Raw genomic sequence first — 57,671 nt, 5'->3', positions numbered from 1 at the left:
GACGCAAGTCTGCATACGGACGAACCTCGCCGTACTTCTGTTGAATATCAAACAGGCTCGCGTCATGAGGCTCCTTGGCTCGGTCACCCACGCAATCTGCCAGGACAAAAGGGCGCAAGCCGCAGGACATGGCATCCACGACGGAAGCACGTACGCACCCGCTGGTCGTTGCGCCAGCAATCAGCAAGGTCTGCACCGCCCGCTCTGCAAACCAGGCAGCCAAGGCAGTACCAAAGAAGGCCGATGGAACCGTTTTACGCACAACCAGTTCACCCGGTGCAGGCTTCAGGGCATCGACAATGGCACTGGCTGGATTGTGCTCTCGCAGCTGCACCAAACCGGGGACTTTCAGACCGAATACATTGCGGTCGGCGCTGTCATCGGCAAAGACAATGCGGCTGTGCGCCACCGGCCAGTTCTGTGCCCGCGCATCCGCCAGAACCGTGCGCGTTTGCTCAATGGCTTCCAGAATATTTCCACCACCAAATGCTTGAGGGTCGGCAAAACCGTTAACGAAATCCACAATTAACAGCCCGACATTGCCTTCAAGCTCCAGCCCTTGCCCAAATCCCTGTCGCTCGTAAACACTCTGGCTGCTCATGCCAACTCCTCCACAAGCTTGCCCTCCCGAACGGTCTCGCAACCATCTACGGTCACGGTGCAAGCACGCAGCGGAATATCGATGTGGCAAGCCGTCGTGCGGTCGCCCCCGACCTCATTATTGGGGCCAAAAGAGAACAAGAAATTGCCCGCATAGGCACGGGCATCCATGCCCAAGGTTTGCTCTTTGTCGTAAAGGCCAAGCGTGGACCAGTGAGCACGGGGCTGCAAACCCCAGCCTATGTGGGACATGGCGTAAGCCTCAGGATCATTGAACGAGGCCATGTATTCGCGCAGCAGCTCGGCATCCAACCCACCCTCAATCGAGGTCACCACACCGTTCTCGACTGTCATGGTGATCGGGTCAGCCGCATAGGACTTCATGGGCAACAAGATGTCGCCACGATCAATCACGATGCGGCCATGAGCCTGACCTTCGTTTGGCCAAGTCAGGATAAAACCGCTGGGCCAGTGATCCCAGCGCCCCGGCTCATCCACAAAGCCGTATTCCTTTACTACCGGGTACTGCCCCAAAGGCATGACCAGATCCGTACCTGCCCTGGACGTGGCCCGCATTTCACGAGCGCCCTGTAGCACCTGTGCCGAACGCTCCACACGTTCCTTATCCTGCAAGGACGGCACCATACGCACCAGCACCTCGGGCGGTTCGGCTGCCAAGAGAATTTTGGTGCCCGACTTCAAAATCTCATGCTGTTCGGGAGAGAACAGCAAGGTCATCAGATCCAGCACCAAATCACTGGCCTTGAGGGCGGCAATCGCTGCTGGATTACCCGTCAGCGGAGTCGTGCCCAAGTAAGCCAGAAGGTCGCGGCTCAATGCTTTTTCTGCGTTTACAGGCAGCAAGTCCACCTGCATCTGGGTTGCCCCCAAAGATGCCACGGCCAGCTTGGCGGTAGCCAAGGTTTGAGGATGGGTATGCGAACTGGTCAGAATGGTGACCATCTGCCCCGGCTTCACTCCAGAAAGACTCAGCACCTCATTCCAGGCCTGAACCATTTGATGATCAGATACAGCCATCTTCCACTCCTGTTTCTTGTTAAAAGGTAAGGCCCAGAAAGGTGCCCAATGCGCGATAAAAGCCTTCCTCGTCATCCCAGGGGATCATGTGCCCAGCGTCTGGTACACCCAAGATCTGCAAGTCAGGCTTCAAGGACTGCGCCTCTTTACTATCCTCATCGCGAATGACATCCCCCTTGCCCGCCACCATCAAGGCCACCCTCCAATCATTAAGCTGGCTGAAGTCCGGGAACGCATCGTCGGTGTGGAACCACTCGTAGCTGTCCGTCACTGCGCGCACATCGCAGGTGTGCAGCCACTGGGCGCGCAGCGCCAGTTGCTCGGGAGTCCAGGTCGGGCAAAACTGCCGCATCTGCTCGGCGCTCATACCTTGTTGAGCCTGTGCAATCGAATCGGTGTACCAGGCGATATTCGCCGGATAGGGGCGTCGCCCTGGGCCGGACACTGGCGGATCCACCAGCACCATGGCGGCCCCCTTGGCCAACCCTCGGCTGGCCGCACGCAACAGAATGCGCGCCCCCATGGAGTGCCCCACATAAATGGGCGACTCCAGTGCCAGCTCCCGAACGAACTCGCACAGATCATCCGCGCAAGCATTCACGCCGTAATCCAGATCTGCGCCTGCTTGAGAAAGACCACGACCACGTACATCAAGCACATACACATCAAAATGCAGGGCCAGACGCTCTGCCACAAACCCCCAGGTGGGAGCAGGGCTGGTGATACCCGGCACCAGCACCAAAGCGGGTCCGGGACCGCCATAACGCAAGTAGTGCTGCCGGATGCCGTTAGCGTGGACATGAGCGCCATAGCTAAGTCGCGATGGGAGTTCAGTCGTCTTGTTCATGCTCATCATCAGCCTCCCAGGTAAGCACTCAATAGTTCAGGATCTTTCAGCATGCTGGCGCTGTCTTTCTCTGCAATAACGCGCCCTGTCTCCAGCACATAGGCTCGACTGGCTACGTTCAGCGCGTTATGCACGTTCTGTTCCACCACCAGAATGGACACGCCATGCTCACTGATGTCCCGCACCACCTGAAAAACCTCCAGCGCCATCTTGGGGCTAAGCCCCAAAGAAGGCTCGTCCAGAATCAACAGCTCCGGTTCTGACATCAATGCCCGAGCAATCGCCAGCATTTGCTGCTCCCCGCCGCTAAGCGTGCCTGCCAGTTGCCTGTATCGCTCTTTCAGGCGCGGGAAGCGATGAAAGGCAATGCCTTTACGCCGCTCCACTTCAGTCTTGGACTTGATCAGGTAAGCGCCCAGATCCAGATTGTCTTCAACGGTCATTTCAGGCCACACATGCCGTTCTTCAGGGCAGTGAGCCAAACCCAGCTTCAGAATATGTTCAGGGCTACGACCACTGATCACCTGTCCCTTCCAGGTGATCTGGCCAGAAGTAGGGCGGATCAGACCGGAGATTGCCCGGAGCGTGGTGGATTTCCCGGCGCCATTGGCTCCCAGAATGGCTACAACTTCACCAGGCTGCACATGCAAGCTGACGCCATGCAGGGCCGTCAAATTGCCATAACCCGCCACCACATCCTGCAACGCCAATAGAGGTTCAATGTCCTGTTTACTCATGCCGCTTTCCCCATATAGGCTTCCAACACTTGCTCATTGGCCTGAATCTCTGCCGGTGTTCCCATTGCCAGTTTTTTGCCAAAGTTCATGACCACGATCTGGTCAGACACACGCATGATCAAACCCATGTTGTGCTCTACCAGCAAAATGGACTCCACCCACTGCCCAGGCAGCTGTTTGAGCAAGTCGGCCAAGCCTTCTGCTTCATGTGTATTAAGTCCGGCGGCTGGCTCATCCAGCATCAACAATCTGGGTTTAGCACCAAGAGCAACGCCCACCTCCAGCAGTCGCAACTCGCCACAAGACAAGGAGCTGGCCAGGACATCAGCACGCTTGGCCAAGCCAATCTGATCGAGAATACGGCGGGCCGAGACGATGATTTCCTGTTCGGTTTTTGCCTGCTCTTTGCTAGGCCAGAAAGTGCGCCACAAGGGTGCCCGATCAGCCAAATAATGGGCATGGACCAGATTGTCGAAAACACTCAGAGCCCGCAGCACATTAGTCTTTTGAAAAGTGCGTATGACGCCCTGCTGTGCCATGCGATACGGCTTGCTGGCCGTGACCTCTTTGCCATCCCATAACACCCGCCCACGAGTAGGCTGATAAAAGCCGGTGATAAGGTTGAAGCACGTTGTTTTGCCAGCCCCATTGGGCCCGATCAAGCTGACGATTTGCCCGGCAGGAACGGTGAAATCAATATCCTGAACCGCATGAATACCGCCAAAGGATTTGCTGAGACCGCACACTTCAAGCATGACGCGTCCTCCCAAATAAATGATGAAAACGCTGCTGCACAAATCCCATGATTCCATCCGGTGCAAACAGCACCGAAGCCATGACGATCAGTCCAAATAAGGACAGACGCAACTCCTTGAATTCGCGCAAATACTCTTCCAGCAAGGCCACCACAATGGCCCCTGCAATAGGCCCCAGCAAGGTGCCTTTACCGCCCAGCAAAACGATAATGATCATGGTCGCGGTAAACGGAAAACCGAAAACTTCCGGCCCTACAAAACTGATGTAGCTGGCGTAGTAAGCCCCGGCAATCCCGGCCAGAAAGGCCGCCACCACAAAGACAAACTGCGAGTAGCGAAAAGGATCAATACCGACCGATTGCGCCACGTAGTTGTTCTCTCGCAGAGTGACGGCAGCACGGCCCGCACTGGAATGCACCAGGCGGTAGCAGATGTAGAAAGTGATGGCGGCCAGCACAATGCCCATCACCACAAAACCCCGCTTCCCAGCCAGCCAGGGCGACATGTCCAGCAAGGCAGGATGAGCCACACCCGAGATGCCCATCGGGCCATTGGTCAGGTCCACCCAGTTATTGGCCAGCAGGCGCAGGACCTCGGCAAAGGCCAGCGTCACAATGACAAAGAAGGGCCCATTCAGACGCAAAGTCACACGCCCGATCACGTAGCCCGCTGCCGCAGCAATCAAGGCCGCCGCGGCAATGGTGACCGTGACAGGCCAGCCCACCGCGGGCGAGCTCAAAATGGCGACTGAATACGCACCCAGACCAAAAAATGCCACATGACCCAGCGGGAATTCCCCTACATAGCCAATGATCAGGTTCAGGCTGCTGGCCAGCACGCTATACATCAGCACCAGCACCAGGATATGCAGCAAATAATCGTTCTGCACAAAACCAGCGAGCAACGCCGACAAGGCCAGGAAGCCCACCATAAAGTGACGTTCTATTTTCATTTACGCGCGCTCCGCTCGAACCGAAAACAAGCCATAGGGGCGGAAGAACAGAATCAAGATAACCAGGGCAAAGCCCACCATGTCCGCTGTCCCCGTTTGCACATAACCTCCCCACAGCGCTTCTGCCACGCCCAGGATCAAGCCACCCAGAATGGCACCACCGAAATTGCCCATCCCGCCCAGAATGACCACCACAAAGGCCTTCAAACTGATCAGGCCACCGATCGAAGCCTGCGCGACATAAATGGAGCTGAGCAACATGCCCGAGGTTGCCGCCAGGACTACACCCAAGGCGAAGGTGGAGGCGTAGATAGTGGCGGTATTGATACCGACCAGACTGGCCGCCGTCGAGTCCTGGAAGGTGGCCCGCATGGCTTTGCCCAAACGGGTTTTCTGGATCAGAAGGCGTGCGCCGACGATGGCCGCAATAGACATCCCGATCGCAAAAACACGCACCTCGGTAATGAATATCGGTCCCAAAAACAGGGGAGTATTAGGCACCGGCGCCACCACTTTCAGAGGTGCCGTACCCACGATCATCAAGGCGGTATTTGTCAGGAAAATCGACAAACCGATAGTCAGCAAAATGCCGGGCTCCGGGCCCTTGTCCCGGATACGAGCAATCAGGAAGCGATCCAGCAGCCAACCAAACACCGCGACGATCACCATGACCAGCGCCAGGCCCACAAAGAAATTCAGCTCCAGTTGCTGGGTCACCAACCATCCCAGCAGGCCACCGATCATGTAGAACTCGCCATGAGCAAAGTTCACCAATCGCATCAAGCCAAAAATCAGGGTCAGGCCCAGGGCCGACAGCGCGTAGAACGTCCCGTTCACCAGTCCATTGGCAATGAACTGCAGCAATAAATCAAACACAATGCCCCCTCATCAAACGATAGAATCCACAGCTCATCGTGCTCTTAGTCCGCCGTTACCTTGGCCTGAGCAACTATTTCCGGCTGCCCGCCTTGAAGCTTCACCAGCACGGCATCAAAGCCGTAGCCCTGGCGTTTTTCGTTGAATTTGAAGTTGCCATTGGGGCCGTTGTAATCCGTGGCCGGCAGTGCCAGACGAATCTTGTCCGGATCGGCTTCCCCTGCGCGTTCGATCGCGTCCATGATGATGTTCATCGCGTTATAGCCAGCTACCGAATACTTGCCGGGCAGCTCGCCATACTCTTTCTGATAGGACTGCACGAACTCCAGATTTTCGGGACGCTGCAAGGTGTGGGCATAAGGAACGGCAGCATGAATGCCTTCTGATGCAGAGCCCGCCAAATTCACAAAGTCCGCCGTCGCCCAACTACCCACGCCAAAAATCAGACTCTCCAGACCCACTTCCTTCATCTGTTTGACCAGAATCGAGCCATCCTGGGTTTCGGCTGCCACAAAAACACCATCTGGTTTGGCGGCTCGTACCCGCGTCAACAGCGTGTAGAAGTCCGTGGTGCCATGGTCGAAATACAGCTTTTGCACGGTTTCACCGCCCAGGGCTTCGATCTGGCTGGAGAACTCTTCCATGCCGCCTCGGCCCCAATCATCATTCACCCCGATGTAGGCGATTTTTTTCAGCTTGAGCTGCTCGACCAGAATCGTTGCGAAGGCATGGGCCAGCAAACCATCGGTTTCTGCGGTGCGGAAGAACCACTCATTGCCACGCTCGGTTAAATCACTTTTTGACGACACGCCCGAGAGCAGGGGCACTTTGTACTTTTGCGCCACGCTCATGGCTGCGATGGTGGCGGAGCTGCAAAAGGCGCCGGAGATAATCGGCACCTTGTCTTTCTGAATCAGTTTTTCAGCCGCGTTCACGGTTTTGGAGGGCTGACACTCTCCATCCTCAATAGCCAGTTCAACCTGTTTTCCCAAGACCCCGCCACGAGCATTTCGCTCTTTGACAGCCAACTTGGAGCCATTCACATCAGCCTCCCCGTTGTAGGCCACCGACCCGGTCAAAGGCTGAATCACACCAATCTTGATGGTTTGCGCTTGCACGGCCCCCACAGCACCCAGCGTCATGAGCAACCCCATCGTCAATATCGTCTTGCGCACCTTGTATCTCCTTCCTTGGTTTTTAATTAACTGATTGATTATTTCTAGTTTGAAATATTATTAACTGACTAGCCAATAAATAAAATATAGGGAATTCCCTACAGACTTAAAATAATTTTTTATTGTTATCTATCAGTCACTTAATGGATTTCCAGCAGTTTTCATGGATGATGGAGGCCAGGCGAAACCTGCTTGCCGGCTTAATCTTGGTGACAACACTCAAGTGCTATTTGAAGGGTATACCAAAGGTATTTCAGCTACCCACAGACTGGCTACGAACCGAAAACCCGATGTCTCAGCACATAGATAACCAGCTCCCTTTTCGGGTCACTAGGCCTCTTTCTGATGATGAAATTCCGCCCAAAAGCTGGCCTCACTAGAGACACAACCAACAAGCTCTGAAGGTGGCAGTTCCCTTCTTGAAATCGCCATAAAAAAGCGGACCTGATTTGACATCAGGCCCGCATTCCCACTTTTCTGCGCTAACAAGTTTTGTGCTGCTAGCTGCTACTAGCCGTTGCTCCCCATGTTCCATAAGAACGAAGTCGAAGCGCTAGCCTTTACTCATCGGACTTGATGAACACCGCTCATCACAAGCAGGCGTATGCATCAACACCCTGAGTCTTACTGCTGCAAATACCCCGACTCCTTGATGATGGGTCCCCAAGTATCCAGATCATCCTGAACAATGCGCGATAGCTCCTGCGCATCGCCCGACTCGGGTCGGAAGCCGATCGGCACAATCGCGCTTTCAATGCGTGGCAGCTTGGCCACTTCATTGAAGGCATCCTGGAACTGTTTGACCATCTCCGGCTCCATGCCCAGCGGGGCAAAAATCCCCATCCAGCCCGACGCTTTCAGGTCGCCATAGCCCATTTCTGCAAAGGTGGGCACGTCTTTCAAGATAGGCAGGCGTTCCGCACCGGTAATCCCCAGCACCCGCACCGAACCGGCGGCAACGTGTTCGGTAATCATGCCCACCGCGTCCACGCCAGCAGGAATATGGTCACCCAGCAGGTCGTTGATCAAAGGGGCTCCCCCTTTATAAGGCACGGGGGACATCTGGATATCGTTCTTCTTGGCGATGCTGTAGCCAATGAACTGAGGGGCGCTGCCGGGGGCGGGAATACCATAGTGGCCATACTTTTCCGGTTCTTTGCGCACCAGCTCCACGTACTCCTGCAAGGTATTGGCAGGCGTGGTTTTACCCACCACAAAGATATGTTCGAACTTGGCGATCACGGCTACCGGCGCAAAATCCTTTATTGGATCGTAGCTGACCGTTTTTACGGTCAGGGGCAGGGTGGTCATCATGTGATTATTGGCGACCAACAGCACCGAGCCATCGGTAGGCGAGCGCAAAAATCCTTGAGCGGCAACCTGCCCGCCCGCGCCTGCGCGGTTATCCACCACCACATTCACTCCCAGCTTTTCACGCAATTGCTCGGCATACACCCGCGCGACGGCATCCGCTGTTCCTCCGGCCGGATAACCTACGACCAAACGTATGGTGTCCGGCAATTTGCTGGCAACAGACATGCCTGTTGCCAAGGCCAACGCCGTTCCCAGCAAAACCTGCGCCCATTTCTTTTTCATTACTTGTCTCCCTACCTCTTGATGACGCTATTAAAGTTCTACTACTCGTCCATTTCCTTGTGCGGCATGACGGCTTAACAAGGCGGCCGCCGTCAATACGTCCTCGAATGCCAAGCCCAAGGATTTAAAAATCGTGATTTCTTCATTGTTGATGCGGCCTGCGGCTTGCCCCTCCAGAACGGCACCCAGCTCGTTCAACTCGGTATCCGCCGACAAGTAGCCCTGCTTACACGCATTCAAGAACTCGCCCGACTCGTTACGAGTGGATTGCGCACGGTCCACAAACAAACGGCCTGCCGTCATGGTGGGGCCATCCAGTTCACTGCTGGCGGGTGTGCTGGAACCCATGGCGGTAATGTGCGTGCCAGGGCGCAGCCATTCGCGCTGCAAGACAGGCGTGGCAGAGCTGGTGGCCGTCAGTACCATATCCGACTGGGACACGGCTTCCTGGGCCGAGACTCCGGCTATCAAGGGGCAATCCAGATACGCCTGGGCTTCTTCAATGAAATGCTGAGCCGACTGTGCGGAGCGGGTAATCACAAATACGTTGCTCAAGCGACGCACTTGCGCCACGGCACGCAACTGCCACAAGGCCTGATGCCCGCCACCAAACAAGGTCAGCACGCTGGCATCCGGGCGCGCCAGCATGTCGGTGGCCAGGCCACTGACCGCTGCGGTACGCAAGGCCGTCACGCTGCTGGCATCCAGAATGGCACGTGTTTCGCCGGTCAAGCCGCTCATCAAGAGCACGCAGCCTTGATGGGGGTCCTTACCCAGGCGCACATTGTCTGGAAACAGGGTGCCCATCTTGGCACCGTACAAAGGCTCGGGATAAATCTCCGGCATGTCGATGCAGGCAGGCATCATGCCCAGAAAGCCGCTGGACAAATGGCTGCGCACAATCGTACGCAAGGGCTGGTCAATACGCCCTTGCTGCATGGCGATAAAACCCTGGCGCATCAGATCAATCGCCGCCCCCATATCCAGCCCTTCATACACTTCCTGGGCTTTTGCTACATAAACGCTTAGCTGCATGATTAGCCTTGCGCCAGTGGCGTGGTGATATGGCGGATAAAGGTGTCGGTATCCGTATTGGAGCCGCAAAACAACACGCCCACTCGTTGCCCGGCCAGATGTTTGCGCAAGGGGAACATCAAGGCGGCTGTCGCCACCGCGCAAGCCGGTTCAGTGGCCATCTTGAATTCGTTGAACAGGAAGTGCATGCCAGCGCGGATCTGGTCGTCGTTGACGGTCACCAGCGTATCGATATTGTCCTGACACACACGGAAGCTGAACTCGTCAGTATGCGGAGCCATCAGACTGTCTGCGATGGACTGCATGGCGCCGATTTTTTGCGGCTCGCCAGCCTGGCGGCTAAGCGCCATGACGTTTGCTCCCACAGGCTCGATGCCATAGACCACGCAATCAGGCTGCCACAGCTTGACGGCAGCCGACACACCGGCGGCCAAGCCACCGCCCCCAATGGGCACCAGCACCGCGTCCAGCTTGCCCGCTTGCTGCAACCATTCGTAGCCCAGCGTGGCGGTTCCCAGCACGGTGGGGTAGGTGCTGAACGGATGAATGAAGGTCTTCTGTTCGTTCTTCTCTATCTGACGCACCAGTTCAAACGCCTGCTCGCCATTGTCAGCAAAGACGATCTCGGCCCCATATTCGCGGCACAAGGCTACGCGGGCCGGGCTGGCGGTCTTGATCATCACGGTCTTGGCTTTCACCCCCATTTGATGGGCGGCGTAGGCCACAGCGACAGCGTGATTACCTGCAGAAACGCAGGTCACCCCTTGCTGGCGAGCCTCTTCGGACAAGCTCAGCAAGTTAGTAAAAGCACCGCGTGCCTTGAAGGTACCCGAGGCCTGCAGATGCTCGAACTTGAAATTGACGGCGCTGTCCAGACGCCCGGTCTGATAATCGAGCACGGGCGTCTGGCGCACATAGGGACGCAGACGCTCATGCGCCTGCACCACGTTTTCCTTGGTAACTTTTTCTATTGTCATGGGTTTGCGTTGAAACCTGTTTGTCTGTTTTTAAGAGGCCACGGCCTGGCTGCGAATCAGGGCGCGCAAGAACTGCTCGCACTGTTCCACCTGGGCCAGTTCCACGTATTCATCGGGGCGGTGGGCCTGCTCGATATTGCCGGGACCACAAATAATCGAAGGAATACCGGCTTGCTGGAACAGACCTGCTTCGGTGCCGTAGGCCACTTTGCGTACCGTGTCATCCCTTGTCAGTTCGCGCACCAGCTTGGTGATGGCGGCTTGCTCTTCGGGATTCAGGCCGGGGGCGCTGGCCAGCTTTTCCAGTTCCACCAAAGCATCGGGATGCTCGCGACGCATGGCAGGCAGGACTTTCAAATCAATGAATTCACGGATTTCCTGCAAGATCGGCTCGGGGTCCACACCGGGCAGATTGCGGTATTCAAACTCGAATTCGCACAGATCAGGCACCGTATTCAAGGCGATACCGCCCCGAATCATGCTGGTCTGCAAGGTGGTGAAGGGCACATCGAAATCGTGGTCGTAGGGGCCCATGCTCTTGTAGTCGTCGGCCAGATCACGGATGGCGGTAATGATGCGTGCCGCATGTTCAATCGCGTTCACACCCTTGGGGGTCAGCGAGGAATGAGCGGCATGACCATGTACGCGGCAGCGATAAGCGTTAATGCCTTTATGCGCCACGATGGTGCGCATGCTGGTGGGTTCACCCACCACGCAGCCTTCCGGTTTCACGCCACGGCGGACCAAGTCATCAATCATGACGGGCGCGCCGACACAACCGACTTCTTCGTCGTAGGAGTAAGCCAGGTGGATGGGTTTGGCCAGCTTGGTCGCCAGCATTTCAGGAACCAATTGCAAAGTCACACCGACAAAGCCTTTCATGTCGCAAGTACCGCGGCCATACAGGCGGTCGTCGCGAATCTCGGCTTTGAAAGGGTCACTACTCCAGTTCTGGCCATCGACAGGCACCACATCAGTATGGCCCGACAAAACAATGCCACCCGTACGCGTGCCATCGGCTGCCGGAATCGTGGCAAACAGATTGGCCTTACGGCCACTGGCGTCATGCGTCAGCACGGTTTCCAGCCCTTGCTGCTGCAAATAGGCCTGTACGTCGTGAATCAGTTCCAGGTTAGATTCCCGGCTTGTCGTATCATAAGCAATCAGTTTTTGTATCCATTCCACCGAGGTAGAGGGATAAGCAGTAGGATCAAACAACGCAGTCATGCCTTCTTTCTCCCAGCGTAAAGCGTGTAGTTCTATACAATAGGACAGAGTTTTCTTATAAGAAAATTAATATTATTTATAAGAAGATGGTTTATTACTTCTTTAGGTTATGACAAAAGACTTAGCCAACACCGCCCCCAACTTATTGAGCAAAACAGCCATGGGGGCGCGCATACGTGATGAACGCAAACGACAGGGCCTGACCCTGCTCATGTTGGCACGCTTATCCAATGTGTCTTTGTCCACTCTATCCAAGGCAGAGCGCGGCCTGATTGGCCTGAGCTATGAGAAATTCCTGGCCGTCAGCCGGGCCTTGAAAATGGATTTGTCCGACCTGTTCAAGACGCCACGCGATCAGAACGAATCCGGCATGGATATTCTGGTGGGACGAGCCTCGCGCACCGTGACCTACCATGCCCATCGTTATGAGTACGGCATGCTGGCATCGGAGTGGATCAACAAGAAAATGACGCCCATGCACGGTCGTGTATTGGCCGGTAAACCGCGCGATGCCAGCGACTTCAGCCAGCACGAAGGCGAAGAGTTCATTTTTGTGATTGAAGGGCAGTTGACCATGCAGTTCCAGGACGGCCGCCGCCATGTGCTGCAAGCGCGCGACAGCATCTACTTCAAAAGCAATCTGGGCCACCTGTACCTGTGCGAACACGGGGAGAGCGTGGAGATTCTGGTGGTTTGTGTGAACAACCACTAGGCTCAATAGGCGTAGACAGCTGGCTTCTGTCGCTTTGGTGACATACCAAAGCGCTTGTTTATCTGCTTTGTCCCCGATTAGATAGCCCAGATGTCTGCTGGATTGCCTGATTGCCTGATTGCCTGATTGCCTGATTGCCTGATTGCCTGATTGCCTGATTGCCTGATTCTCAATAGCCTAGGCTACAGGTATATAAACACCAGCGTTTCAGATACCAACAAGGGCTAGTGTGCCAAGCCCGAACCGTCTACCTGCTCCATTACAATACGGCTCTGTTCCGCGTCTTTGATCGATCTGCCCATGTCCAGTTCTTCCCCTATTGTGGCTATTGCCACCGCCCCCGGCCGGGGTGGTATTGGTGTCATCCGTGTGTCCGGCAAGGAGCTTGATGCTCTGATCCAGACCCTGTTTGGCCGCACGCTGCAAGCGCGTCATGCGCACTTTTTGCCCTTCAAGGATGCACAAGGCGAGGCAATCGACGAGGGCATTGCACTGTTCTTTAAGGGCCCGCACTCCTATACCGGCGAAGACGTGCTGGAGTTGCAAGGTCACGGCGGCCCGGCTGTTCTGCGCCGCCTGCTAGATCGCTGCCTGGAAGCGGGTAAAGATCAGGGCCTGCGCCTGGCCGAGCCCGGCGAATTCACCCAGCGCGCCTTCCTGAACGACAGACTGGACCTGGCCCAGGCCGAGGCCGTGGCCGACTTGATTGACGCTTCCTCGGAGGCCGCGGCCCGCAGTGCCGTCGCCTCCCTGTCCGGCGTGTTTTCCAACAACGTCAACGCCCTGGCCGACCGCATCATTCACCTGCGCATGCTGGTAGAAGCTACGCTGGATTTCCCCGAAGAAGAAATCGACTTCCTGGAAAAATACCAGGCAGCGGCCACCCTGCAAGGTATACAGGACGAGCTGGAACGCATCCTGCAGCATTCGCGTCAGGGGGCGATCCTGCGCGAGGGCCTGCACGTTGTACTGGCAGGCCAGCCCAATGTGGGTAAATCCAGCCTGCTCAACGCCCTGGCCGGTGAGGATGTGGCCATCGTGACCGACATCGCCGGCACCACCCGCGACCGCGTCATGCAGCTGATCCACATTGATGGCATTCCGCTACATATCGTGGATACCGCCGGTTTGCGTGAAACCGAGGACACCGTAGAGCGCATCGGTATCGCCCGTACCTGGGACGAAATCGCCAAGGCGAATGTGATCGTGCACCTGCTCGATGCACGCAACCCACAAGACGAGCTGGACAGTGCCATTACCACTCGCCTGCCATCACACGTACCCGTGCTGCGCGTCTATAACAAGATAGACTTGCTGACAGCTGAGCAACAGGCCGCCTTGCCCGCACAAGAGAGTGGCGCCACTGTGCTGCCAATTTCTGCCCGTAAGGATATCGGCCTGGACACGCTGCGCCGCACCTTGCTGGATATCGCAGGCTGGAACCCCGGCAGTGAATCCCCCTGGCTGGCGCGAGAACGACACCTGCGGGCCCTGGAGCGCGCGGAGTACCACCTGGGCCTGGCTGCGGAACACGCCACACACAGCGATCAGGTATTGGATCTGTTTGCGGAAGAGCTGCGTCTGGCACATCTGGATCTGTGCTCGATTACCGGCGAGTTCAGCAGCGATGATTTGCTGGGAGAGATTTTCTCCAGTTTTTGTATTGGGAAGTGAGACGGGGTCTAGGGATGTCCACCTAAGTCTGCTGATGTGCCTGTATACCGCATAAATACAGGGATTTTTGTCTACTGAGTGATTCGGTGATACAGTCAAAGCCATCACTATTCGGGTCCATATATGGGTCCAAATTCACCGAATAGCCTTACTATTGACTTTCATGGACCCAAAGGAGGTTCCATGTCTCTCACAGATACCGCACTCAAGGCGCTCAAGCCCAAGGATGCCTCTTACATCGTCAGCGACGATCGCGGGCTGTACGTAGAAGTGCTGCCGAGTGGCAGCATGGTCTAGCGTTATCGCTATCGGCTGGATGGCAAACGGGAAAAACTCACACTCGGTAAGTACCCGACCCTTACCCTGAAAAACGCTCGCCTGAAGCGGGATGAGGCGGCTTATCAAGTGGCGATTGGTCAGTCGCCGGCAAAGAGGAAACAGCAGGAGAAAGTGACTGGCGCAGAAGACACCACCATGGCCAACTTCGCCAAAAGCTTCTTCAAGGACATCCAGTCACGCGACCGCAAGAATGTGACCATGCCTCGCCGCTACCTGGAGAAGGACTTCCTGCCGCACATCGGCAGCAAACCGGTCCGGAACATTACCGCCGAGGACATGCGCGGCGTTATCTGGCGCAACAAGGAACAAGGCTTCGATGCCGCCGCCGGCTAGGTACGCGGCCTGCTCAAGCGCATGCTTGACTACGCGCTGACCTGCGGCCTGATCCAGGCCAACCCGGTCATGGCCCTGCCAATACGGCACGTCTACCGCGCCGCCGCCCGCGACCGGGCGCTGACGCCGGACGAAATCCGGCAGTTCCTGCGCGCCATGCAGACTTCCAACATCCGCCGCCAGTTCAAGATCGCCTTCCAGTTGATCCTGATGACCCTGGTGCGCAAGTCCGAGCTGATGCTGGCGCAGTGGAAGGACGTGCATCTGGACGAAGGCGAATGGCACATCCCGGTCGAAAACTCCAAGACCGGCAAACCGCACATCGTCTACCTGTCCACCCAGGCGCAGACGCTGTTCAAGGAACTCAAGCCACTGGCCAGCAGCAGCGACTGGGTGTTGCCGGGGCGTGGCACCCTGGCCAAGCCCTTCGCCAGCAATGCGCTGAATCAGGCGCTGAAGGTGTCATTGCAGGGGCAGCAGATCCCTGCTTTCACCATCCATGACCTGCGGCGCACCGCCTCGACGCTGTTGCACGAACAGGGCTGGCCTTCGGATGTGGTGGAAAAGGCGCTGAACCACACCATCGGCGGCGTGCGTGGCGTGTACAACCGGGCTGAGTACGCTGAACAGCGGCGGGAGATGCTGCAGGCGTGGGCGGATTACATTGACGGGTTGGCGCCATCGGCCAATTTGGTGGTGTGAGTCCGGCCGGGGCGCTGGCGGCCTTTTCCTTTTTTAGGTAGAGCCGTTGCCCCTTGGCCTCCATTACCTTACCTTTCCTTTCCTTTTTGAGATCCATTGAGCAAAAAGCGAATACGGCTCGATACTCAATGATCAGCCGCCAAACACCCCATTCTTGAATTTGGCATAGTCAAACAAGAAAGGAAGATTGCAGCCGATTATCTATTGCTGTGCAGCACTGCTGTCCGTAGCCGCATGAGGAGACATAGGGCCTTCTGGCTTTTTGGTAGCGGCGGCGCGTTGAGCTGCTTCCAGCTCCGAGATACGTTCCCCAAGGACGTGTACTTGTTCTCGAAGCGTTTTGTTCTCGTGTTCTGCAGCAGAACGCTGCTGATTCCCTTGCTCGATGGCTGTCAGCAGCTTTATTTGCCACTGATCCTCGGAGGAACTGCTTTCCCGGTCTTGAACGTAAGCGAAACCAGAGACGATCAAGGCAAACAAGGCCAAGACCGCCGAGCTGCCAACCGACCACACCGCGATAGTGATCTGCTTACGCGTGGACTGATCGGTTCTTCGGTCACGTTCGTCCATCTGCTCCATCAGAGTCGTTGCTGCCTCCGCCAAGTCCTTGAGGGTCTTGGCTGACTCTGCGGTCATCTGTCCCGTCAGGCGCGTCAACTCCATTTCTTCGGCGCGCTCTTCCGCACGCTCGCGCGCTTGTTCTGCCAGTAGATCGTTTACCCTGCTGAAACGATCCGTTTGAATAGGATGGATTTCGAGTGGTACCGGCTTTACGAATTTCGTCAGCTCGTCGTAGGCGCTCAAGGTTGACCCTAAGGCCGACGTGCTCTTACGGACTTGATCGAAAAGGCCACGGCTGGAACCGAGCAACGACTCGTGCAATCGCTTCGCGCTCTGGCGATAGTCATCGACTTCAGCCTTGAGTAGTCGCACCAGATAGGCCGACGCCGTTTCACGCGTTTCTCGCACGGCAGGTTTCCGCTCTTGTGAGTTTTCGCGGGTCGTCTGCCATGCTGGCGACTGCACATAGGCGTCAGCAATCCGCTCAATCTCGTCGTTCGGTAGACCAGCAACAATCGCGGCATCAAGCGGGATGCGCTCCGGTGCTTCGTCGGATTCGACGGTCAAGCTGCCAATGCTCGGCAGGAAAGCCCTGATCTGGCTGACAGCATCGCCGGGTTCGAGCTTCTCGAAATCGGTCATGTCTCGCACACGCAGGGGATACAGGTAGATTCGTCCAGCTGCTGTCTCCACATCCGTGGCTGGCTTCGAGCGAAGCAGCAGCTTCAGTGACTTCTTCTTAGGCTCTTCGCCAGGCGGTGGATTCGATGCCGTCATTGTCCAGATCTCGTTCTCATATCATGCTGCGCAGCGCCACGAACTGGTTACTCGGTCCTTCCGCACGAAGGCTCAGACTCGCACTGTTCGACACCACGTAGCCCAATGGCTGCGTCAGGGTGAACGGGAACAGCACTGGCAGCGACTGCAGGCTGGGCAGCGAAACAGGCTTGCCGGAGTAGCGCACTGCCGCCTCGATCAGCCATGCCGTGAGTTCGTCGTTGTCGATCACGGTTGGGGCAAGCCGGATCACGCGCTTACCTTTTTCCACGCGTTCTACTGCGCCCCAGCTCGCCTGGCTCTGGATGACCATGTTGGTCATGCGCCGGGTGCCTTCGCGCTCGCCATAGGTTTCACTCATGCGCCGGTGAACCTCGGCGGATGCACAATCGCCCTGGATGGCGGACAGGCGACCCACCAGTTCGGCCACCTTGCCGAAGAATGGGTAGGTGGCCACGGCCATGCCCCAGCAGAGCGCGGCGACCGGAATGTCCGGCTGCGCCTTGTGGATGGCCATGCCGCTATCTGCGTAATCCACCAGCTCGGCGCGTGGCTCCAGCCACAGCCGGTTCAGTACGGTGCGGGTTTTCTTCTTGGCTTCTACGCCAAGCTCGCTGGCGTCGAGCAGTGCATTCAGATCATCTAGCCCAGCCACACCTGTACGAACATTCAGTGCTGCGGCTGCCCAATCAAGCTGAATGAACCGATCAAAGCCGATTTGCGGGGCTGATGCGTTCATTCGTTACCTATCAAATAACTGACTTTCACAAAGGGCACGATCAACTCTTCGACCGATACCCCGCCGTGGACGACCACTTGGTCGCCCGCCGGCACAAAGGCTGTTCGTCCGCCTGCGAACAGCGGCATGAAGTTCGCAGGAAGGCCTGCGACGTCCAATCGGACGGTATTGGGACAGGCCACTGCTGAATCAATCAGCAATGGCTCACTCCGGTAGACCCGCACGCGCTCGCCGCGCGTTTCGGCAATCACGCCCTGGTTGGGCCTGCCAACGCCAGTGGCCTCCACGTTGCCGTGATCCGCCGTGAGGTAGATGTGATAGCCCTTGTCCAGCAGCATCGAAAACAGCCGGTCAACAAAACCGGTCGTTAGCCAGTTGCCGATCCACATTGCCACGTCTTTCTTGGATCGCTCCTTGTGGAGCCGCTCATCCACCTCATCAATGACGAGGCCTACCACCTTCGGACGGCGGTCGTTCAAGACAGCCTCAAGCACGTCCAGTTGATCAACCTGGCGCAGCGCGCGTCGGTACATCACCTCATTCGAGTTGACGCCCTCGTTCTGCCAGAACGTCTTCCACAAGGATTCCTCTTTGTCCGTTCGGTCGATGGAATCCTCGAACTCGCGCGGTTTCAGGCCAGAGAACAACGCCTGGCGTGATACCGATGTCACTGTCGGCAACCATGCAAACGCAGCGCCCTCGTCAAACGCGAATCGCTTTGTGGTGGCGCTCAGGTGCTCGCGAATCTGCACCCACTGGTCAAAGGCCAACCCGTCAAAAACCAGCAAAGCCAGCTTGGTTTCCCCAGCGGATCGCCGATGACGCAAAAAGCGCGGAACGTGGTGCACCATCACCGGGCCTTTGGTCACTGGTTGCAGGATCAGGTCGGCGTAATGCTTGGCTGCCACCCAGGCTTGCAGATGCTCGTCTGACTGCGCCTGCAGGGTCTTGATGCGATCTTGAATTGCCGTGAGATGTCCGCTGACTTCCGTGCCTGGTAGCCCATGCGTGCGGGCCTGGATCTCACCGTAGCGCTTGGCGAATTCGCTCCAATCTTTGTGTGAAGAGGCTGCCGTTGGCGTTGTCTCGATCAGGCCATCGATGCCTTTGAGTACCAAGGCTTGCAACGCCGCCGGGTCCTGGACGACCCCGGCCTTGACCCAACTCGGCATCTCCGCCGGAACGCTGTGAACCGCCAGCGGATGCAAGCTGCCGTCGAGAAACATGGAATCGACCAGCACCTGCACATCGGAGTGGTCAAACGGAATCTCGATCTTAGCCACATAGTCAGGTGGTGACGGCTCCCCTGTACGGGTGCCATCCAACCCCAATTTCGACAGGTAGCGATACCACGCATCCTGCACTACGCGCAGCAGCGCACTTTTGGAGGTCAGCCATGTGGCGACGGGAAATTTCGCGAACAAGCCCTTGCCTTGAATGATGCTTGCCGCGTGTTGGGCGAACAGGGGTGGCAACGAACGGTTGGCGAAGTGCATTCGCAGCAGCTCACGCCAGAAGTCCACCGGGTTACGGATAGATCGGGACGCAAACTGGTAGACGTGTTCGAGGATGAAGTCCTTCGACTCGTTTTCACCCCGAGCCGACTGCAGCTCAGTCTGATGAGCCTGAAACAGCTCGGCAAAATGCTCTGGCTCGACTTGCTGCACCGCGCTGTATGCCAGCCTGGGAAAAATTTCAGCAAGGCTGAGCCGAACCACACGTCCGTGATGCACGATGTCCCACGGCAAGGCATTCGCATCGGCACTGCGTAAATGCAAAACCAGCGAAGATGCAGGCCCTGGGTCACCCCGATCCCATGCTGCGCGATAGCGCTCTTCGTACTCCGCACGGAAGGCAAACGGGTCTTCGTACAGCATCAGCTCGAAGCCCCGGCTGCGCAGCTCAGACAGCAGCTTTTCGTCCAGCAGTACATCATCGGGGTCGCATGCCACCCACAACCGGGTGAGATCGGCGGTGAAGTGGCTCAGGATGCGTTCCGTCCACAGGCTCATGCCTCACCTCCGACGCGCACCATCATCATGGCGTTCAAATCCGGCACACTGACCTCCATGTCGTCCAATGCGGCCATGCGGGCCTCGTGTTCCTGTTGCAGCCGCTTGCGGCGGTGCTCGCGCACGGCAGGCAGGCCAATTCGCCCGATAGCCTGGCCTCGGGCCTCGAAGGCATACAGCGTACGCTCGCGTTCTTCCTTCAACCGAGCGCGGTGTTCGGCCAGCAGTTCGGTGAAGATCCGTTCACCCTGGGTACTGGCCGCAGCATGGGATGCCTCAAACCACTTCGCCGACGCCTCGGTGCCGGTCACCGCATGCACGTTTACCGTTTCAGTCAGCAGCAAATCCCACACGCGCTTGGCGGTCGGTACGAAGGGGCGGCCTTCCTCATTGATGAACACGGGCAAAAAGCGCTTGCGGCTCAGGCCCTCAGCCGCCAGGCTGATCTCCCACAGCGACCAGATGCCGCGTACCGAATCCGGCAAGCCGGTGACGCGGATGACCGGCAGCGGCTGCCCGGCGACAAAACGCGGCAGCTCGCTGATCACCGCCCGGGCGCGCGGGTCTTCCATGGTGATCCATTCCAGCTCCGGGTTCTCATCCGCCGAGCGGGCGTCAAAGCAGGCCTGTACCGATTCGCTGCCGTCCGCCCATTTCACCCGCCACGCCTTGCCAGCCTTCGTTGCCGAGCCACCGCGCACAGCCAGCCCGCTGGTGATGGCACGTTCCAGCCAGAACTGCGCCGGGTGGTCGCGCCATTTGCGGGCATCATCGGCATCCAGATCGTGTTCGGTGGTGAGCAAGTCGGAGGACTTCTTTGAGTCCGCCAAGGTAGAGCGCAACTGAGACACCGCGTCATCGCACTCCTGCTCGATGGCGTTCGGGTTCTGCAAGCCGCGCACGAACAGTTCGTCGAAAATCGGGTCAGCCTCGACCGAATCCATCACATCGGCCGCCTTATCGACGCCGAACTCCTGCGCGATGACTTCCAGCTTTTCCTCCAGCACCTGACGCACACGATGCTCGACGGTGTCTTCAAGCACGAAGTTGATGGCGCGCACCACATGCTTTTGGCCGATACGATCCACCCGGCCAATGCGCTGCTCGATCCGCATGGGGTTCCACGGCATGTCAAAGTTGACGATGACATGGCAGAACTGCAGGTTCAGGCCTTCGCCACCAGCGTCCGTCGAAATCAGCACGCGCACATCACTGGAGAACGCCTGCTGCGCACGGGTGCGGGTTTCCAGATCCCTACTGCCATTGAGCGCCGTCACCGAGAAGCCGCGGCTATCCAGGAAATCGGCCAGCATCGCTTGCGTGGGCACGAACTCGGTGAAGATCAGCACCTTCAGCAACGGGTCGCCTTCTTCCTGCTGCAGCTTGTAGATCAGCTCCAGTAGCGCCTCAGCCTTGGCATCCGTACCAGCAGCCTCGGTTTCCCGCGCCAGCTCCAGCAACATCTCGACTTCGGACTTCTCCATCTCCCAACCGCTGGACTGCATGGCCAGATCCACCTGTGACTGGCCATCCAGGTCCGCCCATTCGTCGGTACTGGTGTTCTCGAACAGATTGGCCTGGGGCTGCGGCGCATCGAGCAGCGCTTGGCGCATTTCCAGTGTGGTGCGAATGGCCGCCGTACTGGATGTGACCAGCCGCTGCATCAGAATCATCAAGAAACCGATATGGCGCTGTTTGGCGGCCAATGCCTGGTTGTAGCCGTGGCGCACATAGTCGGTCACTGCCTCGTACAGACGTTGCTGTGCGCCGTGTCGCGCCTGCCAGGCCACCGCCTGCAACCGGGTCACACGAGGCTTGAACAGCGGCTGGCCCTCGGCGTTGATCGATGCACGCTTTTCGGTACGGATCACGAACGGCCGCACGCGCTCACGATTGACGCTGCCTTCATCCGGGAACGCTTCGCGGTCCAGCAACTGCATCAAGCGCATGAACTGATCTGTCTTGCCCTGGTGCGGCGTGGCCGATAGCAGCAAAAGATACGGTGACGCCTCGGCCAGCGCCGCACCCAACTTGTAGCGAGCGACCTGCTCGGTGCTGCCACCCATGCGGTGGGCTTCGTCAATGATGACCAAATCCCACGACGCCGAAATCAAATCCTCGAAGCGCTCTCGGTTGTAGGTATTGAGCTGCTCCAGACTCCAGCCACGCCGACTTTCCATGGGCTTCACGGAATCCAGCGAACAAATCACCTGATCGTGCATGCGCCACAGGTTGTCTTCCTCACCCGCGCCGCCGCTGCGCCACTGGCGGAAAGCAGCCAGCTCGGACGGTTCGATGAACTGAAACGTCTCACCAAAGTGCAGACGCATTTCCGCCTGCCATTGGCGCACCAGCCCCTTGGGCGCCACCACCAGAATGCGCTTCACCCGGCCACGCAACTTCAATTCGCGCAGCACCAATCCAGCCTCAATGGTTTTCCCCAAGCCCACCTCATCGGCCAGCAGGTAGCGGATGCGATCGCGGCTGATGGCGCGGTTCAGCGCATAGAGCTGATGCGGCAACGGCACCACGCTGGACTGGATGGGTGCCAGCAGCAGGTTGTCTTCCAGTGCATCCAGCAGTTTGGCGGCTGCCGTGGTGTGCAGAATCTGCTCCACGCTCGGCCGCACACTTTCCAGCGAGGCCAGGTCCAACGCTCGGGCACGCACCACCGCATCCTTGGCGGGCAACCACACGCGGTAGGCCACCTCGCCCCACACATCTTGCCGCTCGATCACGCGGCACGGCGACGCCTGCCGGGTGAACCAACACCAATCGCCAATAGAGAAGCTGCGCTCGGTTTGCGTCATTGGCCCACCTCATCGCGCAGTGCTCTGCCTTGTGCGGTCAGGCGATAGCGTTGTTTGCTGCTGTTGGGCTTGTCAGGGACGGTCATTTCGACGAGTTCCAAGGCCAATAAAGGTGTCAGCACCACCTCGCGGAACTTGCTCCTGTTGCTGCGTCCGACCCACTGCATCAAGGTGGCAACATCGTGTTCATCGGTCATTTGCGACAACATCGTGTGTTGCTCGGCACTGAGTCCCGACTTAAGCCCGACTTGGTCCCGACTTGGTCCCGACTTGGCCCCGGCTTGGTCCCTGGCCTGCGCTTGCGCCTCTTGGGCAAAGCGCTGGCGAATTGCCTCGCGGGCTTGAAACTGGGTCTCGCTGAGCGGATCGAGCAACTGCTGCCGCACCAGATGGTCAGCCACCGCACGGGCTTGCTGGGTGGTGCTGATACCCAGGCTGCGGATCGCCGTGAGGGTGAGCGGCTCGCCCTCTGGTAGCGACAACGACAAAGCCAGCACATCCGCCTGCTCGGGCGTCAAGTTCGCCCCCAGGGTTTGGCGCAAGCGCTGCATGGCCTCGGTGACCAAGGGCTTGTTGATCAGCACCAGCTCAAAATCCTTGCGCGCCTTGTCGTTTTTCAACTGGGGTGGGGTACGCCCCAGTTCATGCCAGTTGCGGAAAATGGCGCGAATGCCGGTGCCCGCCTGATCCGACAAACCAATGCGGCGAAACGCCTTCACGATGGCCGGGTTGCGCACTTCCTTTTCAGTGGGATCCAACAGCTCGGCTTCGGTCGCAAAGGCATCGCCGGGGTTCCAGAACACCGTGCGGTCGGTAAACAACTTGATGGAGGCCTTGCGCCCGTGGTCACCATAGTCCTGGTGGATCAGCAGGTTGATGGCCGTTTCACGGAAGGCCACATAGTCGGGCGGGTCATCGTTGCGCCGCAGCGTCGTCGGGTCGAGCGAGAACGGATGCTCGGCAATGCGCATGTAGCGCGCCACCAGGCCCTGCCAAGTCTGAAAGATGTTCTCCTCGAACACATAGCGGTCATGCCAGCGCTGCTCAGCAGACCATTGGTCAAAGGGTGTGTCGATACGCTGGTAATCCAGCACCGGTCTAGGCAGAATCTGGCGTACAAAACGGCCCGTGCCAAACAGCAGCACGCCCGCACGAGTGGGGTGCAATTTGCCGCCTTGCTCGACCACAAAATTCCAGTTCAGCAGGAAGGCAATCGGATCGGTGATCTCGGCGTGCTCAGGGTTACGCCGGGCAAACTGGGCCTGATACCACTTGACGGTATCCAGATCAAAGCAGGCGTCCGCAGCAAGCTCGGTCAGCACCGTGCCGTCATACCGCTCTTGTGCCGCGTCACGTAAAAAACGCTCCAGTTCGCTTTGGGTGAACTGTTCGTCGCCAGCGCCACGTCGCAAATAACTCTGGCGCGGGTCGCCCTTGAGGTAAACCGGCTTCTCCAGGCGCGGCATTTCCGGGATGTGGAAGGCAAACACATGCTTGCCTTCCAGCTCAAAGCGATGGGGCGTTACCCTGATCACCCGGTTCAGCTTTTGCCCACCACGCAACACCGCCAGAAAATCGTTCTGAACCTTGTCCGGCTCTTCAACGCCGGTCACTTCCAGCCGGCCATTGGCCTCACTGACGCCAAACACCAGCCAGCCGCCTGCCGTATTGGCAAAAGCAGAAACGGTTTTGTAGGCATCTTCCGGCACGGCACGCTGCGCCTTCTTGCACTCGAAATCGTTCCATTCGATACCATTGAGTCGTGCCAGTAGTTCATCCTGATTCATCGAGCGGCTCCGCGTGGGGTCATCAGATACCGTCCTCGGTACGGGTCAAGGCGAGGTCGTACAGCGTCAGCAGCTTTTCGTCCTCTTGAAGAGCCGCGTCGGGCACTTTGGAAGCGATGTCGATGATCGTCTGATAGTCCTTATTGCCCCATGCCGTTCTGAAACCAGCGCGCAGCGCTTCCAGGCGGAACTCCTTCAGACGCCGCCCCGTGAATGCCCGATACTGATCGAACTCCTTGAGCAAGGCCTTCTCGCGTTTTTTCTCCAGGTCTTGCGCTTTGTTCGGGTCGGGCACGTACCAGCGGTCCTTGGCTTTCGCCACAAGGGCTGGACTGCTCTTCTCCAAACCCCGCAAATCCTTGTGGTTGGTCGAGAGGTAGCTGTGGATCTGGCTTGGCACATCACCTGTGCCGTCGTACTGAATGAAGTTGTCTTCGAGCAGGGCGGCAAGTTCCGGCTTCGATTCGTGCTTCTTCCAACCTGCCCCGAGCTGGCTTATGAAGTCGGTGTGGACCTCTTGATAGGTTGACGGGCGGCGTTTCAAGAAGTCGGTGAGCCAATCAATCGCACTACGCTCGTCGGAAACGAACATCTCCATTTGGGGCGCTTGGGCAACCTGGGCTCGTTTCCTGTCGTACTCGGCAACCTGATCCGGCAAGAACACCATCCCATCGCGATCCGCAAAGCGCTGGGTAAGGCCAGCCTGGAACTCATGGGTGGACATGGGAACCGGGAAGTTGTGTCGTACAAACCAAGCCACCATCCGATCAAAGATGATCCGAGGATCGCGCTCAGCGATAAACTCAAGATCACCAGCCTTGACCTTGACAGTTGGCAGATAGCTCAGGTGCGTTCGCACGAAATCCCACACTGACTCCTCACTGCCGCCGGCTCTGGCGAAACGCTCCTCAAGACCACCATTTGGCTTGTAGGCTGAAATCACGAGATCTTGCTTCACAGCGGTTGTTGTAGTGACCGCTTTAAAGCTTCCTTGCTTTTTGTCTAGAGCAGAAACATTGGCGACAACAAATCCCGCCTCCTGAAGAGCAATCTGAATCGCATTCCACACTGATGCCTGCGTATTAGAGAACTCGATGGTCATCCAGCGCCCGGGCTTTAGAATTCGATAGGCTTCTGCAAAGCAGGCGGTCATGAGATGCCTGTAGTCATCGAGACTTTTCTTGTGCGACTTATTTTCAATCGCCTCTGGCTTGTTGTTGGTTATTACTTTTAGCCAGGACTCCCACAGGAAATTCAGCTCCGAGTAGTTGATGTTCGCTCCGAAAGGTGGATCGAAAAATACATAGTCAGCACTGTTTTCCGGCATAGTTATCAATGCGTTATGGCCGGTAGTAACGCACTGACTCTTTAGCGCTGCTTTGTAGGCGCGTCGAATCATTTCGACTTTCTCGGCAAAAGCATTGAATACATTTTGCTCGCCCTGGAGCGAAGGCACGTACAAGGTTCCAGCGGTCCAACCCTTCATAGGCCCTGTCGATTTGTCGAACCATGCTGGAGCGCGAAAACGAGACATCCGCGTCAGCACAGAAAAACAATCGAGCAACGCCAACTTCAGGAGGGGAGACGCAGCTTCTTCAGTCATCTGGCGCATTAGCCTTGAAATGACGTGAAGATTTCTTTGCGTAAAGAAATGATGAACATGCGTCATGCCTATAGGGTCATTTCTACGCGATTCACCACCCTCCATCATCCTTTCTGAAGGATACCAGTCACTAATTGGTTTAGAGGCGATCTTTTCAACCAGTTGAAGATCAAATTCATCTGGCGCCTTCTCGAATCTGGACTTACCTACACTGTAGTTTATTAGTACCGGAACCTGTTTTGCCTGACGAACTGTCTGCTTGAGTGACTCATCAAATAAAGTTATCCATGCACGATCCAAGCTTCGCTTGGTGATCTGCGCAGAACAATGCGGGCACTTGAATTCATCAAGGATCTGCTTTCCCACCTGATCAACAGCCGCATCCCAAAACACTACTTCGCCCGCGCACTCTGGACATGTGAAAACATCTGACCAAACCGTGTAATTAATTCGTCCCTTGATCGTGCTATCAATATGTTTGGTCTCGTACATCCATCCGAGGTTCTTTTCGATCTCCCCTAGGACTCTTTTGGCCTGTGCGTCGAAATCCAGCGCGTCGACCTGAGTGTTGTAGTTGTACGCAATGAAAGTTGCCGCAGTAGACAGATCATTCAATACCGCGTGCCGTGCACCGATTTTCGAGAACGCCCGCCAAGTTGTTTTTCCATCCTCTTGACGTGGTTCGAGGATCGTTCCATCTACTTCAACCCGGTAGCCAAGTGAAGTAACAACCGATCTATCACCACAAAGCTGAGCGGCAACGCCGGTCATTCCAGTGCCGCAAAATCCATCAAAGACCACATCGCCAGGCTGCGTGTAGTGCAGGATGTACCGCATAATTGCCTTGTGCGGCACTTTCGTGTGGTAACTGTGCGCGTTGTAAATCGGGTCGTTCTTTCCTTCGCTGACATCTGCGGCAAAGGGCTCTTTGCTGTACGGAACAGATGCATCGTAGGGCTTGCCGTAGTGCCGGACGAAATCCTCGATAAACGGATTGGGACACGCCGTGTAGTACGGTGGGTCTGAAAGCGCCAGGATTTCTTCATCCGAGCCGATAGGAAAACCTTCGATTTTCCGGAAATCAGGATCTTTGAGTTTCTCGGCAAGCAGCTTCAAGTAATGCTCGCGGCGAGCCTCATCACTTGGGAACGTCTGCCCGAGACATTCAACTGGGCCAGAGTTTTGTTGTGAAGTACTAAATAGATCAGTCATTTTTTTCCTCGGCGATTTGAGCCTTGATTGCCGCGCTCGCAGACTGCTTGACTGTGGCAGTCAGTTTGTCGATGGACTGTCGAATCCGCTCCAGTTCTTCCACCACAGGATGCTTGGGCACACTGGTGCCGATGTAGGGGCGGAGATCTACGTGGGTCTTTTCGCTGTACTTGTTTTTCCCATACTCGTATTCGGCAGATACTTGGAACGTATGTGGGCAAATCGCGGGATCAGCTCCGTTTGCAAATATATCGAAGCCCACTCCAAGATCGAACAGCAGCTCCGACATTGGCGGCAGGCAGTCGATAGATTGCGAAAAGGCAGATTGCTTGGCGAGGTTGCGACGGTCAACTCGCTCGCCAAACTGAAAGAAATCTCGATCCAGGCGTAGCCGAAGATTCTGCGCAGGCGAACGTCCCACATTCTTGATCAGCAACTGGATGACAGGTGTGCCCATGCGCACCTGCACAGTCACGGCGACAAATGGACGATTCTGATCTGCCATCTGCTCACGCATGGCACCAACTGCCGCGCGGTTGGCGCGCAGGATAAAAAACGTGAGTCCTGCAAATATCGCGGTCAACAGGACGTTGACCAGTGTCAGCCACTCCGGCAAGTTCGCAGGCATCATTAATGAGGCGACATCATTCATTGAGTGTTTCCTCTTCTACTTCTTGATCATCGTCTCGGGGTTCGTCGGGCTTTTTCGGCTTGATCGCAATGGCTACCGCTTTACCCGTTTCCAGAGTTACTCGAATGACGTCTCGAAGCACCTGCGACTGACTGGGTGTCGTACCCACCCACGCCTTGGACACCACGGTGGTAAATGCGGTGTTGTCGAAATGACGCTTTGCGTTTTCGTAGGTGATCCGCAGACCACCCCTCGGCCCCTGGATGCCGGGGTCGTTCTCCAATAGCTTCCAGTAATCCAGCGGCAGGTACATGCCCGGCACCAAGCCCACGTCATCCGGGTTGAATACAAGCCGGGAGCAGAGCTTGAGAAAGAACGGATTTTCGGTCAGCCGGTAGCCGCCAATGTCGGTGTTGGGCGCACATGCCTTCAACGTGCCGAGCATGGCATCCATGCGGTCGATTTCTTCCTTCAACTGCGCGTCGGACAAGCGATAGACGGCTTCGGCTGGCCTGTTGCGCCTGTCTTCGCGCTCCATCGCCTTGTACTGGACCATGACAAAGCTCTGGTAGGTTTCGTTGAAGTAGATGAGATCGGTGCCGGTTTGCTCTTCGAGCGGAAGGCGATTGGCAAGAATGACGGTGAGGCGTTCCGACGTTTCCTCCGACTCGAATACCGCTGCGCCATAGGGGTAGGTCTTGACTACCTCAAAGCCCGGTAGGTTTAGCAGGTCGTTGACCACCATCAGATCTTCGCGCAGCCGAACGCTGGGCAAGCCGTCCAGAAAGGAGACCGGTGTTTTGTCCGAGGGCGCCCACTCCTGAACAGGGTCGCGGCTGAGTCCGGCAATCGACAGCGCCGTCAGAACAGCTTCTTTCTGCTGTGCCAGGTTCTCCCTTGCCTTGTCTGGCAATCGCCGGATGCGGGCAGTTCTGGTTTCACTGAACCGATCCAGCAAGGTGCTGGCTTGGGGCGCAAGCTGGCGGAGGGTTTCGACAACAGCGGAGAAGCCTTTCTCGGTCAATAAACCGCCCGACTGGAACCGTTTGCGGATGGATGCTGCGTTACGCTTCGGCAAGCGGTTGAGCAGCTTCCGAACTGATATTGGCTCCGACAGTTCTTCCGCTTTGTCGATGTTCAGTCGGCTCAAGCCCGTACCAGCGCGCACGCCGCGACGTCCCAGGCCAATGTGCGTCAACTTCCCAGCATTAACCACAAAGCAAACCAGTGGTGCTGTTCGGCTGTGTTGAAAGTCGGCGACAGGCTCGGCAAACGTCCGCTCTTCGGCCACACATTCACGGAATGTGTCCATCCGATCTTTCATGAGGAATACGGCGAAGCCGCTTGCCTTGGCCATTTGACTAGTTGCCTGTCTGGCCTGTGGCCTGTTGTGCGGCGTATTCCCTCATGCCATTGCGCAAGATTTCGAGGAATGTGTGGTTCCTGCTTTCGGCATCTGCCACGATGGCATCGAAGGACACGACGAAAGTGGGAGTCGGAACCACAGTTCCATCCGGTCGTTCGGTTCTGAATTCCTGGTAGTAAAGCTTGCCCATGGAGAACAGTGGCGCCCAATTTTGCTGGCGCAGCCGAATTCCCATCGTGTCGCTGATCTGGATGACGGCGTAGTACCAGACTCTCTGAATGTTGGGGCAATGTGCCGTCAGTTTTACCGCCCGATCAAGCAGTTGATTGATGGCATATTGGTTTTCTTTTTCATCGTCCGTTTTCTTCTTTATTTCGATGACGACTACGTCCACTGCGCCGGCATCTTTTGGATCGGCGGAGAAGATCATGGCAATATCTGGCCTGCCTGCATCCTTCTCGCTTTCTTCATCAAGCCGTATGGCATTGACGACGGTATCCATCCGTTGCTCGCTCAGGATGGTACGAAACACCATGAACTTGTCATCGAGCAACCAGGCGTTGTTCTGATAAACCTCCGAAGGCATGGCTTCTTTCGAAAATTCCTTGAATCTAGGAACGATAAGGTTGTGTATTTCGGATTCGGCATTGTCGGCCGTCATTTCCTTCATGCGACCGATGATCTTGTCGCGGTACAAGATGTATTCGGTCAACGTGCGCGATGACAGTTCCAGTGACTTCTCATACGCTGCTTCGGTCAGTGTCTCGCATTGCAGCACCTGCTTCTGAGCACGGAAGAACTTCTGCTGCGCGATCTCCAGAGCATCATCACGATCAATCAAGCCAACGGTATCGTTTTCGAAGTAGCCCAGGAGGTGCGGGAATTGCTCCTCGAACTTTTCCTTTACCTTCTCGTTCTTCTCTGTGATTTTCGGAATCTTGTCTGCCAGAATCTTTCCAACCTCTCGGCGCAAGACACGATAAAGACTCGCTTCTTGGAGACCGTCCGGAAATATCAGCTTTTGGCGCGAGCTGTCGGCATTGGAGTGAAACATCTCCGACTCGAACAGGAACACACCCATATAGCCCGTCGGAAAAGACGAAGCTGGTATCAGGTTCACGGGAATTGTCCGGCCATCAATGTTGAAGGCGACGAGCAGGCTCCCTTTGCCGGAAACCGGCTCAACGTGATAGTGCATATCAATGGTCGAGAACGCATCCAGAGAGTTATCTTGGATGGTAATTTTGGTCATTGAAGGCAAATCATCAGGTGTGATCGTCACCTCATGTGGAAAGAACTCCTTCTGCGGGTTGCTCTCCGTGGTTTTCAGGTTGATCCAAATCCTGAAAGCCTTGCCATCACGTTTGCGCGCATCCAGCGTTGGCAGGAACTGCTCAATCAAGAGAGGTTTGATGGCATCTGGCCTCAGATTGTCATAGGACTTTACGCGAGACCCGGAAAATCCAGTGAATGTCAGCGTTGTTTTGGCATCCTGTGCTTGCTCAAGCTGTTGGAGTGGCGCGTTGTCGTCAAAACCCTCTTTAAAGACAAATTTCCTCTGCCACCTGTCCCTCATGCTGATAACTTCAACGCGATCAAAATAGTTGAGAAACACCAAGCGTCCAATCCCTTTGTGGAACTTGTCCCTGGGCTTCAACAAGGTTTTGAAGCGATCGAAGTTTTCATCGTTGAATCCATCGCCGTTGTCCGTAACGGTGATCTTCAACGTGTCAGGCTTGTCGTATCCCTGCACATCAATCTCAATGGACACATCGGTCGCACCCGCATCCAGCGCATTGGCTAGGGCTTCGAAATAGACCAATGTCAACGATGGGTTGGGGAAAAACAGCCTGATGGCCCCAGCGGTTTCAATATCCATTGCCTTCCTCCATTGGGTCCGTCACTCGATCACGAAGCGCAGCTTGGTGGCATCTTTGCCTTTGCTACGGTCGCTGATAAGTGCATCGAAGCGCTTGCGCAGGTCGTCCGGCGTGGCGGGCGAGCCGCCTTGCAGCAGTGCCTGCTTGATCTCGTCGCTCTTGACCTCAATTTTTTCCAATCCCGATAGCGCCTCTTGCACGGCGTTGGCGAACTCTTGGGTCAAGGGAGCTGGCAGCGTGCGTGAGGCCAGGAAGGCGTCGATCAGTTTTTTGCTCGCTGCGGGCAACAGGCCCAGGCTCTCCTGGGTGAACGGGTCTTCCAGGTTCTCCAGCAAGGTTTGCTGCCAGTTGGCCAGCAATTCGTCCAGGTCATCGTCGAGCTTGTGCAGGCGGTTGGCGGCGGGCAACAGTTCCAGTTGTTCAGCGGACGGGCGGAACTGGCAGTGCGGGCAGACGGCGGTCGTGACCAGGGTCGGCTCATCCAGCGAGGAGCAGCTTTTCAGGCCGTTGAGCGATTCCTCAAAGGCGGTGAGCTGGCTGGTGGGCATCAACGACACGCCGGCCAATACGCGCAGTGCCAGCAGGCGTTCGTCGCGGCGCAGGGCATTGCGGGTCTTGTCTTCGGCCACGCCAAGCCGCGCCTTGCTGTGGCTGGCGATGTAGGCGGCGATGTAGTCCTTCTTGAGCTGGCCCAGCGTTTGCCGATACTCAGATGCGTGCTCGGCGGTGCGATCCTGGCTCAGCTTATCTTGCAGGGCTTTGCGGGCTGCCTCGGCTTGCTTCACCCACGGGTGATCGGTGGGCAGCACCATCTCGGCCTGGGAGAGGTAAGACGCCGTGCTACCCAGATCCGCCACCAGTTCGAGCAAACGCTCAACGGCGGCGAGGATCTCCAGATTCTTCTTCTGGCTGTCCAGATCGTCCGGCGTGACGCGCAGGTTCTTGAGCTTGCCAACAGTGTTGTACGGCGTCAGCGACTCGGTGAACTTTTTCAGCGAGTCGAGTCGGGCGTACCAATCTTTGGCTTCTTCTTCGCGCAGCAGGTTCTGGCCCCAGAAGCCGAGCTTGCCTTGCTGCAGGTCGGAGCCGGCCCTGAGCACGCGCGGCACCAGCGCGCTGACTTTCTCCTGCAGCTTGATGACGGGCTCGGTGTCGCCTTGGCTGGCCTTCTGAGCCAGGCCGGATGGCAGATCGAACAATTCGAACAAGGCGCGCAGCACGGCGAGGTTGATCTCCTTGGGTGCCTCGACATGCTTGAACTGCTTAAGCTCTTCCAGAGAGCGCTCTGCGAGTTGCGCCAGCTTGCCGGAGTCGATCTTGTCGCCGGTGATCGACAGCACAAGGTCGCCGGAATAGACCAAACCGCCCAGCACGGTAATCAGCAGATCGGGCTCCAGCCGGTACTTGATTGGCGCGAAATACTCGATGTCGGATGAACCCGACAGCAGTTCGTTGCGGTTGAGCACCTGGCCGTGGCCTTTGGCCTTGAGGCGGCTCAGCACCTCTTGCGCGTAGCGGGAGCTGGCAGGGTCAACGCGATCGCCATCGAGCAGTTCCAGCGCATCGAGAATGGCAACGGCATCCTTGGTGCGGGTGCCTCCCGCCAGTGCGCGCAGCGCGTTGCCTACCAATTGCTTGCGGTTGGCTTCGGTAACCAGCACAGAGAACGTGGGGTATTCGGGCGCCATGTCGGCAAAGCGCTGGCCCAGCGCCAGACCAGAGACGATGTTCACCACATCGCGGAAGTTGATGCGCTCTTCCGGGCCCAGGCGGGCCCGCTCGCGCAGGGACACGCCCTTGGCCCAGTCCTGTAGCGTTTTGGTCTTGCCTTGGTAGGTGACCTCGAACGCGGTCATCTGCTTTTCTTGCAGCCACTTGCTCATGGACCGCAGCGAGTCCTGGGCTTTGGATAGGTAGACGGCCTTCGCGCCGCCGCTGGCGGTGGATGCGAGATCCAGCGCTGCAGCGTATTGGGACAGATAGCGTTTGTAGTCTTCGTCGGGTGACTTCAGACGGAAAAACACCTCGTCCGCCAGGTTGGCATCGCTGAATTTCGGCCTGTCGAAGGGCTGGATGAAGTAGATGTAGAAGTCGCGCTCGGGCTGGGCCGTGGGCCGGTCATTCGGGGCACCAAAGAACAGGTAGCCCATGCGCTCGACGCGGCGCTCCTGCCACTCGATCTGGTACTGCCAGATCTGGAAACCGGGGTAGCGCAGGTCGTCGCTGCACTCCATCAGGGCCTTGATGGCGCTGTAGTAGGCGCGGTCCAGAGCGTCGTCGGACAGGGCTTCGGCACGCTTTTCGATCTGCGCGTCGTAGTCGATGTCCTTCTTGAGGTCGAGGTAGTACTGCTCGGTGTCAGGTGCCTTGGAGATGAACTGACCGTTGACGGTCTTGAGCACCTCCCGCATCACGGTTTGCACCATCGACAGCAGATTCTCGGCTGGATCGCCGGGCATGTCCTCCACGCCTGGCTGGAACAGGCACAGGGCATCGCGCAGTTCGGCGGCCGTGGGGCCAATGGGCACGTGGATGTCGCCGCCGATGGTCAAGCGGTGCACGGCCAGTGCGTTGATGACGCGCAGCGCCATGGCCTTGTAGGCTGGGCGTGTGAAGGCTTGCTGCACGCGCGACTCCAACACTTCGGAGACGCGCATCACCTCCTTGATGTTGGGGTCGGCGCGCAAGACTGAGTTGGCCTTGATCGTGTTCCAGAAGCTTTCGTAGCTGATGAACAGCGGCTTGTCGGCGGGCACTTCCTGATCGAGGATGGCCAGCATGGCGGCCTCGATGGTCTTGAGCGCGCCGCGCTTTTCGGTGAAGTGGATCTGCTCGAAGGTCTTCAGGTAGTCGGGATGCACTGGGAACAGCCGCACGTACTCGTCCATGCGCTCGTTCATGGAGCCGTAGAACTTGGCGAACGGCGTGAGGTATTCGCGAATCTTGTTCTGTTGGTCGGCAGTCTTTTTGAGCAAACGCGCGGAGACGACGAAGCTGACGTCCTGGCGATCGATCAGGATCTGGGTGAAGCGCTCGTTGACGCGGCGCATACTGTCGGCGACGTGCTGGAAGCGCACGCTGTCGAAGATGGCTTCCTGCACACCGGCCACGAAGCGGAACTTCAGGTGCTTGGTGACTTCACCTATCTGCCGCAGGATGGCCAGATCCTGCACCAGCTCGTGGTCGCGACGGGACTGGAGGTATTCCAGGAACTCGTCGACCACCAACAGCACACCTTGGTCCGGGAACTTCTCCGCGAACGCGGCCATCATCTCCTCGAAGGAGTCCTTGTTGTTGAGCTCCTTGTCGGCGGTTGGGAAGGTGTAGTCGACGCCGATCTTTTCTAGGAAACGCTCAAGTTGCAAAGTGATGATCTGGCGCAGGGGCATTTGCAGGCCACCCACCTCGATGCGCAGAACCTTGAATTTTCCTGCAATGGAGACAACTGCCTCGGCGACTTTGGGGTGGCGAATCATTGGCGCATACGCGGCGTCTTCAGCCACCAACGAAAGGACCGACATCAAGTGCGACTTACCGGTGCCGTAGTTGCCGACGATCAGCACTCCCTTGTGATCGACCGAATCATCAAAACTGAGCTGGGGAACCATAAGCTTGGAGATGCGCTCGGCCATGTCGTCTGAGATGACGTAGGTGGCAACAAGCTTCTTGGCCTCGTCTGGGCGTCCGGCATCGAGCAGTTGAATGACTGACTCAATCTGCTCGAACTGGATCAGGTCTCCGTATTTCATATTCGTGCCCATATGGTTCTCTCTTCCCGCAGCTTTCGTAAATCGGTCAAATTTCGAGTACGACCACGCCGTCCTGGCTGTAGTCACGATGTTCTGGATGGCTCATGTCGGCGTAGATCAGACGATCACCGCGCAGCTCGCCAGGCCAGACGGCCACGACACGTCTGGAGTGAGCCAGCCGCCTGACGAGGTCAAGCGGATTGATCTGTAGGCTGGGCTCGAACAACAACTCCAAGTTGTCGAGCAGCAATGGTGTTGCGGTTCGATCCCAGAATGGTTCGAGCAGCGCAATCTCACGCAGCAATTCTCCTGCGGAGAAACTGCGTTTGTTGTTCGCCGTGGCGGCCAACCGGCGCCCTAGCTCTAAGCCGACATTGAGCGGCTCGACGTTGAGCTTGGCGCTGAGCTGGCGGAGCAGATGGGTCTTGCCACTGCGGCTGGGGCCGACCAGCAAGATCAACTTGCTGTTGAGGTCGCCGATCTCTCCGATGAGTCGTTCGAGCTTGTCGAGCGCAGGGAAATTGGTGCCGTCTACAGATGATGCGAATGTGCCGCTCATGACTCGCCCTCATCCAGGTTGGACTTGCCCTGTGTACTTATGCGAGCAGCTATCCATTCATCCAGTTCAGTGCGGCGAAAGCGCCATGTGCCGCCCAGTTTGAAGGCTGGAATCTGGCCATTGGCTGCAAGACGATAAACAGTGCGCCGCCCTGCCTTCAGGTAGGCGGCGACTTCCTCCAAGGTGAGGATTTCATCGGGCAGTTCTTTCATGAGGGAGTCAATGGCTGAGGATTTCACATGCCATTTTGGCATAACTTGGCAAGAGATGGCAAAGTAAAGGGGCCTGCTGTCCATCCAAATGAGCCAATAGTTACTTTCCGAGATAGGTGGACGTTATTTGCACCCGCTCATGCCCCAGCTCGCGGCTGATGGTTTGGCGGACGCGATTGTCTTGCATGCGTTGCGTTGGACTAAGCCGCCCGACTGAAGATCCACCCGCCGCCGGCGCCTTCCATCCCGTCAACACCTCATACCGCATCTGCGCATACCGATGCCGAAGCCCGTGCATGTTGCTCAACCCAGCCGCCTTGCACTGCCCGTCGTAGACATGCCGCTGCTGGATGTAAGTCTTGTGCGACGGAATCAGCGAGCCAGACCCGGCCAGGCGATGTGCCTCATTCAGCACCGCACGCTGTTCCGGCGTCGTAATCGGCACCGTCCGATCGCGCCCGCCTTTTGCCCATGATTCCTTGATGGCTATATGGTCGCCATGGTCCGCATAGCGGGGCTGGAACTTGATGGATTCTTCTCGCCGTAAGCCGAAGGCAGCCTGCAAACGCAGACTCATGCGGACATGAGGATCAGTGACCCTATCCAACCTGTCGCCCAGTTCCTTGGCCTTGCTTTCATTGGTCACATAGCGCCGCTCGGGAATGCCAAGCTTGGTGTTGTCTGCCGGCAAGATGCCTGCCTTGCCAACCTTCTCGGCCCACCAGCGCAGATGCGCCATACGGTTCTTCAACGTGCCGGTCGACAGTCCTTCGGCTTGCCAGCGCCGCAACAGGGCTTCGACATGCTTGCCCTTCAACGAAGTGGCACTCATCTGGCGGAAGCCTGCTTCGCGCAATTGATGAGCGACCAGACTCAGCGAGCGCTGCCGGTCGGCCTGGGTAGCGTGGCTGCCGTCGCGGTTGCGCAGGCAGAGTTGTCGCAGGGTATAGGTCAGGTCGTCCATCGGAGCGTCCCTCCATCGGTTGTCGGTTATTGGGGCTGAGGTACAAGGGTCAGTGTTTGTGCCAACTCGCCAAGGCGAGATCCCCGAAGGGCCAGGGCCAGGTGCTCAGTTCACCTGTGGCCTCGAATGAGGCATCCGCCACGCTTCCTGCAGGAAGACCAGGCGGAGGAGTTACAAGGGACGACGACGCGATGTGCTGGGATAAATACCTCCTGTGGAGTGATGGAAAAAGGGCGCAGGCATGTCGTGCCAGGTCGGGACGACCGGCAATGAACGCCATGCATGGCAAAGCGCCAACTGGCACTGGATGACAACGATTGGCGGGATGAACCACGCCGAAGATGAGGAAGGCTCTGCCCGTGAGTAGGGCGGCACACCGAACGAGCCTGGGGTGTGCCTGGGATGGTTCCTTCCGGCAAACCGGATCAGCGCTTGCAGGAACCTGCGCTATCGAGGTAACCGTGTGGGAACGGCATGGAAAGCATGGCGATGCTCCATGTGGCGCTTACTGCCCCGCGCCAAGGTTCCGGCGTTCATACCTACCGGCAGGTCATTGCAAGGCCAGTGTGCCGGGGCATCATCATGTGCGCAGCAATCAATGCGGTACTGCGCCAACCCGTATTGTTGCTGCAGTTCGCCGGGCCGTCACTGCGGTGGGCAGTGACGGCCCTATAACCGGAGCCAGGCACTGCAGCAAGCCTCTGCTACCAAGGGCTGGCGCACTCATCCGCCGCTTTCACTGTGTCTGCAGACGCTTGATCGGCGGATGTGGCCGCTGCCGAGCCTGCCACAGGTCATAGGCGATCTGCTCATTCAGATACTGGCCCGCACTGCCTAAGCCCGCTAGTTCCAGCCGATAGGCCAGATCAGCGCTAATGGCGGCACGGCCATTCAACACAGTGGAGAGTTGGCCACGGGAGTAACCCAGGTGCTCGGCCAAGGCAGTGATGCTCAGGCCAATCGCAGGCAATACATCCTCGCGCAGGGACTCGCCAGGATGCGGTGGATTGTGCATGGGCATAGCGTGGTACCTCCCCGTGATAGAGACCAGCGACAACACGGTTTAACCAAGCCTCCAGTGTAAGGTCAGACCTTACGTTGCGCCAAGCGATCCAAGCATTCCTGTAACGTGCGTTCCCTTGCGCCGAGTGGGCAGCACACCACTGCCCGCCATGCTCTCAATGATCTGTCCAACCGATTTTGCGGGCGTCTGCAGGATTTGCCGAATCTGCGCCAAGGACTGCTCCACTACCTCGCGAGAGGCCGGTTTGACGGCTGGGACATCAGGAAATGCAGAGGCTACAGGCGGCGAAACCTGCAATCCACTGGCTGCTGTTGCTGGCGTTTGCTGCGGAGCAGGCTTTCGCGCTGCCCACAGCTTGAACATCCCGCTCACCGCCTTCTTGATCAGCCCGTACAGGTAGGCAATGGCGTTATGCACAGCACCCGAGGCGCAGCGCGCGTCCCATTCCGCCAGCACAGCCTGGCGTTGTTCCAACGCCAAGCCCCTGAGACGCGCCATGAGGATTTGCTGCTGATCCTGCGGCAGTTGCCGGAAGCGGATCGGCAAAGCTGACCCGGATACATGTACTTCGGATTGTGACGGGTGCGTATGTACTTCTTTTAATACTTCTTTTTCTACTGTACGTACTGTTGCAGTGGATGCTGGTGCGGACTTCGGAATGCCGTCCCTGGCTTCGACAGACCTGTTCGTGACGGGACCACTACCATCGGGTGGCGTTGACCCACTTGGGCTACCTGGATCAGGGTCATCGCCATTGCCCCGCAGCAGTTCGATGCGCTGCCTCGCTGCAGCAGACAACCTCTCCAGCGCATCAGGCTGACTCAAGGCCTCGTCGAGGATGGACCGAGCCAACTGGCGAATCGCCGCACTGCTATGGCTGAGTGCCCGTTCGAGCAACGACAGGTAATCGTCGTCTTCCAGACATGCTTCGACGAAGGTCAGCGGTTGATTGCGCACAGCATAACGGCTGGCCATGGAGAAGCCGGTCATGGGGTTGCGACGGTATTCGACCAGGGCAATCCATGTGGACAGCCGCAGGCACAGCACGGCCCTGGACACGGTTTCAAGGGCAGCCTGCTTGCTGCCCGGTGCGCTGGGCAGATATTTGCGTAGAGCGTCGTAGCTGAGGACTACGGTGCCATCGCTGCTGGCCAGCGCACGGAAAGTCAGCCAGGCATTGCGCTCCAGCGGCGTAAGACGCTCATCCAGCAACAAGGCTTTCGGGGTGATGATGTCTGAAGGTTGATGAGACATGGCAAGGCTCCTGTCGGTATCGGCCACATGGCCAACGGAGCCGTCATCTCACCCCAGCATTACCGCTGCCGCCGCAAACAATCCGAACTGCGCGCTACCCGTATTTATTGCCGAATCAAGAAACTCGCTCTACACAGGCAATTCCAGGTTCAATTCCCCCGTTGCAACCATCCGATAACCCATTGCCTGATAACCTCGTTGCCGCCGTTCCCACATGCGCAGCAGTGAAGGATGTCCGGCGTCGATGAAGTCGATGATGCGCACGCACTGCTTTCCCGCCTGCTCTCGGTGCAGACGGCCAGCATACTGTTGCAGCGTCCCTTTCCATGAAATCGGCATTGTCAGCACCAGCGTATCAAGCGGCGGGTGGTCAAAGCCTTCTCCCACCAATCTGCCACTGGCCAGTAACACGCGCGGGCTATCGGCATCCAATGCATTCAAGGCAGTGATCACGCTGGCGCGTTGTTTCTTCGACTGGCGGCCATGCAGCAGGAACAAGGGCCGGATACGACTGACCAAAGCGGCATGCAAGGCATCGAGATGATCAGTCCGTTCGGACAAGACCAGCACCTTGCCACCCTGTGCAAAAACCTTCGCGATTTCGTCGGCGATCGTGGCGGTACGGGTGACATCGCTGGAAAGCTGGCGGAATATGTCCTGAATGGCCGCATCTTCGGGAAATGCGATTCGCGCCGGCAAGTAGCGTGGCACACTCTCCAGCATCTGTGGCGCACCAGCCGGTTTGGCAGCGGTATGGCGGATCGGGCCACATTGCATGAACAAAATGGGTTGACGGCCATCGCGCCGGATTGGTGTTGCTGTCAACCCCAGTACGTAACGAGCGCGGACACGTTTGAGAATGGCCTCAAACGACACTGCGGAGAGGTGGTGGCATTCGTCCACGATGACGTGTCCGTAGTTTTCCACGAGGGGGTTGGTTTCTCCCTGCCGATGTATGGACTGCATGACTGCGATGTCAATGCGGCCTGTCGGTTTGGACTTGCCGCCGCCAATCACGCCGACCATCTCCTTGCCGCGACCCAGGAAAGTCTGCAGCCGTTCCTGCCACTGCCTAAGCAGTTCCGTGCGATGCACCAGTACCAGCGTGTTGACGCCACGCTGGGCGATCAGTGCCGCGGCGGTAACGGTTTTTCCGAAGGCAGTGGGTGCGCACAAGATGCCGGTATCGAAACGGAGCATCGCCCTGACGGCTTGCTCTTGGTCCTCACGCAGTTGGCCTGCAAACTCAACAGCAAGGGCTTGGCCGCCGCAGCGTTTGTCCCGGAGTTCACACCCAATAGCGTTTTCACGCAGCATATCGCGGACGGCATCGAGACAACCGCGCGGCAAGGCAATATGGCGAGGGAAATTATCAGCGCAACCGATCAGACGCGGTTTGTTCCAGACTGGCAAGCGCAACGCCTGGGCCTGATGAAACTCAGGATTGGCGAACGTGGCCAGACGAATGAGCCGGTTGGACAATGCCTGCGGGAGCCCGTCCTTCTCGATGTAGATGAGATTAGCCAAGGTCAATGTGAGTGAGGTCGGCATCGTACCAAGCAAGCGTTTCCGACTCACTGCCGAACGCTTCCATGGCTCGTGCAGGTCGTCATCGGTGGCGAAGGTGACGTCCAATGGATGAGAGCCGTCGGTAGCACGCAAGATGGCTTGCTTAATGTCGTTCGGTGTCATTGACTGCTGCGAGGCGAGAAAAGCCCACTGGTCCGGATGCGGTTGCAGAGCGTCGTCCACGAAGACACTTGCCCCTCGCTCACGAGGCATCTTCTGCAGTGGCAGGGCGATCAGGTTGCCGAACCCGCCTTTGGGCAGGGTGTCCTGATTTGGAAACAGGCGATCGTAAGAGCCCAGCGACAATTGCCGCGTACGGGCGCAGGTGTGGCTGATAAGCGCCGCTCCCAAGCGGCGCGCATCGCGGGCGGCGACACGGCCAGCAAAGAAGATCCAGGCATGGGCGCCATTGCCAGAGCGAGAAATTTCCAGGGCTACGGGAACATCCAACTCACGACAGGAGTGAACGAAGGCTCGGGCATCATCACGCCAGTCCGATTCGTCGAAATCCACAGCAAGCAGATGGCAATCGTCGCCTGACAGCAGTGGATAAAGGCCGATGGTATGGCGTCCCGCCAGGTGATCGAAAAGGACTTGATCGGTCAACGGCAACAGTTGCCGCTGCCGGCAGTCACTGCATTTGATGCGAGGCTTTTCGCAGACACCAGGACGCCACTCGTTCCCGCACGCCGGCGAGTAGCCGCTCTTGCCTGCCTTGCTGTCCCAGCGGACTGGATAGACGTCGATGCGGCCCCGGAACAACCGACCAAAGAGCGCGACTTTTTCGTCAGTAGTCAGCGATAAGGTGGCCGAAGGCTTGCTGAGCGGCGCAGGCGCTTGCCAAGCGATGCCGTGCGATTCAAGCAGAGCGACCAGGCGGGCGTTCTCGGCACGAAGGCGGGCGATCTCATCGCGGTGGTCCATCATACTGCCTCCACACGTGCTGGCTCACCCCAACCGTTGCCCGCCACTAGCGCAACTCGTACCACGTCCCACGCCCGCCCCCCTGCTGGACCAAATGCCCCTGCTCCACCAGTGCCCGGAAATGCTGCTTGAGCGTGTTGCGGTTGCTGCCGGTCAGGCGAATGGCTTCGGCCATGGTGATGCGGCCATGCTCGCGTGTGCATTCGACGATCTGTAGCGCCAGCTCCGGCAGCTTGGCCAGCACCAGCTTCTCGCGCTCGACCTTGCGCTCCAAGCGGCGTACCTGCTGGGACAGCGCACGCAGGAAGAACACCAGCCAAGGCTGCCAATTCGGCGCATCGGTGCGGATGCTGCCTTGTGTCTGCCGCAGCGCCAGGTAGTAGGCTTCCTTGCTCTGCTCGATCACGCTTTCCAATGAGCTGTACGGCACATAGGCATAGCCGGACTGCAACAACAGCAAGGTGGTCAGTACCCGGCTCAAACGGCCATTGCCATCCTGGAAAGGGTGAATCTCCAGAAACACCACGACCCAGATGCCGATGAGCAGCAGCGGATGCAGGCGACCATTACTGCGCTCCTCGTTGAACCAGGTCACCAATGCGGCCATTAGATGCGGTGTATCAAAAGGCGTAGCAGTATCGAAGACAATACCCAACTGCTTGCCGTGTTCATCGAATGCTGCCACGCTGTTGCTGGTGGTCTTGTAGTTGCCGCGATGCCAGGCATCCTTATCGCTGTAGGTCAGCAGGTCGCGGTGCAATTGCCGGATATGGTTTTCGGTCAGCGAGATGTCTTGCCAAGACGTAAACACCAGTTCCATGACCTCGGCATAACCGGCGACTTCCTGCTCTTCGCGTGTCTCGAACGATTTGATCTGCAGGTTGGCAAGCAAGCGCTCGACTTCGCGGTCCGACAGCTTGCTGCCCTCGATACGGGTCGAAGAGCCGATGCTTTCGATCGTGGCCACCCGCCGCAGCGCCGACAACCGATCAGGTGCCAGCGTGCCTAGCGCACGCCACGCGCCCTTGAATTCGTCTATCCCGGCGATCAGACCCAGGATGTCGGTAGTGATCTGGAGAGTGTCTGTGCGGATCATGGAACCAATATTACACCCATTTACACCCAATCATGACTCCCAACCATTTCGGAACCCATTTACGCCCATTCCTGTTGGGGCAGGCACAGTGACCACAAGCGAAGACCACGCGCCATGGAAGTCCAGCGAGGGATACACTGAAGCAGTGGGTCCAAGAATAGGTCCAAGTGGGATTTTGTGATTAGAAATAATATATATGAATCAATAAGATAAAATTCAAGCGATCCTTCTGCATCGGGAAGTGATGCAGGCCTGAACAACCTCAGTGTCTCATCGCACCAGTCCCAGAACCCGGCAAGATTTTTAGCGACGTAATGGCAAGTGCCGTGCAAACCGGAGACACCGAATGCAATCCCAAGACATCAAACAGCTGACAAGCCAGTTCGACGACTTGAGCCACACCATCCCAGAGGAAGGCGTGGAGTTCTGGTTCGCTCGCGACTTGATGGAGCCCTTGGGCTATGTGCGCTGGGAGAACTTCAAGACAGCGATAGATAGGGCGGTAGAGTCTTGTAAAACAACAGGTTACGACGAGGCTGATCATTTTCGTGGCGTCACGAAAATGATCGAAATCGGCAAAGGCGGACAGCGCTCAGTTGAAGACATCATGCTCACCCGCTATGCCTGCTACCTCATCGCCCAGAACGGCGACCCACGCAAGCCGGCCATTGCCTTTGCTCAAAGCTACTTCGCCATTCAAACCCGCAAGCAGGAGTTGATTGAAGACCGCATGCGTCTGCAGGCCGGGTTGGATGCCCGCGAACGCCTTCGCGAGTCCGAAAGGACGCTATCGCAAAACCTCTATGAACATGGGGTAGACGACAAAGGCTTTGGCCGCATCCGATCCAAAGGGGATGCGGCACTATTTGGTGGTCACACCACCCAGATGATGAAAGACCGCTACGGCGTTACTCAAACCCACCCCTTGGCTGACTTTCTGCCTACGCTAACCATTGCCGCCAAGAACCTTGCCACGGAGATGACGAACCACAACGTCACGCAAGAGCAACTGCATGGTGAAACGTTGATCACCCGTGAGCATGAACAAAACAACCGCAGCGTGCGCGATATGCTGGGTCAGCGCGGTATCCGGCCTGAGCAGCTCCCTGCCGAGGAAGATATTAAAAAGCTGGAACGTCGCGTCAAAACAGAAGAAAAGAAACTGCTGAAACAAACAGGGAAACTTCCAGCCCACAAGCAGAAAAGCCAGGAACCACACTAGCAGCTAAAGGAAAAAAGCCTGAAACCTTCTTCAGGCCGACGTCCGGATACATGCCCTATCCCGGCTATTGCTAACAGGCCCCCACCTCAGTAAAAACCCGAAATTCATCCCTGAATTAAACCCTATCAAAGCCCGCCCTTAGCGTTCAGGACTATGCTGGACATTCCATCGTCTCTTGCGGGAGGGCATCATGCACACACTCAACAAGTGGGTTCTGATGGCAGCTTTGCTTCATGGCGCGTGGGCAGCACAGGCTCAGGAACTGCGGCCTCTGGAACTGGAGGCAGAACAGCGTTCCATCTCCCGCCTCAGCGTGGCCCAGTGCCTGGATACGGTCCAGCAAACAGCCGCCGGGGAGGGCTATCAGCAGCGCAATGACTCAAGAGCCAACGATCAGTTAGGGGTTTATATTGGCACAGCCCCCATGGGAGCCGGCTCGCTGGTGGTGTATTGCCTTGATTTGAACCCCTCGACTGCCTACATCATTCACACCAAGGCACCCGTCACAGCCGATTTGATGTCTCCACATCAGCTCAACTACAAAATTACGCAGGCTTTGACGGTAGCCAACCAGCCCTGAGCATCAGTGAAGGCAGCCCCTGGCTGCCCAGAGTCAAAAAAGGGCGCAGTCAATGGTTCACACAGGCTGACGCCCGAACAAACCACCCGCGCCCCCAAGGACTCCCGAAGCCAGTCGAACGGCTTCTTACTTCATCAACAAATCTGCCACTTCCATACGGCTATCTCCATCCAGCTCAATGTCGCCCATGACCTTGTTCAACATGGCGTGGGCACTAGACAGAGCACCGTTCAAACTGGTCAGCTCGCCTTGCACGCGCTCCAGCTCCTGTTTCTTTTCCGCTTCACTACCTTTGTCGCTGGCTTGAATACGCTGCAACTCCATCAGTTTTTGCTGAATTTGCTCTTTCAGGTCACGGATACGTTTAAGTATGTCCTTGACGCCGTCAGGCAAGGAGCTGTCATCAATGTCCTTGTCGCGGCCTTTTTTTTGAGCTTGCTGACTGGTCAAGGAAAGATCTTTTCCCATGGGAGACAGGTGCACCTTGATACGTCCCGATGCGTCTATGGAACCAGACTCTTTCTGCTCGGGCACCACAGGGGGCGTCATGGCCGACGCGTTTAACGGTTCGGCCACAGGCATAGTTTGTCTATGTATTAAACCCTGTCCACTGATCTCTATGGTCATACTTTCCTCTCTTGTACACATCATCCCCTAGAGGGTTACGGCTGAAACCCGGTAGTTCTTTACCGTGATGGGTGCACCAAGTGTTGCGCCTTTTACTCAGCTGTTCGGCACAGCTCAGAAATAAGTAGAAAGAAAAGACACTTTTATTTACTTTTATACGAAAAGTGCCCCCCCTAACCATCGTCTTCTCTTTATCTGAACCCCATGGACTTCAAAATCAAAGCACTACTAGGCCACACTCTGTTGGCCCTGAGCTGGGCCAGCAGCGCTTATGCCTACGAGACAGAATTCATTCTGAACCAACAAGGTCAACAAGCCTTTGAGTTGAGAATCCATGGGCCTGATGATGGCGGTTACGATACGTCGGATCAATCCACTCCACGCGTTTCCCCCTGGAATATTGACGAGAATGGTCGGCTGAAAATTCGTGCCGCACTGGGGCGTTGGGCCGAAATCCTGAATCTGCCGGCGGGCTACACACCGGCTGTGATCAACCTGGGCACCATGAATGACGAGAACGCCAATGCCTACGGTGCGTCACTCCAGAGCACTGATCACCCCAACTTCACCATCTCGGCCTTGCAAGCACGCTTGCAGGGAATCTTCAAGGGCGGTCCGACCAACCCCGATGCCGTTATCAGCGTCGGCAAGCTTGATCTGGATACGGCTCCGGTCAACCCCAGCCAACTGCCCTTGACGGGCAAGGCTGACTACAACGCAGTGATTTTCCACGAGCTGGCCCATGCTTTGGGCATCAGCAATACCGTCACAGACAACCTGCCTGAAAACAGCTTTGATCCACCCGATCCCTTCTTCCTGGATGACCTTAGCCCCTGGGCCTTGGGCTTGCGCGATGACCAGGGTCGAGCCCCCAGCCCCGGGCAGAAAATCCTGTGCTCGGTCTGCACCAACCCATATGATCCTGCCGCTTTTGACCTGCGCCAGGACAAGGGCTATTTCACCGGCGATCACGTACAGGAAGTTCTGAATGGCGCTATGCCGGGCATTCCCGTCAGCATCCTGAACTTCCACGACCAGCCCCAGGATGGAGTGGACCGCAACTACATGAGCCACACCGAGCTGCGCAACAGCTTGATGAGCCATCAGACCTATCGCAATTACGTGAACCTGATGGAAGCTGAAATTGCCGCCTTGCAGGATATCGGGCTGAGCATTGATCGCCGCAACTTCTTTGGCTATTCGGTCTACGGGGACAACGTCACCCTGAACAATACCAATGGCTACTTTGCACGCAATGAAGACGGCACGGCCTACCTGCCTGGTCAATACAACATGGCCACACAAGGCTTGGGCCTGCACATTTATGGCGAACGCAACCTCATTCGCCAGGCGGCGGATCTGCTGACAGCCGGGCCAGGAGGGGTAGGCGTACGTGTGGACGGTAGCGAAAACACGCTCATCATTCCCGAGGCGACGCGTATTCATGCCCACGGCTGGTATGGTCGTGGCCTGCAGTTCAGCTATGGCCGCCATCACAATATTGTCCAGCAAGGTGAGGTCCGGGCAGATGGCCAGGATGGCGTCGGGGCCTTGTTTGATTTCGGCCAGAACGCCATGGGCAGCGACGATGAATATCATGGCTCCTGGATGCTCATGGCTAAAGGCCAGCTACGCGCTGTACCGGAAATATTGCAAGGTGCCTTGGTCAGTAATTACGATTTGTCCGGCACCTTGTCGGGTCAGAAGGCGGCCATCCATATCGCGGACAATGCCTGGGTACAGAACATCAATATTCTGCAGGGCGCACAAATCACAGGTGACATTACCTCGGATTACAACCGCCGCGACGCCGACCAGCAACTGCTGCTGACCCGTATCAGCTTTGGTCAAAAGGCCGATGAAAATGGTCGTGCCACCAATGCGGCTGACCCCGACTTTCAGATGCGTTATGACGGCAATATCAAAGGCCAAAACAATCTGGCTGTCGTCATTGCCGGGGGCGCCACTTCCTTGAATGGCCAGCATGAGCTGTACGGCTTGCGCGTGGATCAGGGCGCAACCCTGTATGGCAATAGCGAATTCACCCTCAACCCTGAATACAACTTCACCAATAACGGTACACTCAGCCCGGGGAACTCCTACGGGAACATGACGATCAAGGGCAATTTTGTCCAAGGTGCCGATGGCCGCATTCTGGTGGAGGCCTCGACCACCCAGAATGATCATGTTGATGTGCAGGGCCTGGCTCAGCTCGATGGCGAGTTGACCGTGGATCTGCAGCCAGACTGGTATCAAAACGGCTGGACATTGAATCAGGACAAGGTGTTCACCGCCAGCCAGACACAAGGGCAGTTTGCTGCGCTCAATGCCACGCTGACATCCCCCACCCTGAATGTAGAAAGTACAGGCAATGGCTGGACTGTCAGCCGTAATCAGAATGCGTATGCCCAGTACGCAGCATCGCCCAATGCCGCCGCTGTTGGTACCAGCCTGGCACAGGCTTTCGCAGGTAATCAGTCCCTGGCGGCCGTGTATCAAGCCATGGACTTCTCGCGTGCAGATGGCAGCGATATTGGTCTGGCCCTGGATCAGCTAAGTGCTGGTTCCTACGCCGCCCAAACCGCCGCCTCCTTGCGCCGCGAGCAATTGGTATCCGAACAACTGCGCCAAACCGACGGTATCAACAAGAGCGGCTGGCAAAGCTTCATCCAGACCTATGGCGGTCGCTATCACTGGCAGCTGGGCAGCAACGATGTTGATCACCGCAGCGAAACCTATGGAGTGATGCTGGGAGCGGAACACCGCGCTGAAGGCAATGACTGGAGCCTGGGCGTGCACGGCAATGCCAACGAGCAGCGCGTCAATGTCGACGCTCCGTTCCAGGCCAAGAGCAAGCTGACTGGTTTGGGCCTGGGTGTACATGCCCGCTATCGTGCTTACAGCCAGGAAGGCTGGACTGGTCTGGCTCAAATACGTGTAGGTATTGAGCAGGGGAAGATGAACCGCAATATCAGCTTCGCAGACTATCAGGCGCGCCCTGCGTCGGATTGGACCGGCCATACCGTCTCGCTGGGGATACAGACTGGCTACAACTGGGCACTGGGTGAAAACGGCAGCATCGGGCCGGTTCTGGCTCTGGATTACCTCCATTACCGTCGCCCAGGACTGGAAGAAAGTGGCGATGCCGCCAGTCGTCTGCGCCTGGACTCCAGCCGTCAAAACGCCTTGCAGGCCTCTGTGGGCCTGGCCCTGCGTCAGAACTGGGATTTAAGCCAGAATCGCCAACTGCAAACATCCTTCTCAGTAGCTTGGGAGCAGGCTTTGCTAAGCCGCAATCAGACTCAGGAAGCGGCTTTTGCCAGTGCCCAATCGGTAGGTTTTGAGGGGTGTTATGCACGAGTGGATCGCCATGCCTTGTCGCTGGGAACCAGCATCAGCTTGCAGCAATCCGAGCGTCTGCGTTTAGGGCTATCGGCCAGTACCCGTTTATTGGGGGATAGCCGTGCGGATATAAACGGTAAATTGTTCCTGAACTGGATGTTCTAACCATCCTGAAATGCAAGAGGCCGACTGTTAGTCGGCCTCATTGGGAGATGCAGGAGCGGGTTGAACCCGTTTCATGCCAGACCATCGATCCACATCAATATACTGACCGGGAATCAAAACCCGAATCTGTCGGCGCCACCATGTTCCACTGGAGACTTCGACCGAACCAGTATCCACGGCAAACTTCATATGATCGCTGTCCAGAAAGGCCGAGAACTGCCCTTTGTTGCTACGTGCCTGTGCAAAGCTGGTAAAGACCGTCACGCTCTTTTGTGTGGGGTCAGCCAGCAGCAACGTGACCTGGCCGCGTAACAGCTGCAAATTCAGCCTGTCCTCGTACTCGCGGATTTCAAGAGCCGAATCGGGGCCCAGTCGCACCACAGCGCCATCCACAAAGCGTTGCTCCAGCATTTGTGCACCTGATACCAGATGCTCTTGCCGCAGCACCCGCTCCGGCCAGGAGAAAAACACGGTCAGGGCCAGAGCCAAAACAAACAGGCCAGCCAGCAAACCCCGGTGATAAGGCTTGAGCAAGGCGGCCTTTTCCCCCGAGCTGGCCAATAAACGGCGAATTTCATGCTCAGGCGCATCCAGGCTGGCGTCACAAAAATAACAAATGTATCGATATGAACGTTCATTTTCAGGATTGTCACGACGCCAATCCTCAAATTCCCGTAATTCGGCTGCAGTCGCCTCGCCGGAATTCAAGCGAGTGAACCAATACGCAGCCTGTGCGTGAGCCTGCGTATGCTCCAGCAGCTCCCCTTGATATGTCGTCATAGCGGCATCTAACCTTGTTCAGTCACGCCAGCAATAGGGAGGTCTCGAATGGCGGCATGTTCCTGCCGCTCAGCACCAAAACCTCAGGAAAGGAAACCAGTAGCCACCCACTCTCTAGCTGCCTGCTTTTGAAAACGATGCGTTTTTATTTTATACAATCGCTTCAAATGCTTACATTAACTCAAATTGAGCCAATCAAAACAAATTCGCCTTATTTAATTACACTCACTACAAAAAAAATGCAGATTACAGGTAAAAAAAGCCTGGGTCGGGCCGTTAATTAGTGAAATCCGTCCAAAATCTGGCCACCAGGCAACTCGTGGAATTGTTCTTTACCTTGATCCGAACCCTCACCGGCCGGTAATACCATTTTCAATAAAAGAGGCCACTGCGGGTAAAAACGATAGTTGGGTGTGGATACCCGAGTACCAGCTGGATAGGTAAATCCACCGAATTGAATTTCCTGGGCCAGCCGCGCTTGAGAGAGATAAAGAAGATCTTTATTTTTATCGACTGAGAAATAGGCACGTTCCAAAGGCAAATTCCAGGCATGAACCTGTAAACCCTCTGCCTCAACGCGCAGCATCCAGCGATCCTGATCCCGCTCTCCATTGGTGTACAAGGTCCCGTCGGGTCGGGACTGAACCAAGGTTCCAGCAGGCAAATCCAGAATGAAGTCCGGAGCAGAACTCATATTGGAAGCCGCCGCATAGGGACTCCAGCCTGTAATCCGGTTCCCTTTACTCAAAAAGCAGCTGACAAAGCGAAAGCCGGTATCCACCGTAGAATCCTGTTCCATTTCAATTACTTGACTGCCATCACACTGCCAACCCTCCAGCGTTGCATCGCCTGCCAGATGCAGTTTCCAGCTGGAGTTTTGCAGATCGGGCCGGGGGCGCTCGAAGGACAGCACAGGAGCATTGCCCACCATCACCGCCTCTGGAAAACGGGCCCATGACACGCTGTCCGGGTCACCCCACACGTTCAGCTCCAACTCTGTTCCAGTGGGCATATCAACACCGGCAAAGCGGCCTGGTTCTTTTAAAACATGCTGTCGGCTAGCCAGCTCCTGTCGCTGTTTTTTTTCAAACTGGTAGCTCTCCCATTGAAAAACGCTGTAATAAGCCGCCAATACCAACAAGGGAAGCAAAAACAGTATTCTTGGCCAGGGTTTTTTCTTGAAGTTTGCCCGGCGCTGTGGCTGCACTAAAAGCAAAACAGCCCAGACCAGCACAATAAACAGTGCAAGTGGCCCAAGCGTAATGATCAGCAAGAAAATCAAAGAAAATGGAGCGACAGGAATCATAAGAGATCAAAAAATCATAAAAAGTCGCAATAAAGAAAGCCGAAAAATACATGGCTAGTCTTGCTGACTACAGCGCTGACAGGGCAGAACGATAAAAAAGCGAAGATGCGTTACCAATACAGGCACCGCGCCGCTGTGCCTGTTTAAACCATTCAGTACTGCCTTAAGCGACCTGTATATAGCCTTCCATATACATGACGGCCTGACCCTTCAGAAAGACGCGATCGCCATCCAAGGTGCAGTCCAGCACGCCCCCACGCTCGGAAGCCTGATAGGCCAGCAACTGTTTTTTTCCCAAAAGAGGCGCCCAATAAGGCAACAAGGCACAGTGAGCCGAACCCGTCACGGGATCTTCTTCAATGCCGTGACCGGGCGCAAAAAAGCGACTGACAATATCAAACTGGCCCGAGCCCGCCGCAGTCACAATACATCCTTCATAACCGACCGCCATCATGGCTGCCGTATCTATCTGCAGCTGTCGCACCTGCTCCTCTGTTTCCACCACAGCCAAATGGGTAAAGTCATTACGCCACAGTTGCGTAATCTTGGTCCCCAAGGCTTTTTCCAACCTGGGATCGTCATCCACACGAGTAAGCGGGCGTGCAGGAAAATCCATGACATAGCCTGCCTCGTCACGGCGCACCGTCAAGGCACCACTCAACGTGTGAAACACCACCTGGCTATCTTGTGGTCGCATATGCTGCAGCACGACAGCAGCGCTGGCCAAGGTAGCGTGACCACACAAGGGCACCTCTACCGTGGGGGTGAACCAACGCAAGCGAAAGTCCGGGCCTTGCGGCACCAGAAAGGCAGTTTCAGCCAGATTGTTCTCCCGCGCGATCGACTGCATCAGGGCATCGTCAGGGAACTCGGACAACAACACGACAGCGGCAGGATTGCCCGCAAACAAGGTGTCGGTAAAGGCATCAACCTGATAGATAGGTAAGCGCATTCTGCCTCCAGGCATGGAATTCAAGGTGAGTCCTCAGTATAGAAAAATAGACTCTTTGAAGGCAGGTAAATCTATGGAATAGGGGCCTGTTTTAATACAGCCAGCCCATTTCGTTTTTTTAAGCGCCGAGCACGCGTACGCTTTCGGCAAACGCTTGTTTGCATTCCATTATCTGGACCCGAGCGCGTCCAGCTTATTAGCGCAAGCGCCAAAGCTTATTTTTCCAGTCCTGCCATTACACACAACGACGCAGCGCGTCATTTGTGCAGTCAGACATTGGCCGCTTCTAAAAGACAGGCAGAAAGTCGATCAAAATGCAGCAGGGCAGCTTGGCTCAAGTCGACTTGCTTGCGGCGTGTGTCTTCCGTGTCACTGAGGACGATCCAGCCTTTCTCACGCATGGACTTGAGTCGGGTGTGTATGGTCGCGGGCGATCCCAGCCGCTCTACGGCCATGACATCGCGTACCGACAAACGCAAACAGTCTTTCGAAGCCTTGGCAACCAGCACTAGGATGCGCTCTTCAAGCGGGTCCAGGCAGGGCAGGCAAGGCAGGGTATGCAGCGAATCGGCGAGCTGCAAAAAACGCATATAAATATCAGCAGGTCTGGTGGCAGTTTTCATAACAAAATCTTTATTCCTTTAAGAGCCGCTACAACAGCGTCTTTTCTAGAAATAAGTTCTGGTTATTATTGTTTTTATTCCGATCAGGCAAAGCAAAAAACAACCCTGCTTTATGGCCCGAGTGATTGGAATGAGTTTTGGCGCTTATCATGCACCTAAAATTAAACGCTTAAGACCGGGCCTGAATTCCCTGCGGAAAGGGGTCTTGAGTCGGGCGATTTGTCTGGAATTTTATCAGATAAGCCCTTGATTTAGCTTGAACACTACGCTCCGGAAGAAGCGAAATTGTAAGTAGGTGCAGACAAGCAGGTAGATAGTAAGTTGCCTCACATTAAACGCTAATTAAGAGACTTGGCACCAGGAACCAGTGCAGTTACAAAACCGGGGGCTTTGATATACACATCCTTTACAAACAATTTTCTGCCTGCATGCTCTGACAGACACAAAACACCGCCCAAGAACTTTAGCCACACGAGTTTCAGACCGATAAAATGTGGTGAACAGGGCTCTGAGCGTCCCATGCTCCCCCTCAGATCACTATAAAATCTGGAACGATAAGAAATGATTCTTCACCTTGAGACACCACTTATTTATTCACACGCCTTGAGCGATCCACTTGGTAAACAAATTTGGTTGAAAATGGATGCGCTTCAGCCTAGCGGTTCATTCAAAATTCGCGGAATTGGCCACTTGTGCCAGCACCATGCCCAGCAAGGAAAGAAGCGCTTCATCATTTCTTCAGGCGGCAATGCGGGAATTGCCGTTGCCTATGCGGGACGCCGCCTGACCATACCTACTGTTGTTGTCGTTCCCGAAAGCACCAGCGAACACGCCAGACGCTTGATTCAACGGGAGAAAGCCGAGCTTCACGTGGTGGGCAAGAACTGGCATGAAGCGCATGAATATGCACTGCCCCTGGTGCAAGAAGACGATGCCCTGATTCATCCCTTTGACGATCCTTTGCTGTGGGAAGGCCACGCCAGCCTGATTGCTGAAGTCGCCCAAATGGGCGTGCAACCCGATGCCGTCTTGCTGGCGGTAGGGGGAGGTGGCTTGCTAAGCGGTGTCGCGCAAGGTCTGCGAGAACAGGGTTGGGACAAGACCACCATTATTGCTGTGGAAACCGAGGGCACGGCCAGCCTGGGCGAGTCGGTGCGACAACGTCAGCACATCACGCTAGACGAAGTAAGCGGAGTCGCCACCTCGTTGGGGGCTCCACGGGTTTGTGACCAGGCCTATGCCATCAGCCAATCCCATCCCACCACCTGCATTCAGGTCAGTGATGCCCAGGCCGTCAGCGCGTGCTTGCGTTTTCTGACCGACCACCGCGTTCTGGTCGAACCCGCATGCGGCGCGGCTTTGTCGACCTTGTACCTGGACCACGAGGCACTGGCACCTTATAAAAACATTCTGGTTGTTGTGTGTGGTGGTAACACCATGACGCTGGAGCAGTTGGTGCAGTGGCGGGCCACACCTTGAGCCTGCCTTGGCAGAACTCGGACATTAAAAAAACGGACTTTTTTTATACAAACACTCCATTCTTGTAAGCACGAAAAATAGTCTAAAAAAACCCCATCATGTGAAAATAATATGATGGTTTTTTTTGTTTATTTCTCATTCTGAAAATGATCTAATTATCAGAGCATAAAAAGTAAAACATATGTTTCACGTGGAACAAAAGCACCTAAAACAGCCTTAAAAAGGCTTTACCAGAGGCAAATTCTGTCGAATCAGGGCTGAAAAATCCTGCCCTTCCTGCTGCGACAAAGCCCTGGGATTGATATAGCCCAGCCGCTTCAGTTCCTGGAAGCTATGGCCTGAGGCCAAAGCATTCAGACCATACACATACTCAGCCAAATAGCCCGAGGCCAGCACGCGCCAGTCCCAAGACACACCATCCACAATCTTGGAGACCATGTCGTAAACAATGGTGGTGCAGTTAGCCGTCAAGGTGTTGTAGAAGCGGGGAGTGGTCTGCAACTGCTGGCCTTGCTCCACATAAGACAAGAACAGGGCCTGCATGGCGGGTTTGTCTAAATCCACGCTGTACATGTACACGTCCTCACCACGAGCATTGCTGCGGGTGCGCACAATGTCCTGTTCGGTCGCCGCAATCAGGCTTAATTCAAAGTCCTTGAAGAAGCCACCGATGGCAGAAAAAGCCTCATGCTTTTCCTTGCGGATCTCTACTGAGAACACCACATGGCGACCGTCCTCAAAGCCAAAGGACACCAAGGTATGCGCAATGACCGGGCCCATCCAGTACGACAGAAACATATCTACCGATTTGATCGTCTGCAAATCGTAGTCCTGCTTTATCCAGCGCTCGTCAAAATCGGTCTCGCTGCGCCAGTTAAAGTCACGCACATTGTGCAGAGTCACCACTGAACCATTTACCTCGCCATAGCTCATTCTGGCTACATCAGGTGCCCATTCCCGGTCATTGCTGGGCGCAATACTGCTCCACCAGCCCACCAGCACCAGAAAGCCCAGCGCCTGAGGTACAAAGAGCCAGTTCTTGCCCTTGCTCAGGGCATACAGGCTCAATATAGCCACCGCTACCCAGCCGGCCAGTGCCAGCCAGCGTCCCAAACCTGCCGACAGCTGAAATTGCAGTGCCAGCGTCCCCCAGGCCGCTACTGTCAAGACCAATAACAGGACCAAAGTCTTGATCACCATCGTCCCCCACCTTTTCATACTCACTCCACAAACATCTTGAATACAGATTGCTTTTAACCGCTGAACAGCCCAAAAAAAAACCTGTGTCCACTTGAACACAGGTTTTATTCACAGGGAAACAGGGTTTAGCCCTGATAGCCCATCGCCTGACCTTGGCGGATCACGCCTTGCGGCTGCCAGCTTGGATCGAAGCGATACGCGCTTTCTTTGGGAAACAGCATCACCACGGTAGACCCCAGCAGGAATCGGCCCATTTCCTGTCCCTTTTCCAGGACGATATTCTGACCTTCGTAATTCCATTCGCGAATCTTGCCATCGCGCGCGGCATTCACCACACCATGCCAGACAGTGACCATACTGCCCACTACCGTCGCCCCCACCAACACCAGGACGAAAGGGCCTTGCTCGGAATCAAAAAAGCAGACCACACGTTCGTTACGGGCAAACAGGCCGGGAACACCACGCGCTGTCGTGGGATTGACCGAGAATAAATCACCCGGCACATGAATCATGCGCTTGAGCACACCTGCGCAGGGCATGTGCACCCGGTGATAGTCGCTAGGACTTAAGTACAGGGTCGCAAACAGCCCATCCTGATAGCGGGCAGCCTCTTGGGCATCACCCCCAACCAACGCTGTCGTGGAGTAGCTGTGGCCTTTTGCCTGGAACACCTCGGCACCTTGAATCAAACCCAGCTGACTGATCGCACCATCGACAGGGCTGACCAGTGCCGTATCTGCGATAGGGCGGGCGCCCGGACGCAAGGCACGGCCAAAGAACTCGTTAAAGGTGGTGTAGCTGGCTGGATCGGAGTTTTCCGCCTCGCTCATGTCGACCTGGTAGCGGTCGATAAAGCGTTTGATAGCCCAGGTCGTACGCCCACCCATGGGCTTGGAGGCCAAGCCGCCTAGAAACTCGGTCAGAGCCTGTTTAGGGAGCAGGTACTGGGGAAGAACAGCCAAACGGGGATGCATAAAATCAGCTCGCAAACAAATCCTGCTTCAGCCTGAGGCCAAAGCGTCTATGCCATTCAATGTAATTGTGTCTGGCGCACCACATCAGGCCGGGAGCATCGCTTCAAAGGCCACGCACAGTCCAGAATCAGGCGCCAAACACTGGCAGGAACAAAACAATACGCACTTGTAGCACAGGTTGCCGCCATACGACATAAAAGGGCGGATCAGCCTGTCCGGTCAAACGTACACGACCCGGTCACGGCCTTCTTCTTTCGCCTGATACAAGGCGCGGTCAACCCGGCGCAGTGTACGTTCGTAATCGGGGTGGCCATCATACAAGGCCACGCCAATACTGGCCGTGATGTTCATGCTTTCTCCATCCACAACCCTGAAGGTTTCTGCATGAATGCGAAGACGCAAGTTACGGGCGGCACGCATCGCTCCATCCGCATCCACATCAACCAGTACCAGCAGGAACTCCTCCCCCCCAAGGCGGAAGACATAATCACCGGCGCGAGCGCTATTGCTAAGCAGCTCGGCAAACTGGCGCAGGATACGATCGCCCGCGTCATGCCCATAGGTGTCATTGACACGTTTGAAAAAGTCTATATCCACGGCCAGCAGGGCAAAACGCAACCCGCGCTGCTGGGCATAGCCCACTTCCCGGCTAAGCACGACAGGCAGGTATTTGCGGCTTAGTAGGCGGGTCAGCACGTCCCGACCAGACTCCAGCTCGTTTTGCTGCTCAAACAAGCGATCCAGATGCAAGCCAATCGCGCGGGTTCGATCCCGCAGCTCGTGCAAGCGCAGAATCTGCCCTTTCGCGTCCCCTTGCTCAAAAGCTGGCATCAGCTCGGTATCAATCACGTTCATCAGATCCAGGATTTCACGGCTCTCTACCGTGCCCTGAAAGGCATGGGCGCCCTTATGCTTGAACCAGATACCGAAGTCCGAGTCCCCAATCCGCGGGGCTGGCGTCACACCATTGTTAACGGCCATTGCAAACATGAAGAGGTTTTCCCAATCCAGCAGTGCGGCACGCTGCCGGCCACGTTCGGCCGCCACATTCTGCACAATGGCAAACAGGCGATAAGACTCTTCAGCACGGGATTTACGCTCGCGCGAATTGGCGTAGGCATGGCTCATCAGCTCCATCGCCAGATCAATAAAGTTCTGAATATATCGATAGCACTCCCAGGCCTGCTCGGAACTGATAGTCGAAGACTCAAATAAAAAACGGGCATAACGCCCCTTGAGCAAGCGTGCACCACGCAGCACCAGATGAACTGGCACCCCGACCCGGGCGTGGACCTCGCCAACCTGATTTTGCAGCTTGACCTGATCCTGCATATCACTGTGTTCATCCACCGAAAACAGCTGAACCAACCAACTGCGCAAGGAACGATGCAAACGCTTGTGTACCTGTTCATGCGACAGATACACCTGCGCGGCAGGGTGCTTGAGCATATGCGTATAAAAATGGGTTGCAAGCTCGTCCTGGTTATCTTGAGTGATAGTCAGCACATGAGCACGGACCGCCAGGGGCACTTTCTGGAGCAAGCCGTGCCAGTCCTGAGCGGCTTCTTCGATATTCGGTTGAGACATGAAGTACGGGGTGAGTAGCGAGACGATGCTTAAGGATTAAACAGCCTTGGCGGCAATTGTTACATGAGGGGAGATTTCGCGCTATTTCTTATAGCGATACAAGCCTCGGGCTAGCAGGAGAATACCCCTGCTGCTCACAAGGAAAAAACATACCCCTTAAAGATAAATGGATGATTCCACCGACCAGCGCAGCAACACGCTGTCCTTGCACGCAAGCAAACGCCTGTTCCGCCTTACTTTGACGGCGATCTGCAATTCAAACCCAAGGCTTTGTCGGCCCAAACGCCCTGAAAGTTCCTCGGTGAGCAAATTGTCCTGTCAAAGCAGATAGCTGACTAAACAAACTACCCGCTATCGCCAAAAAGCCACGCTCGGTATCCGGACTGAGTACGGCCCGATCAAGCATGTCCAGGCTGAAGAAGCTGAAGCAGGCCAGGAAAGAAGCTGGGTTTATATCCAATACTGAGAAAACATCCAGATCCATATGCCCGTAGCTGGCCACACCACATCACGCCAGGTCGGGTCGGGTC

At 56.4% G+C, this 57,671-nt stretch carries 46 protein-coding genes and 1 pseudogene (1 of these 47 running past the window's edge); 10 read left to right on the top strand and 37 right to left on the bottom strand.

What is annotated here, in order from left to right; translation table 11 throughout:
- The 12 genes from KOE80_RS10315 to argE all read right to left on the bottom strand — a co-directional run.
- On the bottom strand, positions 1-601 hold the 5' portion of the coding sequence (locus tag KOE80_RS10315) for an isochorismatase family protein (RefSeq protein ID WP_060186798.1). 17 nt of this gene lie to the left of the window's left edge; only the first 601 of its 618 coding nucleotides appear in the window; the start codon lies at positions 599-601; its stop codon lies beyond the left edge, outside the window.
- Entirely contained in the window at positions 598-1,638 is a 1,041-nt protein-coding gene (locus KOE80_RS10310) for a 2,5-dihydroxypyridine 5,6-dioxygenase (RefSeq protein WP_226349076.1), read from the bottom strand. The genes KOE80_RS10315 and KOE80_RS10310 overlap by 4 nt, the downstream gene beginning before the upstream one ends.
- 19 nt (positions 1,639-1,657) lie before the next feature.
- On the bottom strand, positions 1,658-2,485 hold the full coding sequence (locus KOE80_RS10305) for an alpha/beta fold hydrolase (protein WP_226349075.1): 828 nt from the start codon (positions 2,483-2,485) through the stop codon (positions 1,658-1,660).
- A gap of 8 nt (positions 2,486-2,493) precedes the next feature.
- The gene (locus KOE80_RS10300) at positions 2,494-3,222 is read right to left on the bottom strand and encodes an ABC transporter ATP-binding protein (protein ID WP_035269507.1); all 729 of its coding nucleotides are present in this window, start codon (positions 3,220-3,222) and stop codon (positions 2,494-2,496) included.
- Complete coding sequence (locus KOE80_RS10295; protein WP_115634665.1) at positions 3,219-3,977, bottom strand: ABC transporter ATP-binding protein; 759 nt, start codon at positions 3,975-3,977, stop codon at positions 3,219-3,221. The genes KOE80_RS10300 and KOE80_RS10295 overlap by 4 nt, the downstream gene beginning before the upstream one ends.
- The gene (locus KOE80_RS10290) at positions 3,970-4,929 is read right to left on the bottom strand and encodes a branched-chain amino acid ABC transporter permease (RefSeq protein WP_045930453.1); all 960 of its coding nucleotides are present in this window, start codon (positions 4,927-4,929) and stop codon (positions 3,970-3,972) included. The genes KOE80_RS10295 and KOE80_RS10290 overlap by 8 nt, the downstream gene beginning before the upstream one ends.
- Positions 4,930-5,805: a branched-chain amino acid ABC transporter permease gene (locus KOE80_RS10285; RefSeq protein ID WP_035269511.1), complete on the bottom strand. Its 876-nt coding sequence runs from the start codon at positions 5,803-5,805 to the stop codon at positions 4,930-4,932.
- Positions 5,806-5,849: 44 nt separating this feature from the next.
- Positions 5,850-6,980, bottom strand: coding sequence for an ABC transporter substrate-binding protein (locus KOE80_RS10280; protein WP_226349074.1), 1,131 nt, complete (start codon positions 6,978-6,980; stop codon positions 5,850-5,852).
- A gap of 624 nt (positions 6,981-7,604) precedes the next feature.
- Entirely contained in the window at positions 7,605-8,576 is a 972-nt protein-coding gene (locus tag KOE80_RS10275; protein ID WP_026483987.1) for a tripartite tricarboxylate transporter substrate-binding protein, read from the bottom strand.
- Positions 8,577-8,606: 30 nt separating this feature from the next.
- Entirely contained in the window at positions 8,607-9,611 is a 1,005-nt protein-coding gene (locus KOE80_RS10270) for an ornithine cyclodeaminase family protein (RefSeq protein WP_226349073.1), read from the bottom strand.
- 2 nt (positions 9,612-9,613) lie between these two features.
- The gene (locus KOE80_RS10265; RefSeq protein WP_226349072.1) at positions 9,614-10,588 is read right to left on the bottom strand and encodes a threonine/serine dehydratase; all 975 of its coding nucleotides are present in this window, start codon (positions 10,586-10,588) and stop codon (positions 9,614-9,616) included.
- A 30-nt stretch (positions 10,589-10,618) separates the two neighbouring features.
- Positions 10,619-11,815, bottom strand: coding sequence for an acetylornithine deacetylase (gene argE / locus KOE80_RS10260; protein ID WP_035274907.1), 1,197 nt, complete (start codon positions 11,813-11,815; stop codon positions 10,619-10,621).
- A 109-nt stretch (positions 11,816-11,924) separates the two neighbouring features.
- On the opposite strand from argE, the gene KOE80_RS10255 reads away from it, so the two are divergent.
- From KOE80_RS10255 to KOE80_RS10235, 5 genes and pseudogenes are all read left to right on the top strand, one after another.
- Positions 11,925-12,527, top strand: coding sequence for a helix-turn-helix domain-containing protein (locus KOE80_RS10255; protein ID WP_022983402.1), 603 nt, complete (start codon positions 11,925-11,927; stop codon positions 12,525-12,527).
- 300 nt (positions 12,528-12,827) lie between these two features.
- Positions 12,828-14,201, top strand: coding sequence for a tRNA uridine-5-carboxymethylaminomethyl(34) synthesis GTPase MnmE (gene mnmE, locus KOE80_RS10250; RefSeq protein WP_009461414.1), 1,374 nt, complete (start codon positions 12,828-12,830; stop codon positions 14,199-14,201).
- Between the two features lie 183 nt (positions 14,202-14,384).
- On the top strand, positions 14,385-14,498 hold the full coding sequence (locus KOE80_RS10245) for an Arm DNA-binding domain-containing protein (RefSeq protein ID WP_226349071.1): 114 nt from the start codon (positions 14,385-14,387) through the stop codon (positions 14,496-14,498).
- 12 nt (positions 14,499-14,510) lie between these two features.
- Positions 14,511-14,873: pseudogene (locus KOE80_RS10240) on the top strand (integrase arm-type DNA-binding domain-containing protein); the annotation flags it as partial.
- A 21-nt stretch (positions 14,874-14,894) separates the two neighbouring features.
- Positions 14,895-15,575 carry a tyrosine-type recombinase/integrase gene (locus tag KOE80_RS10235; RefSeq protein WP_226349070.1) on the top strand — a complete coding sequence of 227 codons (681 nt, stop codon included), beginning with the start codon at positions 14,895-14,897 and terminating at the stop codon, positions 15,573-15,575.
- A 201-nt stretch (positions 15,576-15,776) separates the two neighbouring features.
- Here KOE80_RS10235 and KOE80_RS10230 read toward each other — a convergent pair whose 3' ends face one another.
- The 13 genes from KOE80_RS10230 to KOE80_RS10170 all read right to left on the bottom strand — a co-directional run bounded on the left by KOE80_RS10230 (position 15,777) and on the right by KOE80_RS10170 (position 36,437).
- On the bottom strand, positions 15,777-16,913 hold the full coding sequence (locus KOE80_RS10230) for a hypothetical protein (protein ID WP_226349069.1): 1,137 nt from the start codon (positions 16,911-16,913) through the stop codon (positions 15,777-15,779).
- 16 nt (positions 16,914-16,929) lie between these two features.
- The gene (locus KOE80_RS10225; RefSeq protein ID WP_226349068.1) at positions 16,930-17,652 is read right to left on the bottom strand and encodes a hypothetical protein; all 723 of its coding nucleotides are present in this window, start codon (positions 17,650-17,652) and stop codon (positions 16,930-16,932) included.
- Positions 17,649-19,664: a BREX-3 system phosphatase PglZ gene (gene pglZ, locus KOE80_RS10220; RefSeq protein WP_226349067.1), complete on the bottom strand. Its 2,016-nt coding sequence runs from the start codon at positions 19,662-19,664 to the stop codon at positions 17,649-17,651. Before pglZ ends, KOE80_RS10225 begins: the two co-directional genes overlap by 4 nt.
- Positions 19,661-22,402 (bottom strand): DEAD/DEAH box helicase, encoded by a 2,742-nt coding sequence (locus KOE80_RS10215; RefSeq protein ID WP_226349066.1) that lies wholly within the window; start codon positions 22,400-22,402, stop codon positions 19,661-19,663. The genes pglZ and KOE80_RS10215 overlap by 4 nt, the downstream gene beginning before the upstream one ends.
- Before the next feature lie 68 nt (positions 22,403-22,470).
- The gene (locus tag KOE80_RS10210; protein WP_226349065.1) at positions 22,471-24,261 is read right to left on the bottom strand and encodes an RNA-binding domain-containing protein; all 1,791 of its coding nucleotides are present in this window, start codon (positions 24,259-24,261) and stop codon (positions 22,471-22,473) included.
- Positions 24,262-24,283: 22 nt separating this feature from the next.
- A complete protein-coding gene (locus KOE80_RS10205) occupies positions 24,284-27,076 on the bottom strand; it encodes a DNA methyltransferase (protein WP_226349064.1) in 2,793 nt (930 codons plus the stop codon).
- The gene (locus tag KOE80_RS10200) at positions 27,069-27,728 is read right to left on the bottom strand and encodes a hypothetical protein (RefSeq protein WP_226349063.1); all 660 of its coding nucleotides are present in this window, start codon (positions 27,726-27,728) and stop codon (positions 27,069-27,071) included. Before KOE80_RS10200 ends, KOE80_RS10205 begins: the two co-directional genes overlap by 8 nt.
- Complete coding sequence (locus tag KOE80_RS10195) at positions 27,721-29,064, bottom strand: hypothetical protein (protein WP_226349062.1); 1,344 nt, start codon at positions 29,062-29,064, stop codon at positions 27,721-27,723. Before KOE80_RS10195 ends, KOE80_RS10200 begins: the two co-directional genes overlap by 8 nt.
- 4 nt (positions 29,065-29,068) lie before the next feature.
- Complete coding sequence (locus tag KOE80_RS10190) at positions 29,069-30,952, bottom strand: ATP-binding protein (RefSeq protein ID WP_226349061.1); 1,884 nt, start codon at positions 30,950-30,952, stop codon at positions 29,069-29,071.
- A 21-nt stretch (positions 30,953-30,973) separates the two neighbouring features.
- On the bottom strand, positions 30,974-34,714 hold the full coding sequence (locus KOE80_RS10185; protein WP_226349060.1) for a DUF6079 family protein: 3,741 nt from the start codon (positions 34,712-34,714) through the stop codon (positions 30,974-30,976).
- Between the two features lie 34 nt (positions 34,715-34,748).
- Complete coding sequence (gene brxF, locus KOE80_RS10180) at positions 34,749-35,261, bottom strand: BREX-3 system P-loop-containing protein BrxF (RefSeq protein WP_226349059.1); 513 nt, start codon at positions 35,259-35,261, stop codon at positions 34,749-34,751.
- On the bottom strand, positions 35,258-35,473 hold the full coding sequence (locus KOE80_RS10175; protein WP_226349058.1) for a helix-turn-helix transcriptional regulator: 216 nt from the start codon (positions 35,471-35,473) through the stop codon (positions 35,258-35,260). Before KOE80_RS10175 ends, brxF begins: the two co-directional genes overlap by 4 nt.
- A 100-nt stretch (positions 35,474-35,573) precedes the next feature.
- Positions 35,574-36,437 carry a phage integrase N-terminal domain-containing protein gene (locus tag KOE80_RS10170; protein ID WP_226349057.1) on the bottom strand — a complete coding sequence of 288 codons (864 nt, stop codon included), beginning with the start codon at positions 36,435-36,437 and terminating at the stop codon, positions 35,574-35,576.
- Between the two features lie 241 nt (positions 36,438-36,678).
- Here KOE80_RS10170 and KOE80_RS20315 point away from each other — a divergent pair, with 241 nt between their 5' ends.
- Positions 36,679-36,804: a hypothetical protein gene (locus KOE80_RS20315; protein ID WP_264180239.1), complete on the top strand. Its 126-nt coding sequence runs from the start codon at positions 36,679-36,681 to the stop codon at positions 36,802-36,804.
- A gap of 369 nt (positions 36,805-37,173) precedes the next feature.
- Here KOE80_RS20315 and KOE80_RS10165 read toward each other — a convergent pair whose 3' ends face one another.
- From KOE80_RS10165 to KOE80_RS10150, 4 genes are all read right to left on the bottom strand, one after another.
- Positions 37,174-37,458 (bottom strand): HigA family addiction module antitoxin, encoded by a 285-nt coding sequence (locus KOE80_RS10165; RefSeq protein WP_226349056.1) that lies wholly within the window; start codon positions 37,456-37,458, stop codon positions 37,174-37,176.
- A gap of 72 nt (positions 37,459-37,530) precedes the next feature.
- Complete coding sequence (locus tag KOE80_RS10160; protein ID WP_226349055.1) at positions 37,531-38,715, bottom strand: STY4528 family pathogenicity island replication protein; 1,185 nt, start codon at positions 38,713-38,715, stop codon at positions 37,531-37,533.
- Positions 38,716-38,844: 129 nt separating this feature from the next.
- Positions 38,845-41,211 (bottom strand): TOTE conflict system archaeo-eukaryotic primase domain-containing protein, encoded by a 2,367-nt coding sequence (locus KOE80_RS10155; protein WP_319002410.1) that lies wholly within the window; start codon positions 41,209-41,211, stop codon positions 38,845-38,847.
- A gap of 43 nt (positions 41,212-41,254) precedes the next feature.
- Positions 41,255-42,304, bottom strand: coding sequence for a Fic family protein (locus KOE80_RS10150; RefSeq protein ID WP_226349054.1), 1,050 nt, complete (start codon positions 42,302-42,304; stop codon positions 41,255-41,257).
- 346 nt (positions 42,305-42,650) lie between these two features.
- On the opposite strand from KOE80_RS10150, the gene dinD reads away from it, so the two are divergent.
- Together dinD and KOE80_RS10140 are read left to right on the top strand one after the other, a co-directional pair.
- Positions 42,651-43,526: a DNA damage-inducible protein D gene (dinD, locus tag KOE80_RS10145; protein ID WP_226349053.1), complete on the top strand. Its 876-nt coding sequence runs from the start codon at positions 42,651-42,653 to the stop codon at positions 43,524-43,526.
- A gap of 190 nt (positions 43,527-43,716) precedes the next feature.
- Positions 43,717-44,106: a DUF6180 family protein gene (locus KOE80_RS10140; RefSeq protein WP_042485165.1), complete on the top strand. Its 390-nt coding sequence runs from the start codon at positions 43,717-43,719 to the stop codon at positions 44,104-44,106.
- A gap of 126 nt (positions 44,107-44,232) precedes the next feature.
- Here the strand turns inward: KOE80_RS10140 and KOE80_RS10135 are convergent, their stop codons facing one another.
- Entirely contained in the window at positions 44,233-44,655 is a 423-nt protein-coding gene (locus KOE80_RS10135; RefSeq protein ID WP_226349052.1) for a hypothetical protein, read from the bottom strand.
- 282 nt (positions 44,656-44,937) lie between these two features.
- Between KOE80_RS10135 and KOE80_RS10130 the strand changes: the two genes are divergently transcribed.
- Positions 44,938-48,240 carry an autotransporter domain-containing protein gene (locus KOE80_RS10130; RefSeq protein WP_226349051.1) on the top strand — a complete coding sequence of 1,101 codons (3,303 nt, stop codon included), beginning with the start codon at positions 44,938-44,940 and terminating at the stop codon, positions 48,238-48,240.
- Positions 48,241-48,267: 27 nt separating this feature from the next.
- Here the strand turns inward: KOE80_RS10130 and KOE80_RS10125 are convergent, their stop codons facing one another.
- From KOE80_RS10125 to KOE80_RS10110, 4 genes are all read right to left on the bottom strand, one after another.
- Positions 48,268-49,020, bottom strand: coding sequence for a DUF4880 domain-containing protein (locus tag KOE80_RS10125; RefSeq protein WP_042485171.1), 753 nt, complete (start codon positions 49,018-49,020; stop codon positions 48,268-48,270).
- 280 nt (positions 49,021-49,300) lie between these two features.
- Complete coding sequence (locus KOE80_RS10120) at positions 49,301-50,326, bottom strand: hypothetical protein (RefSeq protein ID WP_226349050.1); 1,026 nt, start codon at positions 50,324-50,326, stop codon at positions 49,301-49,303.
- 163 nt (positions 50,327-50,489) lie between these two features.
- On the bottom strand, positions 50,490-51,278 hold the full coding sequence (locus KOE80_RS10115; protein WP_226349049.1) for a PhzF family phenazine biosynthesis protein: 789 nt from the start codon (positions 51,276-51,278) through the stop codon (positions 50,490-50,492).
- A gap of 269 nt (positions 51,279-51,547) precedes the next feature.
- Complete coding sequence (locus tag KOE80_RS10110; protein WP_021447165.1) at positions 51,548-51,901, bottom strand: MarR family transcriptional regulator; 354 nt, start codon at positions 51,899-51,901, stop codon at positions 51,548-51,550.
- Positions 51,902-52,462: 561 nt separating this feature from the next.
- Here KOE80_RS10110 and KOE80_RS10105 point away from each other — a divergent pair.
- Positions 52,463-53,380, top strand: a complete 918-nt coding sequence (locus KOE80_RS10105; protein WP_226349048.1) for a pyridoxal-phosphate dependent enzyme — start codon at positions 52,463-52,465, stop codon at positions 53,378-53,380.
- A gap of 216 nt (positions 53,381-53,596) precedes the next feature.
- Here the strand turns inward: KOE80_RS10105 and KOE80_RS10100 are convergent, their stop codons facing one another.
- The 3 genes from KOE80_RS10100 to KOE80_RS10090 all read right to left on the bottom strand — a co-directional run bounded on the left by KOE80_RS10100 (position 53,597) and on the right by KOE80_RS10090 (position 57,141).
- Complete coding sequence (locus KOE80_RS10100; RefSeq protein ID WP_226349047.1) at positions 53,597-54,598, bottom strand: DUF4105 domain-containing protein; 1,002 nt, start codon at positions 54,596-54,598, stop codon at positions 53,597-53,599.
- 107 nt (positions 54,599-54,705) lie between these two features.
- Positions 54,706-55,554 (bottom strand): archaetidylserine decarboxylase, encoded by an 849-nt coding sequence (gene asd / locus KOE80_RS10095; protein WP_042485187.1) that lies wholly within the window; start codon positions 55,552-55,554, stop codon positions 54,706-54,708.
- A 219-nt stretch (positions 55,555-55,773) separates the two neighbouring features.
- Positions 55,774-57,141, bottom strand: a complete 1,368-nt coding sequence (locus tag KOE80_RS10090) for a diguanylate cyclase (protein WP_226349046.1) — start codon at positions 57,139-57,141, stop codon at positions 55,774-55,776.
- Between the last annotated feature and the right edge of the window lie 530 nt (positions 57,142-57,671).

It is taken from the genome of Alcaligenes sp. 13f, assembly GCF_020496585.1.
Classification (GTDB): Bacteria; Pseudomonadota; Gammaproteobacteria; order Burkholderiales; family Burkholderiaceae_B; genus Alcaligenes; species Alcaligenes phenolicus.
This window is presented reverse-complemented; position numbering and strand designations above follow the sequence as displayed.

What these genes read in the sequence shown, in the direction of transcription:
- KOE80_RS10310 (WP_226349076.1), bottom strand. Translation starts at nt 1,638, where the DNA reads ATGGCTGTATCTGATCATCAAATGGTTCAGGCCTGGAATGAGGTGCTG.
- KOE80_RS10305 (WP_226349075.1), bottom strand. Translation starts at nt 2,485, where the DNA reads ATGAACAAGACGACTGAACTCCCATCGCGACTTAGCTATGGCGCTCAT.
- KOE80_RS10300 (WP_035269507.1), bottom strand. Translation starts at nt 3,222, where the DNA reads ATGAGTAAACAGGACATTGAACCTCTATTGGCGTTGCAGGATGTGGTG.
- KOE80_RS10295 (WP_115634665.1), bottom strand. Translation starts at nt 3,977, where the DNA reads ATGCTTGAAGTGTGCGGTCTCAGCAAATCCTTTGGCGGTATTCATGCG.
- KOE80_RS10290 (WP_045930453.1), bottom strand. Translation starts at nt 4,929, where the DNA reads ATGAAAATAGAACGTCACTTTATGGTGGGCTTCCTGGCCTTGTCGGCG.
- KOE80_RS10275 (WP_026483987.1), bottom strand. Translation starts at nt 8,576, where the DNA reads ATGAAAAAGAAATGGGCGCAGGTTTTGCTGGGAACGGCGTTGGCCTTG.
- KOE80_RS10270 (WP_226349073.1), bottom strand. Translation starts at nt 9,611, where the DNA reads ATGCAGCTAAGCGTTTATGTAGCAAAAGCCCAGGAAGTGTATGAAGGG.
- KOE80_RS10265 (WP_226349072.1), bottom strand. Translation starts at nt 10,588, where the DNA reads ATGACAATAGAAAAAGTTACCAAGGAAAACGTGGTGCAGGCGCATGAG.
- argE (WP_035274907.1), bottom strand. Translation starts at nt 11,815, where the DNA reads ATGACTGCGTTGTTTGATCCTACTGCTTATCCCTCTACCTCGGTGGAA.
- KOE80_RS10255 (WP_022983402.1), top strand. Translation starts at nt 11,925, where the DNA reads ATGACAAAAGACTTAGCCAACACCGCCCCCAACTTATTGAGCAAAACA.
- mnmE (WP_009461414.1), top strand. Translation starts at nt 12,828, where the DNA reads ATGTCCAGTTCTTCCCCTATTGTGGCTATTGCCACCGCCCCCGGCCGG.
- KOE80_RS10245 (WP_226349071.1), top strand. Translation starts at nt 14,385, where the DNA reads ATGTCTCTCACAGATACCGCACTCAAGGCGCTCAAGCCCAAGGATGCC.
- KOE80_RS10235 (WP_226349070.1), top strand. Translation starts at nt 14,895, where the DNA reads ATGCTTGACTACGCGCTGACCTGCGGCCTGATCCAGGCCAACCCGGTC.
- KOE80_RS10230 (WP_226349069.1), bottom strand. Translation starts at nt 16,913, where the DNA reads ATGACGGCATCGAATCCACCGCCTGGCGAAGAGCCTAAGAAGAAGTCA.
- KOE80_RS10225 (WP_226349068.1), bottom strand. Translation starts at nt 17,652, where the DNA reads ATGAACGCATCAGCCCCGCAAATCGGCTTTGATCGGTTCATTCAGCTT.
- pglZ (WP_226349067.1), bottom strand. Translation starts at nt 19,664, where the DNA reads ATGAGCCTGTGGACGGAACGCATCCTGAGCCACTTCACCGCCGATCTC.
- KOE80_RS10210 (WP_226349065.1), bottom strand. Translation starts at nt 24,261, where the DNA reads ATGAATCAGGATGAACTACTGGCACGACTCAATGGTATCGAATGGAAC.
- KOE80_RS10205 (WP_226349064.1), bottom strand. Translation starts at nt 27,076, where the DNA reads ATGACTGATCTATTTAGTACTTCACAACAAAACTCTGGCCCAGTTGAA.
- KOE80_RS10200 (WP_226349063.1), bottom strand. Translation starts at nt 27,728, where the DNA reads ATGAATGATGTCGCCTCATTAATGATGCCTGCGAACTTGCCGGAGTGG.
- KOE80_RS10195 (WP_226349062.1), bottom strand. Translation starts at nt 29,064, where the DNA reads ATGGCCAAGGCAAGCGGCTTCGCCGTATTCCTCATGAAAGATCGGATG.
- KOE80_RS10190 (WP_226349061.1), bottom strand. Translation starts at nt 30,952, where the DNA reads ATGGATATTGAAACCGCTGGGGCCATCAGGCTGTTTTTCCCCAACCCA.
- KOE80_RS10185 (WP_226349060.1), bottom strand. Translation starts at nt 34,714, where the DNA reads ATGGGCACGAATATGAAATACGGAGACCTGATCCAGTTCGAGCAGATT.
- brxF (WP_226349059.1), bottom strand. Translation starts at nt 35,261, where the DNA reads ATGAGCGGCACATTCGCATCATCTGTAGACGGCACCAATTTCCCTGCG.
- KOE80_RS10175 (WP_226349058.1), bottom strand. Translation starts at nt 35,473, where the DNA reads ATGAAAGAACTGCCCGATGAAATCCTCACCTTGGAGGAAGTCGCCGCC.
- KOE80_RS10170 (WP_226349057.1), bottom strand. Translation starts at nt 36,437, where the DNA reads ATGGACGACCTGACCTATACCCTGCGACAACTCTGCCTGCGCAACCGC.
- KOE80_RS20315 (WP_264180239.1), top strand. Translation starts at nt 36,679, where the DNA reads ATGTCGTGCCAGGTCGGGACGACCGGCAATGAACGCCATGCATGGCAA.
- KOE80_RS10165 (WP_226349056.1), bottom strand. Translation starts at nt 37,458, where the DNA reads ATGCCCATGCACAATCCACCGCATCCTGGCGAGTCCCTGCGCGAGGAT.
- KOE80_RS10160 (WP_226349055.1), bottom strand. Translation starts at nt 38,715, where the DNA reads ATGTCTCATCAACCTTCAGACATCATCACCCCGAAAGCCTTGTTGCTG.
- KOE80_RS10155 (WP_319002410.1), bottom strand. Translation starts at nt 41,211, where the DNA reads ATGATGGACCACCGCGATGAGATCGCCCGCCTTCGTGCCGAGAACGCC.
- KOE80_RS10150 (WP_226349054.1), bottom strand. Translation starts at nt 42,304, where the DNA reads ATGATCCGCACAGACACTCTCCAGATCACTACCGACATCCTGGGTCTG.
- dinD (WP_226349053.1), top strand. Translation starts at nt 42,651, where the DNA reads ATGCAATCCCAAGACATCAAACAGCTGACAAGCCAGTTCGACGACTTG.
- KOE80_RS10140 (WP_042485165.1), top strand. Translation starts at nt 43,717, where the DNA reads ATGCACACACTCAACAAGTGGGTTCTGATGGCAGCTTTGCTTCATGGC.
- KOE80_RS10135 (WP_226349052.1), bottom strand. Translation starts at nt 44,655, where the DNA reads ATGACGCCCCCTGTGGTGCCCGAGCAGAAAGAGTCTGGTTCCATAGAC.
- KOE80_RS10130 (WP_226349051.1), top strand. Translation starts at nt 44,938, where the DNA reads ATGGACTTCAAAATCAAAGCACTACTAGGCCACACTCTGTTGGCCCTG.
- KOE80_RS10125 (WP_042485171.1), bottom strand. Translation starts at nt 49,020, where the DNA reads ATGACGACATATCAAGGGGAGCTGCTGGAGCATACGCAGGCTCACGCA.
- KOE80_RS10120 (WP_226349050.1), bottom strand. Translation starts at nt 50,326, where the DNA reads ATGATTCCTGTCGCTCCATTTTCTTTGATTTTCTTGCTGATCATTACG.
- KOE80_RS10115 (WP_226349049.1), bottom strand. Translation starts at nt 51,278, where the DNA reads ATGCGCTTACCTATCTATCAGGTTGATGCCTTTACCGACACCTTGTTT.
- KOE80_RS10110 (WP_021447165.1), bottom strand. Translation starts at nt 51,901, where the DNA reads ATGAAAACTGCCACCAGACCTGCTGATATTTATATGCGTTTTTTGCAG.
- KOE80_RS10105 (WP_226349048.1), top strand. Translation starts at nt 52,463, where the DNA reads ATGATTCTTCACCTTGAGACACCACTTATTTATTCACACGCCTTGAGC.
- KOE80_RS10100 (WP_226349047.1), bottom strand. Translation starts at nt 54,598, where the DNA reads ATGAAAAGGTGGGGGACGATGGTGATCAAGACTTTGGTCCTGTTATTG.
- asd (WP_042485187.1), bottom strand. Translation starts at nt 55,554, where the DNA reads ATGCATCCCCGTTTGGCTGTTCTTCCCCAGTACCTGCTCCCTAAACAG.
- KOE80_RS10090 (WP_226349046.1), bottom strand. Translation starts at nt 57,141, where the DNA reads ATGTCTCAACCGAATATCGAAGAAGCCGCTCAGGACTGGCACGGCTTG.